53 protein-coding genes and 1 riboswitch (2 of these 54 only partly in view) are annotated in these 56,989 nt (G+C 58.9%); of the genes, 16 read left to right on the top strand and 37 right to left on the bottom strand.

Features of this window, described 5'->3' with window-relative positions; translation table 11 throughout:
- The 7 genes from cobU to cobO form a co-directional block, all read right to left on the bottom strand.
- A protein-coding gene (gene cobU, locus K5R88_RS29750; protein ID WP_008033566.1) for a bifunctional adenosylcobinamide kinase/adenosylcobinamide-phosphate guanylyltransferase crosses the window boundary here: on the bottom strand, positions 1-380 show its 5' portion. Its footprint begins 142 nt before the window's first position; only the first 380 of its 522 coding nucleotides appear in the window; its start codon is at positions 378-380; its stop codon lies beyond the left edge, outside the window.
- Positions 381-508: 128 nt separating this feature from the next.
- On the bottom strand, positions 509-1,960 hold the full coding sequence (locus K5R88_RS29745) for a cobyric acid synthase (RefSeq protein WP_226298844.1): 1,452 nt from the start codon (positions 1,958-1,960) through the stop codon (positions 509-511).
- Positions 1,957-2,949 (bottom strand): threonine-phosphate decarboxylase CobD, encoded by a 993-nt coding sequence (cobD, locus tag K5R88_RS29740; RefSeq protein ID WP_008039193.1) that lies wholly within the window; start codon positions 2,947-2,949, stop codon positions 1,957-1,959. Before cobD ends, K5R88_RS29745 begins: the two co-directional genes overlap by 4 nt.
- Positions 2,942-3,850: an adenosylcobinamide-phosphate synthase CbiB gene (gene cbiB / locus K5R88_RS29735; RefSeq protein WP_008033562.1), complete on the bottom strand. Its 909-nt coding sequence runs from the start codon at positions 3,848-3,850 to the stop codon at positions 2,942-2,944. The genes cobD and cbiB overlap by 8 nt, the downstream gene beginning before the upstream one ends.
- The gene (gene bluB, locus K5R88_RS29730) at positions 3,847-4,497 is read right to left on the bottom strand and encodes a 5,6-dimethylbenzimidazole synthase (protein ID WP_223451107.1); all 651 of its coding nucleotides are present in this window, start codon (positions 4,495-4,497) and stop codon (positions 3,847-3,849) included. Before bluB ends, cbiB begins: the two co-directional genes overlap by 4 nt.
- Complete coding sequence (locus K5R88_RS29725) at positions 4,494-5,894, bottom strand: cobyrinate a,c-diamide synthase (RefSeq protein ID WP_226298843.1); 1,401 nt, start codon at positions 5,892-5,894, stop codon at positions 4,494-4,496. The genes bluB and K5R88_RS29725 overlap by 4 nt, the downstream gene beginning before the upstream one ends.
- Positions 5,891-6,502, bottom strand: a complete 612-nt coding sequence (gene cobO / locus K5R88_RS29720; protein ID WP_008033559.1) for a cob(I)yrinic acid a,c-diamide adenosyltransferase — start codon at positions 6,500-6,502, stop codon at positions 5,891-5,893. Before cobO ends, K5R88_RS29725 begins: the two co-directional genes overlap by 4 nt.
- A gap of 81 nt (positions 6,503-6,583) precedes the next feature.
- Positions 6,584-6,818, bottom strand: a riboswitch (cobalamin riboswitch).
- 154 nt (positions 6,819-6,972) lie between these two features.
- Here cobO and K5R88_RS29715 point away from each other — a divergent pair.
- Both K5R88_RS29715 and K5R88_RS29710 read left to right on the top strand, forming a co-directional pair.
- A complete protein-coding gene (locus K5R88_RS29715) occupies positions 6,973-7,557 on the top strand; it encodes a hypothetical protein (RefSeq protein WP_226298842.1) in 585 nt (194 codons plus the stop codon).
- A gap of 68 nt (positions 7,558-7,625) precedes the next feature.
- Positions 7,626-8,939 (top strand): PQQ-dependent sugar dehydrogenase, encoded by a 1,314-nt coding sequence (locus tag K5R88_RS29710; protein ID WP_226298841.1) that lies wholly within the window; start codon positions 7,626-7,628, stop codon positions 8,937-8,939.
- Positions 8,940-9,058: 119 nt separating this feature from the next.
- Here K5R88_RS29710 and K5R88_RS29705 read toward each other — a convergent pair whose 3' ends face one another.
- The 6 genes from K5R88_RS29705 to K5R88_RS29680 all read right to left on the bottom strand — a co-directional run bounded on the left by K5R88_RS29705 (position 9,059) and on the right by K5R88_RS29680 (position 14,430).
- The gene (locus K5R88_RS29705; protein ID WP_226298840.1) at positions 9,059-9,712 is read right to left on the bottom strand and encodes a class I SAM-dependent methyltransferase; all 654 of its coding nucleotides are present in this window, start codon (positions 9,710-9,712) and stop codon (positions 9,059-9,061) included.
- A gap of 15 nt (positions 9,713-9,727) precedes the next feature.
- Positions 9,728-10,264: a C40 family peptidase gene (locus K5R88_RS29700; RefSeq protein ID WP_008033547.1), complete on the bottom strand. Its 537-nt coding sequence runs from the start codon at positions 10,262-10,264 to the stop codon at positions 9,728-9,730.
- 220 nt (positions 10,265-10,484) lie between these two features.
- Complete coding sequence (locus tag K5R88_RS29695; RefSeq protein ID WP_008033546.1) at positions 10,485-11,111, bottom strand: C40 family peptidase; 627 nt, start codon at positions 11,109-11,111, stop codon at positions 10,485-10,487.
- Between the two features lie 213 nt (positions 11,112-11,324).
- Entirely contained in the window at positions 11,325-12,029 is a 705-nt protein-coding gene (gene hda / locus K5R88_RS29690; protein ID WP_008033543.1) for a DnaA regulatory inactivator Hda, read from the bottom strand.
- A gap of 230 nt (positions 12,030-12,259) precedes the next feature.
- Entirely contained in the window at positions 12,260-13,333 is a 1,074-nt protein-coding gene (locus K5R88_RS29685; RefSeq protein ID WP_008033540.1) for an AI-2E family transporter, read from the bottom strand.
- Between the two features lie 38 nt (positions 13,334-13,371).
- A complete protein-coding gene (locus tag K5R88_RS29680) occupies positions 13,372-14,430 on the bottom strand; it encodes a DUF2066 domain-containing protein (protein WP_226298839.1) in 1,059 nt (352 codons plus the stop codon).
- Between the two features lie 385 nt (positions 14,431-14,815).
- On the opposite strand from K5R88_RS29680, the gene purM reads away from it, so the two are divergent.
- The 5 genes from purM to K5R88_RS29655 all read left to right on the top strand — a co-directional run bounded on the left by purM (position 14,816) and on the right by K5R88_RS29655 (position 19,754).
- A complete protein-coding gene (purM, locus tag K5R88_RS29675) occupies positions 14,816-15,874 on the top strand; it encodes a phosphoribosylformylglycinamidine cyclo-ligase (RefSeq protein ID WP_008033526.1) in 1,059 nt (352 codons plus the stop codon).
- The gene (gene purN / locus K5R88_RS29670) at positions 15,874-16,524 is read left to right on the top strand and encodes a phosphoribosylglycinamide formyltransferase (protein ID WP_008033517.1); all 651 of its coding nucleotides are present in this window, start codon (positions 15,874-15,876) and stop codon (positions 16,522-16,524) included. The genes purM and purN overlap by 1 nt, the downstream gene beginning before the upstream one ends.
- 8 nt (positions 16,525-16,532) lie before the next feature.
- Positions 16,533-17,246, top strand: coding sequence for a DUF3108 domain-containing protein (locus K5R88_RS29665; protein ID WP_008039220.1), 714 nt, complete (start codon positions 16,533-16,535; stop codon positions 17,244-17,246).
- Between the two features lie 1,169 nt (positions 17,247-18,415).
- Positions 18,416-18,832 (top strand): OsmC family protein, encoded by a 417-nt coding sequence (locus K5R88_RS29660; protein WP_223451094.1) that lies wholly within the window; start codon positions 18,416-18,418, stop codon positions 18,830-18,832.
- 61 nt (positions 18,833-18,893) lie between these two features.
- Entirely contained in the window at positions 18,894-19,754 is an 861-nt protein-coding gene (locus K5R88_RS29655) for a pirin family protein (RefSeq protein WP_226298838.1), read from the top strand.
- Between the two features lie 231 nt (positions 19,755-19,985).
- Here K5R88_RS29655 and htpG read toward each other — a convergent pair whose 3' ends face one another.
- The 3 genes from htpG to K5R88_RS29640 all read right to left on the bottom strand — a co-directional run bounded on the left by htpG (position 19,986) and on the right by K5R88_RS29640 (position 22,897).
- Positions 19,986-21,890: a molecular chaperone HtpG gene (gene htpG / locus K5R88_RS29650; protein WP_223449618.1), complete on the bottom strand. Its 1,905-nt coding sequence runs from the start codon at positions 21,888-21,890 to the stop codon at positions 19,986-19,988.
- 81 nt (positions 21,891-21,971) lie between these two features.
- Positions 21,972-22,424 carry a PaaI family thioesterase gene (locus tag K5R88_RS29645; RefSeq protein ID WP_008032685.1) on the bottom strand — a complete coding sequence of 151 codons (453 nt, stop codon included), beginning with the start codon at positions 22,422-22,424 and terminating at the stop codon, positions 21,972-21,974.
- The gene (locus K5R88_RS29640) at positions 22,421-22,897 is read right to left on the bottom strand and encodes a PaaI family thioesterase (protein WP_008032683.1); all 477 of its coding nucleotides are present in this window, start codon (positions 22,895-22,897) and stop codon (positions 22,421-22,423) included. Before K5R88_RS29640 ends, K5R88_RS29645 begins: the two co-directional genes overlap by 4 nt.
- Positions 22,898-23,055: 158 nt before the next feature.
- On the opposite strand from K5R88_RS29640, the gene K5R88_RS29635 reads away from it, so the two are divergent.
- Positions 23,056-23,289, top strand: a complete 234-nt coding sequence (locus tag K5R88_RS29635) for a hypothetical protein (RefSeq protein ID WP_008039236.1) — start codon at positions 23,056-23,058, stop codon at positions 23,287-23,289.
- A gap of 67 nt (positions 23,290-23,356) precedes the next feature.
- Here K5R88_RS29635 and K5R88_RS29630 read toward each other — a convergent pair whose 3' ends face one another.
- The 12 genes from K5R88_RS29630 to sdhC all read right to left on the bottom strand — a co-directional run bounded on the left by K5R88_RS29630 (position 23,357) and on the right by sdhC (position 37,831).
- The gene (locus K5R88_RS29630; protein ID WP_008039237.1) at positions 23,357-23,758 is read right to left on the bottom strand and encodes an MAPEG family protein; all 402 of its coding nucleotides are present in this window, start codon (positions 23,756-23,758) and stop codon (positions 23,357-23,359) included.
- A complete protein-coding gene (locus tag K5R88_RS29625; RefSeq protein ID WP_008032675.1) occupies positions 23,758-24,495 on the bottom strand; it encodes a DUF599 domain-containing protein in 738 nt (245 codons plus the stop codon). The genes K5R88_RS29630 and K5R88_RS29625 overlap by 1 nt, the downstream gene beginning before the upstream one ends.
- A gap of 249 nt (positions 24,496-24,744) precedes the next feature.
- Positions 24,745-26,058, bottom strand: coding sequence for a branched-chain amino acid transport system II carrier protein (gene brnQ / locus K5R88_RS29620; RefSeq protein WP_008032674.1), 1,314 nt, complete (start codon positions 26,056-26,058; stop codon positions 24,745-24,747).
- A gap of 395 nt (positions 26,059-26,453) precedes the next feature.
- Positions 26,454-27,335: a succinate--CoA ligase subunit alpha gene (sucD, locus tag K5R88_RS29615; RefSeq protein ID WP_008032672.1), complete on the bottom strand. Its 882-nt coding sequence runs from the start codon at positions 27,333-27,335 to the stop codon at positions 26,454-26,456.
- On the bottom strand, positions 27,335-28,501 hold the full coding sequence (gene sucC, locus K5R88_RS29610) for an ADP-forming succinate--CoA ligase subunit beta (protein ID WP_007898980.1): 1,167 nt from the start codon (positions 28,499-28,501) through the stop codon (positions 27,335-27,337). Before sucC ends, sucD begins: the two co-directional genes overlap by 1 nt.
- Before the next feature lie 196 nt (positions 28,502-28,697).
- The gene (lpdA, locus tag K5R88_RS29605; RefSeq protein WP_008032670.1) at positions 28,698-30,134 is read right to left on the bottom strand and encodes a dihydrolipoyl dehydrogenase; all 1,437 of its coding nucleotides are present in this window, start codon (positions 30,132-30,134) and stop codon (positions 28,698-28,700) included.
- Between the two features lie 108 nt (positions 30,135-30,242).
- Positions 30,243-31,466, bottom strand: a complete 1,224-nt coding sequence (gene odhB, locus K5R88_RS29600; RefSeq protein ID WP_192226099.1) for a 2-oxoglutarate dehydrogenase complex dihydrolipoyllysine-residue succinyltransferase — start codon at positions 31,464-31,466, stop codon at positions 30,243-30,245.
- Between the two features lie 42 nt (positions 31,467-31,508).
- On the bottom strand, positions 31,509-34,340 hold the full coding sequence (locus K5R88_RS29595) for a 2-oxoglutarate dehydrogenase E1 component (protein WP_008032666.1): 2,832 nt from the start codon (positions 34,338-34,340) through the stop codon (positions 31,509-31,511).
- 259 nt (positions 34,341-34,599) lie between these two features.
- Positions 34,600-35,304: a succinate dehydrogenase iron-sulfur subunit gene (locus tag K5R88_RS29590; RefSeq protein WP_008032664.1), complete on the bottom strand. Its 705-nt coding sequence runs from the start codon at positions 35,302-35,304 to the stop codon at positions 34,600-34,602.
- 11 nt (positions 35,305-35,315) lie between these two features.
- Positions 35,316-37,091 carry a succinate dehydrogenase flavoprotein subunit gene (gene sdhA / locus K5R88_RS29585; protein ID WP_008032662.1) on the bottom strand — a complete coding sequence of 592 codons (1,776 nt, stop codon included), beginning with the start codon at positions 37,089-37,091 and terminating at the stop codon, positions 35,316-35,318.
- A gap of 3 nt (positions 37,092-37,094) precedes the next feature.
- On the bottom strand, positions 37,095-37,463 hold the full coding sequence (gene sdhD / locus K5R88_RS29580) for a succinate dehydrogenase, hydrophobic membrane anchor protein (RefSeq protein WP_008032661.1): 369 nt from the start codon (positions 37,461-37,463) through the stop codon (positions 37,095-37,097).
- Positions 37,457-37,831, bottom strand: a complete 375-nt coding sequence (sdhC, locus tag K5R88_RS29575) for a succinate dehydrogenase, cytochrome b556 subunit (protein WP_017127965.1) — start codon at positions 37,829-37,831, stop codon at positions 37,457-37,459. The genes sdhD and sdhC overlap by 7 nt, the downstream gene beginning before the upstream one ends.
- A 364-nt stretch (positions 37,832-38,195) precedes the next feature.
- Here sdhC and gltA point away from each other — a divergent pair, with 364 nt between their 5' ends.
- A complete protein-coding gene (gene gltA, locus K5R88_RS29570; protein WP_008032658.1) occupies positions 38,196-39,485 on the top strand; it encodes a citrate synthase in 1,290 nt (429 codons plus the stop codon).
- Between the two features lie 1,138 nt (positions 39,486-40,623).
- Here gltA and K5R88_RS29565 read toward each other — a convergent pair.
- The 3 genes from K5R88_RS29565 to K5R88_RS29555 all read right to left on the bottom strand — a co-directional run bounded on the left by K5R88_RS29565 (position 40,624) and on the right by K5R88_RS29555 (position 43,714).
- Entirely contained in the window at positions 40,624-42,282 is a 1,659-nt protein-coding gene (locus K5R88_RS29565; protein ID WP_008026758.1) for a cation acetate symporter, read from the bottom strand.
- A complete protein-coding gene (locus K5R88_RS29560; RefSeq protein WP_008026759.1) occupies positions 42,279-42,590 on the bottom strand; it encodes a DUF485 domain-containing protein in 312 nt (103 codons plus the stop codon). The genes K5R88_RS29565 and K5R88_RS29560 overlap by 4 nt, the downstream gene beginning before the upstream one ends.
- A 272-nt stretch (positions 42,591-42,862) precedes the next feature.
- A complete protein-coding gene (locus K5R88_RS29555) occupies positions 42,863-43,714 on the bottom strand; it encodes a glycine betaine ABC transporter substrate-binding protein (protein ID WP_008026760.1) in 852 nt (283 codons plus the stop codon).
- A 301-nt stretch (positions 43,715-44,015) separates the two neighbouring features.
- Between K5R88_RS29555 and K5R88_RS29550 the strand changes: the two genes are divergently transcribed.
- Positions 44,016-45,611: a glycoside hydrolase family 17 protein gene (locus K5R88_RS29550; protein WP_226298837.1), complete on the top strand. Its 1,596-nt coding sequence runs from the start codon at positions 44,016-44,018 to the stop codon at positions 45,609-45,611.
- Positions 45,612-45,720: 109 nt separating this feature from the next.
- Here the strand turns inward: K5R88_RS29550 and K5R88_RS29545 are convergent, their stop codons facing one another.
- A complete protein-coding gene (locus K5R88_RS29545) occupies positions 45,721-46,089 on the bottom strand; it encodes a hypothetical protein (protein ID WP_192226095.1) in 369 nt (122 codons plus the stop codon).
- Between the two features lie 225 nt (positions 46,090-46,314).
- Between K5R88_RS29545 and K5R88_RS29540 the strand changes: the two genes are divergently transcribed.
- Both K5R88_RS29540 and K5R88_RS29535 read left to right on the top strand, forming a co-directional pair.
- Positions 46,315-47,613 (top strand): serine/threonine protein kinase, encoded by a 1,299-nt coding sequence (locus K5R88_RS29540; RefSeq protein ID WP_192226093.1) that lies wholly within the window; start codon positions 46,315-46,317, stop codon positions 47,611-47,613.
- Entirely contained in the window at positions 47,606-48,394 is a 789-nt protein-coding gene (locus tag K5R88_RS29535; RefSeq protein ID WP_008026766.1) for an MlaA family lipoprotein, read from the top strand. The genes K5R88_RS29540 and K5R88_RS29535 overlap by 8 nt, the downstream gene beginning before the upstream one ends.
- Positions 48,395-48,490: 96 nt before the next feature.
- On the opposite strand, the gene K5R88_RS29530 is transcribed toward K5R88_RS29535, so the two are convergent.
- The 3 genes from K5R88_RS29530 to K5R88_RS29520 all read right to left on the bottom strand — a co-directional run bounded on the left by K5R88_RS29530 (position 48,491) and on the right by K5R88_RS29520 (position 51,575).
- Positions 48,491-49,369: a hypothetical protein gene (locus K5R88_RS29530; RefSeq protein WP_226298836.1), complete on the bottom strand. Its 879-nt coding sequence runs from the start codon at positions 49,367-49,369 to the stop codon at positions 48,491-48,493.
- A gap of 74 nt (positions 49,370-49,443) precedes the next feature.
- On the bottom strand, positions 49,444-50,334 hold the full coding sequence (locus tag K5R88_RS29525; protein WP_223481312.1) for a hypothetical protein: 891 nt from the start codon (positions 50,332-50,334) through the stop codon (positions 49,444-49,446).
- A gap of 326 nt (positions 50,335-50,660) precedes the next feature.
- Complete coding sequence (locus K5R88_RS29520) at positions 50,661-51,575, bottom strand: DUF808 domain-containing protein (RefSeq protein WP_226298835.1); 915 nt, start codon at positions 51,573-51,575, stop codon at positions 50,661-50,663.
- A gap of 134 nt (positions 51,576-51,709) precedes the next feature.
- Between K5R88_RS29520 and K5R88_RS29515 the strand changes: the two genes are divergently transcribed.
- Positions 51,710-52,318, top strand: a complete 609-nt coding sequence (locus K5R88_RS29515; protein WP_192226089.1) for a TetR/AcrR family transcriptional regulator — start codon at positions 51,710-51,712, stop codon at positions 52,316-52,318.
- A 110-nt stretch (positions 52,319-52,428) separates the two neighbouring features.
- On the opposite strand, the gene K5R88_RS29510 is transcribed toward K5R88_RS29515, so the two are convergent.
- A complete protein-coding gene (locus K5R88_RS29510) occupies positions 52,429-52,887 on the bottom strand; it encodes an REP-associated tyrosine transposase (protein WP_226298834.1) in 459 nt (152 codons plus the stop codon).
- Positions 52,888-53,084: 197 nt separating this feature from the next.
- A complete protein-coding gene (locus K5R88_RS29505) occupies positions 53,085-53,525 on the bottom strand; it encodes a GlcG/HbpS family heme-binding protein (protein WP_008039877.1) in 441 nt (146 codons plus the stop codon).
- A 267-nt stretch (positions 53,526-53,792) separates the two neighbouring features.
- Between K5R88_RS29505 and gcl the strand changes: the two genes are divergently transcribed.
- The 3 genes from gcl to K5R88_RS29490 all read left to right on the top strand — a co-directional run.
- Complete coding sequence (gene gcl / locus K5R88_RS29500; RefSeq protein WP_008026775.1) at positions 53,793-55,568, top strand: glyoxylate carboligase; 1,776 nt, start codon at positions 53,793-53,795, stop codon at positions 55,566-55,568.
- A gap of 142 nt (positions 55,569-55,710) precedes the next feature.
- Positions 55,711-56,493, top strand: coding sequence for a hydroxypyruvate isomerase (hyi, locus tag K5R88_RS29495; RefSeq protein ID WP_008026777.1), 783 nt, complete (start codon positions 55,711-55,713; stop codon positions 56,491-56,493).
- Between the two features lie 147 nt (positions 56,494-56,640).
- A protein-coding gene (locus K5R88_RS29490; protein ID WP_008039871.1) for a 2-hydroxy-3-oxopropionate reductase crosses the window boundary here: on the top strand, positions 56,641-56,989 show its 5' end (the start). The gene runs 545 nt beyond the window's last position; 349 of the gene's 894 nt are visible here — the first part of the coding sequence; the start codon lies at positions 56,641-56,643; the stop codon falls past the right edge of the window.

Raw genomic sequence — 56,989 nt, 5'->3', positions numbered from 1 at the left:
ATTCCGGTCTCGTTGCTGACAAAAATGATTTCACCCGGCAGTTCGGCCAGGCAGTCCAGCAGCGCTTCACGTTCGGCCGTCAGGCGCTCGGCGTCGTCGAGCATCAGCAGATTGGTCATCCACAGGGTCAGGCAATCCACCAGCAGGCAACGCTCGGCACGGGCGGTTTCGCGCAGGACGCGGGCCAGCTCAACGGGCTCTTCGATCAGCGCCCATTCGGCTGGACGACGGGCGCGGTGGTGGGCAACCCGCTCGCTCATTTCACCGTCCAGCGGTTGGCTGGTGGCGATGTAGGTCACCGGGAGCTGGCTGTCTGCTGCCAGTTTTTCGGCCAGGCGACTTTTGCCGGAACGGGCGCCGCCGAGGATCAGTTGCAGCATGGTTCATTCCTTCAAATAGGCGGTGCGGTCAATGGCCTCTTCGCGGGCAAGCCTCGCTCCTACGGGTTTGCGCGACTCTCGATCTTGTAGGAGCGAGGCTTGCCCGCGAAGGGGCCAGAACAGCCACCTCAAATCCCGCAGAGCTCACGCAACAGTCGGGTATCCAGATGCTTCTCCACCAAATCCGCCAACCGCTCGATATCTCGCTCACGCAACCCGTGATAATCCACTTCCTGCACATCCTGCAAACCCGCCCAGCGCAACAGCGCACTGCACGCCGCCGGCGATTCAAACAGGCCATGCAGGTAGGTGCCGAAAATCTGCCCGTCGCCACTTTGCGCGCCATCGCAACGGCCATCGTCCAGCTGCACGGCGGCATTTTCCAATGCCGGGCCGGTGGTGACGCCGGCATGAATTTCGTAGCCGCTGACCGGCGCATCTTCCAGCGCCAGACGCCCGCATACATTGCGCAACTGCTTCTCTTCTTCAAGCTGCGTTTCGAACGCCAGCAACCCCAAACCGGCGCTGGAGCCCGGCGCACCTTCAAGGCCCAACGGATCGTGCACCTGCTCGCCGAGCATCTGCAGGCCGCCGCAAATACCCAGGACTTTTCCGCCGTAGCGCAGATGACGGGCGATGGCGGTTTCCCAGCCGTTGGCGCGCAGATACGCAAGGTCGCTGCGCACGCTTTTCGAGCCAGGAAGAATGATCAGGTCGGCGGGCGGTATCGCCTGGCCGGGGCCGATAAATTGCAGGTCGACTTGCGGGTGCAGGCGCAGCGGATCGAAGTCGGTGTGGTTGCTGATGCGCGGCAACACCGGCACCACCACTTTGAGCACTTGATCGGCCTTGTCGGCCTGGCGCTGATCGATGCCGTCCTCGGCTTCCAGGTGCAGGTCCATCACGTACGGCAGAACGCCAATCACCGGTTTGCCGGTGCGTGCTTCCAGCCAGTCGAGGCCCGGTTGCAGCAAAGCAATGTCGCCGCGAAAACGGTTGATGATGAAGCCTTTGACCCGTGCCTGCTCGCTCGGCGACAGCAGTTCGAGGGTGCCTACCAGATGCGCGAACACCCCGCCGCGATTGATGTCGGCGATCAATACAACAGGGCAATCCACTGCCTCGGCGAACCCCATGTTGGCGATGTCGCCGGCGCGCAGATTGATCTCGGCCGGTGAGCCTGCGCCTTCGACCATGACCACTGGATACGCCGCGCTCAGTCGCGCATGGGAAGCCAGCACCGCTTGCATGGCGATGGCTTTGTAGTCGTGATAGGCGACCGCGTTCATGGTCGTGACGGCGCGCCCATGGATGATCACCTGGGCACCGGTGTCGCTGTTGGGTTTGAGCAATACCGGGTTCATGTCGGTGTGCGGTTCGAGGTTGGCGGCCTGAGCCTGCACGGCTTGCGCGCGGCCGATCTCGCCACCGTCAGCAGTCACGGCGCTGTTGAGCGCCATGTTCTGCGGTTTGAACGGCACCACGCGCACACCCTGCCGCGTGACCCAGCGACACAACGCCGTCACCAGCGTGCTTTTACCGGCGTCCGACGTAGTGCCTTGCACCATCAGCGTAGTCATCGGCTTTCCTTGGCGTAATCTGTAAACGCTTGCGCGAGACGGGTCCAGTCGGCTTCTTCGCCGGGCAGGCCGAAACGCAGGCTGCTGTTGTGGGTGAACAACCGCAGCAGGATGCCGCGCCGGGCCATGAACTCATGCAACTCTTCGGCGCACTCGGTCACCAGCCATTGAAACAACGCGCAACCGCCCTGAGGTTTGAAGCCGTGTTCTTCAAGCAACAGCGCCAGCCGTTTGCTGGCTTCTTCGGTACGCAGACGTTGTCTGGCGTGGCCTTCGGCATCCTTCAGGCAGGCTTGCCCCAACACGCGGGTCGGCCCGCTGACGGCCCAGGGGCCGACTTGTTCGGCGAGCAACTTGAGCAACTTGCGCTCCGCCAGTACGAAGCCCAAGCGCACCCCGGCCAGACCAAAAAACTTGCCGAAGGAACGCAGCACGATCAAGCCCACCATATGGGCACATGGCGCCAGACTCAGTTGCGGCGTGTTGTCCATGAACGCTTCGTCGACCACCAGCCAGCCGCCGCGCTGCGCCAGCCTGGAATGCCAGTCGAGCAGACGGCTCGGGGTCAGGCTCAAACCCGTCGGATTGTTCGGATTGACCACCACCAGCACATCGAGACTGTCGAGGAAGAAGTCGACTTCCTGCTCCAGCACTTCACGCACGATGTAACCGTTGCGACGCCAGGCTTCGGCGTGCTCGGCGTAACACGGCGACAGCACGCCCACCTTGCCGTCCCGCCGCAAACGCGGCAGCAACTGGATCGCCATTTGCGAACCGGCCACCGGCAACACCTGCGCGGTGCCGTAATAATCACAGGCGGCCTGCTCCAGACCGTCATCGTTTTCCGGTAACCGTGCCCAGGCGCGCAACGGAATGTCCGGGACAGGAAACGGCCAGGGCGCGAGGCCGCTGGACAGGTCAAGCCAATCGGCTTCGGCGATACCGTATTCGAGCGCGGCCTTGCGCAACCGTCCACCGTGTTCAAGCATAGAATTCAGCTCCCACGCAGAGAATCAGCAGCCATAACCATACCCCGCGCTGGACCAATTGCCAGCCACGGTCAATGGAGTCGGCATCCGCCGGCACGCCTTCGCCCAGCTGCGGACGCTGATGCAACTCGCCGTGATAAATCGCCGCCCCGCCCAACTCGACACCCAGCGCACCGGCTCCCGCAGCCATCACCGGCCCGGCGTTCGGGCTGTCCCAGGTCGGGCCCTGGGTGCGCCAGCATTTCAGTGCAAGTCGGGTTTTGCCCAGCAGCGCGTAGGTCAACGCCACCAGCCGCGCCGGAATGTAGTTGAGCACGTCGTCGATTTTCGCCGCCGCCCAGCCAAACCGTTCGAAGCGTTCGTTGCGATAGCCCCACATCGCATCCAGCGTATTGCTCAATCGGTAGAGCACCACGCCCGGCGCACCGGCCACGGCAAACCAGAACAGCGCAGCAAACACTGCGTCGCTGCCGTTCTCCAACACCGATTCGGTAGCAGCGCGGGCGACTTCGGTTTGATCCAGTTCGCTGGTCTGGCGACTGACCAGATAGCCGACGCGTGTGCGCGCCTCCTCCAGATCATCACTGCGCAGGGCCTTGGCAACCGGCTCGACGTGCTCACCGAGACTGCGCAGGCCGAGGGCGCAATAGAGCGCGAGAATCTCGACGATCCAGCCAACGTAAGGCGCCCAGGAAAACGCCGTGGCCAGCAAGGTCAGCGGCAACACCGCAATCACCCATGCCGTGACACCGTGGCTGCGCCAGCCGCGCCCGCCACCATTGAAACGTTGCTCGATGCGGTCGGCAAAACGGCCGAACGCCACCAGCGGATGCCAGCGTTTGGGTTCACCCAGCAGCGCATCCAGCGCAACCGCGGCGACACTCAACAACGCCACACTCATTGACTCACTCCCCAATAATTTTCGTACAGCATTTCACTGAGCGGGCGCGCTTGCGCCCAGCCTTCGAGTACCAGCATCGGCGCCGGATAGAATTCCTTGACCGGGCCCAGGCAAAGAACAGCCAAAGGCTTGGCCCCTGCGGGCAAACCCAGCAGGTCGGCCAGGGCTTGCGGCTCGAACAAAGAGACCCAGCCCATGCCGAGTCCTTCGGCACGGGACGCCAGCCACAGGTTCTGGATCGCGCAGGACAACGACGCCATGTCCATTTCCGGCAAGGTGCGACGGCCAAAGATGTGCCGCTCGCGATCGTCCATCAGCGCAGCGACCAGCACTTCGGCGCAGTCGTTGATGCCTTCGACTTTCAACTTCATGAATTCGTCGGTGCGCTCGCCGAGGGCTTCGGCGGTGCGCATGCGCTCCTCTTCCACCAGCAACTGGATCTTGCCGCGCAGGGCCCGGTCGCTGATGCGGATGAACCGCCAGGGCTGCATCAAGCCGACGCTTGGCGCCTGGTGCGCGGCGTCGAGCAGGCGCCGGAGCAACTCGGGTTCGACGGTGCCGCCGCTGAAGTGGCGCATGTCGCGGCGTTCGGCGATGGCTCGGTAGACCGCTTCGCGTTCGGCCTGACTGAATGCGTTGTCAGTCATGGCCTCTTCGCGAGCAGGCTCGCTCCCACATTTGAGGCTGTACCACCTGAAGAAACGCGGTCCCCTGTGGGAGCGAGCCTGCTCGCGATGGCGGTCTGAAGGTCAGGCGCAAACAACGCGGCAATCGCGGTCGGATTCGACGGAAAATAAAAATGCACATAAGAAGCGGTCATCCGCCCCTCACGATAAACCGCCTCCGCCCCACGCCCGCCATTCGGGCTCATACCACGAGCAATCGGCTCAAGCTCGGTGCTGGTCAGCGAGTGATGATAGGTATGCCCGCGCAGCGAACCTTCCGGCAAGTCAACCGCCTGCAACGCCAGCGCCGCCAATCGTTTCTGCATCACCGCATCACCGGTCAGCAAACCAACCAGCTCCGCCCGCGTGCCTTCGACATCGGTCAGCGAATCGAGCAAATACAACATGCCGCCACACTCGGCCAGCAAGGGTTTACCCACCGCGTGATGAGCGCGGATGGCGTTGAGCATTTGAGTATTCCGAGACAGCGCCACATGGTGCAATTCCGGGTAGCCGCCCGGCAGATAGAGGCTGTCAGCCTCCGGCAATTGGGTGTCGCGGATCGGCGAGAAGAATGACAATTCGGCGCCCATGGCCCGGAGCAAATCCAGGCTCGCACCGTAGGTGAAAGCGAACGCCTCATCACGGGCCACGGCGATTCGGACACCGGCCAGCAACGGCTCGGCGGCGATCACTTCTGGAGCGGCGAATTCCACAGGCGGTGGCAGCGTAACGTCGCAGCTGTTGGCCAGCGATTCGGCCGCCGCGTCGAGGCGCAGGTCGAGGTCATTCAGCTCGCTGGCTTGCACCAGACCAAGATGCCGACTCGGCAGCTCGATCCCGGTTTCCCGGGACAACGCGCCGTACCAGCGCAAGCCTTCGGTCAGGCTGCCTTCGAGCAATTGCGCATGGCGCAAGGTGCCCACGCGGTTGGCCAGCACGCCGGCGAACGGCAAGTCCGGCTGATACTTCGCCAGCCCCAGCGCCAGCGCACCAAAGGTCTGCGCCATCGCCGTGCCGTCGATCACCCCGAGCACCGGCACACCAAAGTGCCGCGCCAGATCGGCGCTGGACGGCGTGCCGTCGAACAGGCCCATGACACCTTCGATCAGGATCAGGTCCGCTTCACCGGCGGCTTCCCACAACAGTCGACGACTTTCCTGCTCGCCGACCATCCACATGTCCAGTTGATACACCGGCGCACCGCTGGCGCGCTCGAGAATCATCGGGTCGAGAAAGTCCGGGCCGCATTTGAACACGCGCACCTTGCGTCCCTGATTGCGATGCAAACGGGCCAGCGCGGCGGTGACGGTGGTCTTGCCCTGACCGGAGGCCGGCGCGGCAATCAAGACCGCCGGGCAATGACGTGGTTGATTCACAGCTCGACGCCTTTTTGCGCTTTGATCCCGGCCTGGAAAGCGTGTTTGATGACGCCCATTTCAGTGACAGTGTCAGCCAGCTCGATCATTTCCGGCTTGGCGCCGCGACCCGTGACGACCACGTGTTGCATCGGCGGACGCGCCTGCAAGTCGCTGAGCACCTGATCGAGGTCAAGGTAGCCGTGCTTGAGGGCGATGTTCAGTTCATCGAGCACCACCAGGCCAATCGACGGATCGCGCAACAGTTCGCGGGACACTTCCCACGCGGCTTCGGCGGCGGCGATGTCACGCTGGCGGTCCTGGGTTTCCCAGGTAAAGCCCTCGCCCATCACATGAAAACGCACCTGCTCCGGGAAGCGTCGGAAGAACAACTCTTCGCCCGTGCTGCTGCGCCCCTTGATGAACTGCACCACGCCGCACTGCATGCCGTGGCCCATCGAGCGGGCGAGCATGCCGAAAGCCGAGCTGCTTTTGCCCTTGCCGTTACCGGTCAGCACCAGCAGCAGGCCGCATTCATTCGGGGAGTTGGCGATGCGTTCGTCGATCACGGCTTTTTTGCGCAGCATACGCGCCAGATGGCGTTCGTCACGATCGGGAGTATCAGTCATGGGGGAGCTCTCCGTTGAGGCTGGATAACGGCGGGCAGGCACAAGAATAGACGGCAAGAAGCCTGGCATCGCCCACCGTGATGCCGCTGAATGGATCAGGCCGGTCTCCGGGCTCATGAGCGGCGTTTCGCCTGACTGCGCGCCTTCCCATATCGACATTCGACACAGTGGCTCAAGGCGCAGCCTTCACTCATTTACCGTTGCGGGGGCAGCGCCGGGATCGTGACTGTTCATGAATTGAACGAGCGCACTCACCGGCTTCCCTGTTTCACTCTGTCGACCGACGCCACAGAGCACCTGAAACAAGCCGCGAAGGTTAGAGGGTTGGGGGTGGAGCGTCAATTAAAGCCGGGAGACCGTCGGGCGAATAACTGCCGTCGATCAATAAAATGACGCCAATCTTGTGCCACACTCCTAGCAGTGATATCAAAGCGCCACAACCTGACAACACAATAACAAGGGTGAGCCACATGCAAGGCATGACCATCAGCAATCCGAAGCTGGAATTCCTGCGCCCGGTGCTGGAGCGCTGGTTTGACTGTATCGACCGCTACAACGCGGTGCGCGGCGATAACGACACGCCTTACTGGTACGACGAAAAAGCCAACCTCGGCTTGCTCTCGGCTGCCGCGTGGATGGCGGAAATGGTCACGCTGCAGAACACACCCACCCGCAAACAAAACGAGGAAGGCGAACGCAACGCCCGCGCCGACCTGTTCATCGCCAGCAGCGAAGAACGCGCCTTCCTCCAGACCACCCAGCGTTGGCCACGGGTCAACAGCTTGAACCTGACGCAGGCCCTGGCCGATATCACCAGCGACGCCAAGCGCATCAGCTACGCCAGCGACCTGAAACTCGGCTGCCTGTTCGTCGCCCCGCAAAAGGCCCAGCACGGCGCCACGCCGGAAGAACTTCAGGACATGGTCGACGACCTGCAAAAGGAACACAGCTGCGCGGTCGCCTGGTATTTCCCCTACGCCTACCGCAAGTTGCGCAACGAAGCGGGCAACTATCATCCCGGCATCGCCGTACTGTTCAAGGAAGCCCGCGGCTGACCGGTTGAACCATCGCGGGTTTGCACTTCTCTATTGATCAGGTCACTGCATTTATAGGGAAGATCAGCATGCACAAGCCCCGGCTCGTTCTCGTCATCGCCCTCACAGGAGGGCTCGCTGCCTGCAGCGAGACCTCCACCCTGCAAGTCTCCGACGGCACCGGCCCGTCCCCTCGACTGCCAGAACCGAACAAGACCCTGATCCCGACAGTGAACATCGCCCCGGCAATCGGCTGGCCGGACGGCGCGAAACCCACGGTGGCAGCGGGTACGCAAGTGGCGGCATTTGCTGAAAACCTCGATCACCCGCGTTGGCTCTACGTGCTGCCGAACGGCGACGTGCTCGTCGCCGAAACCAATGCGCCGCCCAAACCCGATGATGGCAAAGGCGTTAGAGGCTGGGTCATGAAGAAAGCCATGGGCCGCGCCGGTGCCGGCGTCCCGAGCCCGAACCGCATCACGTTGCTGCGCGACAAAGACCACGACGGCATCGCCGAAACTCGCACGGTGTTCCTGGAAAACCTCAATTCGCCCTTCGGCATGACCCTGGTCGGCAACGACCTGTATGTCGCCGACACGGACCGCTTGCTGCGATTTCACTACCAGGACGGCGCCACGACCATCAAGTCGCCGCCGATCAAAGTGGTTGATCTGCCGGGCGGCACGCTGAATCACCACTGGACCAAAAACGTGATCGCCAGCAAGGACGGCAGCAAGCTGTACGTCACGGTGGGCTCCAACAGCAACGTCGCCGAAAACGGCATGGATCAGGAAGAAGGTCGCGCGGCGATCTGGGAAGTGGATCGCGCCACCGGCAAGCATCGAATTTTCGCCTCGGGCCTGCGCAATCCCAACGGCATGGCCTGGGAACCGCGGAGCGGCGCGTTGTGGACGGCGGTCAACGAGCGGGATGAAATCGGCAGCGACCTGGTGCCGGACTACATCACCTCGGTCAAGGACGGCGGGTTCTATGGCTGGCCTTACAGCTACTACGGCCAGCACGTCGACATTCGCGTCGAGCCGCAAAACCCGGACCTGGTGGCCAAGGCCATTGCTCCGGACTACGCGGTCGGCCCGCATACCGCCTCACTGGGTCTGACGTTCGCTGAAGGCAACAGGCTGCCAGCGCAATTCAAGGAAGGCGTGTTCATTGGCCAGCATGGTTCATGGAACCGCAAGCCGCACAGTGGCTACAAAGTGATTTTCGTGCCGTTCAGTGCCGGCAAACCGAACGGAAGCCCGGTTGATGTGCTCACGGGTTTCCTCAATGACGAGGAAAAAGCCATGGGCCGGCCGGTGGGTGTGGTGATTGATCAGCAGGGAGATTTGCTGGTGGCGGATGATGTGGGGAATAAGGTGTGGCGGGTGTCGGCAACCCAGTAACTACGCCACACACATACCCTGTAGGAGCAAGCTTGCTCGCGATAGCGGTGCATCAGGCAACATCAATGTTGGATGTACTGCCCTTATCGCGAGCAAGCTCGCTCCCACAGGGATCAGCGTTACCGCTTGCGGCAGAGGGTTAAACCATCGCCCAGCGGCAACAACGACAGATCCACACGCGAGTCATCCTTCAAGGCGCGATTGAGCGCCTGGATAGCGCGAGTGTCTGCGCTTTCGGGATTCGGCTCCAGCACCCTCCCGCTCCACAGGGTGTTATCGAACACCGCCAGGCCACCGACGCGCAGCAGACGCAGCGCGTGCTCCAGGTAGGCCGGATAGTTGGCCTTGTCGGTATCAATGAAAATCAAATCGAATTGACCGGGTTGATCCAGCCGAGCCAGGGTTTCCAGCGCAGGCGCCAGGCGCAGGTCAATTCGTTCGGCGACGCCCGCTTCCTTCCAGTAACGGAGCGCCGTGGCGTTGTAGTCGCCGGGGATATCACAGCAAATCAGCGAACCGTCATCCGGCAATGCCGCCGCCATGCACAACGCGCTGTAACCGGTGAAGGTGCCGACTTCCAGCAAACGCCTCGCGCCGGTGAGCTTCACCAGCAATGCGAGGAACTGCCCCTGCTCCGGCGCCACCTGCCAGCGCGCCATCGGCAGCGCCTGGGTTTCATCGCGCAAACGCTTGAGCAGCGGCGTTTCCCTAAGGGAAACGTCGAGCAGGTATTGATACAGGGAATCGTCGATATTGAGTGTGCGGGCGGTCATGACGACCTCTGCGAACTAGGGGTTACGCGCCAGATGCTCGGGTTGCAGAACACGCTTGGCGCTCAGGTAAGCTTTCTGCCAATACGCTTTGGACAAGCTGTCGAGCTTCACCGTGCCGCCAGTGGCTGGCGCATGGACGAAACGACCTTCGCCAACGTAGATCCCGGCATGGCTGACCTGGGAGCCGCCATTGGTGGCGAAGAAAACCAGGTCGCCGGTTTGCAAGCCTTCCTTGCCGACATTGGCTGCCTGCATGCTGATCATCTCGCGCGTGGTGCGTGGCAGGGAAATGCCCGTCACGTCACGGTAGACATAACCGATCAGACCGCTGCAATCGAACCCGGAATCTGGCGTATTGCCGCCCCAGCGATAAGGCGTGCCCACGAGGCCCAAGGCGCGAAACAACACGTCTTCCGCCTCAGGCGAAAAGGGTTGCGCGGAGCCGAAGACAATGGGTGCGCGAACCACCGGCGCAGGTGGCGGTGTGCGGCTGGCGCAGGCACTGAGCAGCGCTGCGAAGAACATGAGTGCGAGGCGGGCCGACATCGTCATAAGCAGAACATCCTGATCTGGCTGCGGCTTTTTCCACCGGAAAGGCAGAAAAGAAAACCGCCTGCGCAGGACGCAGGCGGTTTGCCATCAATAATAGATCAGGATTCTAGCGGGTACGCGGCAAACTTCAAGTAAGACTTTAAGTTCGCCTTACAAACTGTCCGCCTACTCTGTTGCAGAGAGGCCGTTGCCGCCACTGATGTGGCGACAGGCTGGACAATTACTTGCGTGCAGTGACCACGGTCGGGGCCATCGCAAGTGCGCGCTTGGCTTCGATGAAGGTTTTGCTCCAGTAGCTGTCGCCCAGGCTATCGACCCGGACACCACCGCTTTTGCGGCTGCTGGAGTGGATGAACTGGTTGTCACCCAGGTAGATCCCGGCGTGACTGACACGACCGCGGCGACCATTGGTGGCGAAGAACAGTAGATCGCCCGGCTTGAGCGCGCTACGGGAAACCAGTGGCGCGTCAACGTTGATCATTTCGCGAGTGGAACGCGGCAGGTTCATGCCGGCCTCTTCACGAAACAGGTAACCGATGAAGCCGCTGCAATCGAAGCCAGCCTCGGAGGTGCCGCCGAAACGGTAACGGGTACCGATCAAGGACATGCCACGCTCGAGGATGCTGTCGGCCAGAACCGGAAGCTGGTAGGACTTGCCGTCGGCGAAGTCTGCCAGTTCTTTATCGGTGGCCAGCTCTTCCTGGAAAAGAACGGAAGAAGATTGCGCAGTAACTGAATTTTTAACCTGCTGTTGTTGCTCTTGCTGGGACACTGGAGAGTGAGCAGCGCAACCGAACAACAGGGTGACGAGTGCGAGAGGCACGAGGGGTGCGAAGCGATTTAGCATGGGCACGACCGTGGCTGATAGTTGTAAAGAAGCCGAGACTATGCCCGCTATCAACCTCATTTGCAAATTCAATCGAACTTTATGTGACTTCTTGGTTTCGCGTTTACATCTAAGCGCTTAAGCCCCATTTAGACGCTCGCGCAGCCTGCCCCGTGCAGGAAAGCGGATTTTGTGGCGCCTGAAATATGCCGCAGCCCCTGAAAAACCTGGGCCTTACCAGCCCAACGTTTCTTTCAGGAACGGAATGGTCAGCTTGCGTTGAGCTTGAAGGGAGGCCTGATCGAGACGCTCAAGCAGCTCGAACAACGCGCTCATGCTGCGAGTACCGCGAGTCAAAATAAAATGCCCGACTTCGTCGGTCAGGTGCAGGCCGCGACGGGATGCACGCAGTTGCAAGGCACGCAATTTGTCTTCGTCGGACAGCGGACGCATCTGGAAGATCAGCGCCAGGGTCAGACGGGATTTCAGGTCCGCCAGCTTCACCGGCAATTCGCGCGGCGAGGTCGATGCCGCAATCAGCAAACGCCGACCGCTGTCACGCAGGCGATTGAACAGATGGAACAACGCCTCTTCCCAATCCGCGCGCCCGGCAACCGCTTGCAAGTCGTCGAGGCAGACCAGTTCGTATTGTTCGAGGTTGTCGAGGATTTCGATACCGCGATCCAGCAGCTCGGCCAACGGCAGGTACACCGCCGGCTCCCCCAACTGTTCAAAGCGCAGACAGGCCGCCTGCAGCAGATGCGTACGCCCTACCCCGTCCTTGCCCCAGAGATAAATCAGGCTTTCGGTCCAGCCGGCGTCGGCTTCGCAAAGCCGCTCGACATAGCCGAGTGCAGCGGCATTGGCGCCTGGGTAGTAATTGATAAAGGTAGCGTCATCACGCAGACGCACACCTAGGGGCAGCTGAATCGGTTTCATGCTGACTGAACAGTTCCAAAGGAACCGTTAGTGGCCTCTGTGTAAAGTTTGCGAAGTTTATACCCGTGACGCTGACCGCACAATGCGACAGACCATAAGCAAAATCAAAGGTTTGCGTTATCGCACCGGTTTTATGACTGTTTCTTTGGCGGCGCATGTGACAGCCACGCAAGGGATGCGGGCCAGCCTGGTACTGAACCAGGCCGCCCGCGATGGGTCATCAGCGAACCTTACAGCTCAGGTTCATCGACGCCACTGTAGATATCAGAATCTTTATACAAATCATGCACATGGCGCACCAGCACCATGATCACCGCCGCCACCGGGAGCGCCAGCAGCACGCCGGTAAAACCGAACAGTTCACCGCCGGCCAAAATCGCAAAGATCACCGCCACCGGATGCAGGCCGATCCGGTCGCCCACCAGCAACGGCGTCAGCACCATGCCTTCCAGCGCCTGGCCGACCATGAACACCGCAACGATGCCAATCATCGGGTACAGGTCGCCACCAAACTGGAACAGACCGGCAATCAACGCCGCGCCAATCCCGATGACAAACCCCATGTACGGCACAATCGCCGCCAGACCGGCGATCATCCCGATCAGCAACCCCAGCTCGAGCCCTACCAGCATCAGGCCCGCCGAATAGATCACACCCAGCGCCACCATGACCAGCAGCTGCCCGCGTACGAACGCCCCCAGCACTTCATGGCATTCGCCGGCCAGAATCACGACGCGCTCTTCACGAGCGCGGGGCAACAGGCTGCGGATCTTGGCCATCATCACGTCCCAGTCCCGCAGCAGGTAAAAGCTCACCACCGGGATCAGCACCAGATTGGCCAGCCAACCGATCAACGCAAGGCCGGAAGCGGTCGCCTGACTCAACACCATGCCGACAATGTCGGTGGTCTGGCCCATGTGTTCGCTGATTGCCGCCTTGAGCTTGTCGAATTTCCAGAAGCCATCCGATAACCCGAACTTCGATTGCGCCCACGGCAATGCAGTGTGCTGCAACCAGTCGAGCATCTGTGGCGCCAGCTCATACAAGCGGAACAACTGCTTGGCGAGCATCGGCACCAGCACCAGCAGCAACGTGGTGAAAATCAAAGAGAACAACGCGAACACCGCCACCACGCCCCAGGTCCGCGAGAGCCCGGCCTTTTCCAGGCGATCCACCAGCGGGTCGAACAAGTAGGCCAACAACAGCGCCACCAGGAACGGCGTCAAAATCGGATGCAACAGCCAGATAAACGCGCAGAGCAGAACCACTCCACCCAACCAGAACCAACGCCGCGTATCGGCCATGTACCACTCCATATCCATCTATATAAAGAAAGAAAACCTTACCAACGGAAACGCAGTTGCGGCACCGGTGCAGGCGCTGGCGCAACAGCGGGCGCCGAACCCTGGGCCACCGGCTGGACAGGCACCGTCGGAGCCGGCGCCTCACCCGCCGGAACCTCCTGCAACTTCGCCAGCGACAACTGCGAGCGCAACTGCTCGGCACTGCCATTGACCCGGTAGAGAATACGGTTACCGTCAACACTTTGCAGACGCGCGCCAAACGGCTCAAGCAAACGCCCCAGCGTTGCATAGTGCTCCAGATTCATGCCTTGCACTTCCAGCAATTGCTCACCCGAAGCACCTGGCTTGACCACAAACCGTGGCGCCAGACGCTGACTGACCGCCAGCAGCACCGCGTCAGCCACAGCGGCCTGATCCGCGCCCTGCACGCTGCCCGCCTCCTTCTGATCGCCCAGCCACAAATGCCATTTGGCCTGCCACTGACCGCCCTCCTCCCGCGCATGCACCGCCAGCAAGGCATCGGCGTTGTAACGCTCCGATGCACCGCGCAGTGGCGCTGCATCCGTACCTTCCAGATTCGGTGCAGTGGCGACCAATTGTTCACTCAAGTCCGCCAATGGCAGACGCAGCGGCAGACCACGATGCTGTGCGGCACGACGTAGCGGCGCAGCAGCGGCCTGGCCATCACCGACCAGACTCGAACCTTCGGCGGAATCATTCAACCACCAACCGAGGATCGACGGCCGGTTCGCCCCCCACAGCGACAGCCCGGCACGGCGCAACGCCTGTTCGGTGGAGGTCGGATCGAAATCGACTTTCAGCACTTCCGGCGGGCCGGCGTCGAAGCCGTACTGACTGATGATCTGCTGCGGGTCCTTGCGGACGGCCGCCAACCCCGGACTTTGCGCCGCCTTGGGGTCTCCGGTCAGGCGCAATACCAGCGTGTCGAGCGCGCGCTGGGTGGCTTGATCGCGCTCTTCAGGCGCCTGACTGGTGACTGGCTCGCGCACCTGATAAAGGCCTTTTACGGTTTCAGCATGACTCGCCAGGCTGACCAGGGACAAACAACCCACAAACAATGATCTGAAAAAACGCATGGAGGATTCCTGACGACAAGAGCGGCTGGAACTGACCGCATGAAGACAATCGAGCAAGGCTGTGACCATCGCCCGACGCAAAACATTCACACGTCCCGGTTAAGTTTTTCGCACTGCCATAACGATAGACGGTTAATCGCGATACCTTATACAGCCAAGCGGGAGACGACCAACACGGGCAATTACGGTTTTTTTGTATCGATATGCCCCTGCTGTCGGCCTGAGGATGGCCGCTGCCCCTCAAGCCTGATAAAATCGCGCGCCTTCGCAGACCGGCAACAGCCGGGCAGTGTCGGAATAGCGCGCATGGCACTCGCCTTCGTCTGTTCCGACAGCCCCACTGGACCCGGTCGTTACCCCTGAATCCCCCCTAAAGGCCTGGATCATGAGCAAGCAACCCTCCCTGAGCTACAAGGACGCCGGTGTAGACATCGACGCCGGTGAAGCATTGGTCGAACGCATCAAGAGCGTCGCCAAGCGCACTGCGCGCCCGGAAGTCATGGGCGGCCTGGGCGGTTTCGGCGCCCTCTGCGAAATCCCGGCCGGCTACAAGCAGCCTGTGCTGGTTTCCGGCACCGACGGCGTCGGCACCAAGCTGCGCCTGGCGCTGAACCTGAACAAACACGACAGCATCGGCATCGACCTGGTCGCCATGTGCGTGAACGACCTGGTGGTCTGCGGCGCCGAGCCGTTGTTCTTCCTCGACTACTACGCCACCGGCAAACTCAACGTCGAAACCGCGACCCAGGTCGTGACCGGTATCGGCGCAGGCTGCGAACTGTCCGGCTGCTCCCTGGTCGGCGGCGAAACCGCTGAAATGCCTGGCATGTACGAAGGCGAAGACTACGACCTGGCCGGTTTCTGCGTCGGCGTCGTGGAGAAATCCGAAATCATCGACGGTTCGAAAGTCGCTGCCGGCGATGCCCTGCTCGCCCTGCCGTCTTCCGGCCCGCACTCCAACGGCTACTCGCTGATCCGCAAGATCATCGAAGTGTCGGGTGCCGACATCGAAAACATCCAGCTCGACGGCAAACCGCTGACCGACCTGCTGATGGCCCCGACCCGCATCTACGTGAAGCCGCTGTTGAAGCTGATCAAGGAGACCGGCGCGGTCAAAGCCATGGCCCACATCACCGGTGGCGGCCTGCTGGACAACATCCCGCGTGTACTGCCGAAAGGCGCTCAAGCGGTGGTTGACGTGGCGAGCTGGAACCGCCCTGCCGTGTTCGACTGGCTGCAAGAGAAAGGCAACGTCGACGAAAACGAAATGCACCGCGTACTGAACTGCGGCGTCGGCATGGTGATCTGCGTGGCTCAAGAGCACGTTGAAACCGCGCTGAACGTACTGCGTGAAGCTGGCGAGCAGCCTTGGGTCATTGGTCAGATCGCCACCGCTGCCGAAGGCGCGGCCCAGGTAGAACTAAAGAACCTCAAGGCTCATTAATGTCCGTCACCTGTGATGTGGTGGTGCTGCTGTCCGGCACCGGCAGTAACTTGCAGGCCTTGATCGACAGCACGCGGACCGGCGACAGCCCGGTCCGCATCGCTGCGGTGATTTCCAACCGCGCCGACGCCTACGGCCTGCAACGCGCCAGGGAGGCGGGTATCGACACCCGCTCGCTGGATCACAAGGCTTTCGAAGGCCGCGAAGCCTTCGATGCCGCGCTGATCGAACTGATCGACGCTTTCAATCCCAAACTCGTGGTCCTGGCCGGTTTCATGCGCATCCTGAGCGCTGATTTCGTGCGTCACTACGCGGGTCGCCTGCTCAACATCCATCCCTCGCTGCTGCCCAAATACAAAGGGTTACACACTCATCAGCGCGCGCTGGAGGCCGGCGACACTGAACACGGCTGTTCCGTGCACTTTGTCACCGAGGAACTCGATGGCGGACCACTGGTCGTACAGGCAGTAATACCGGTAGAGTTGCACGATTCGCCGCAGAGTCTGGCGCAGCGAGTTCATACCCAGGAACACCTTATCTACCCGATGGCCGTACGCTGGTTTGCCGAAGGTCGCTTATCACTCGGTGAACAAGGTGCTTTACTGGATGGCAAGTTACTCGCGGCCAGTGGCCACTTGATTCGAACCTAGGAGATTTTATGCGTCGCGCCCTGCTCTTCGCTTGCGCTCTGCTTGCCCTGCCTTTCGCGCAGGCTGCGGAACTTCAACCCTTCTCCGCCAGCTACACCGCCGACTGGAAGCAGCTGCCCATGAGCGGCACCGCCGAGCGCAGCCTGACCAAGGAAGCCAACGGCGTCTGGAAGCTCAGCTTCAAGGCATCGATGATGATTGCCAGCCTGACCGAAGAAAGCACCCTGACCCTGGACAAGGACACCCTGCTGCCACAGTCCTACCACTTTGAGCGCGGCGGCCTGGGCAAAGCCAAGAAGGCTGACCTGGATTTCGACTGGACCACCAAAATGGTCACCGGCACCGATCGCGGCGACGCGGTCAAGATCCCGCTCAACCGCGGCATGGTCGACAAATCCACTTACCAGTTGGCCCTGCAGCATGACGTGGCCGCCGGCAAGAAAAGCATGAGCTATCAGGTGGTCGATGATGGTGAAGTCGATACTTATGACTTCCGCGTGCTGGGTTCGGAAAAAGTCGACACCAAGGCTGGCCAGATCGACGCGATCAAGGTCGAGCGCGTGCGCGACCCGACACAAAGCAAGCGCATCACCGTGCTGTGGTTCGCCAAGGATTGGGATTACCTGCTGGTTCGCCTGCAACAGGTCGAGACCGACGGCAAGGAGTACAACATCATGCTCCTGGACGGCAAGGTCAACGGCAAGGCTGTCAAAGGCAGCTGATCCGCAGTGATACGAAAAAGCCCCGCCAATGCGGGGTTTTTTTTCGACTTGAAAAAGTAGCGGCTCAAACCTGTAGGAGCGAGACCGGCTTGCCGGCGAAGGCTGCGTGTCAGGCTATGAGGTTTTGGTGGCGTACATATCCATTGCTGCGGTTACGGCTGCTATTGGTTTCGCTTTTACAGCGAGTCACTTGGAGAAGCGCCAAGTAACCAAGCGCTCTTGCCCCTTTCGTTCGGTGCCTCGCCTAGGCTCGGCATACCCTCGCTCCGGTCCTGCTCCGTGGGCCCGCCGCGATCGGCCATCCTTGGCCGTGCGCGGCTAACCCGGCATCCATGCCGGGTTGCCCACTGCGCAGAACCTCCCCTCGGCCTCTCGAGGGGGCGCTCAGATCAAAAGCGGAAGGCGAGCTAACGCTCGGCCTGATGAGTGGTGGAAATCAAAAGCAAACGCCGATCCCTGTAGGAGCCGGCTTGCCGGCGAAAAACGTCTGGACAACGCGTTCATTCAGACAGCCCGCGTTATCGTTGACGTCCATCGCCAGCAAGCTGGCTCCTACAATTTTGAATCGTGTGAACCCAATCCCCGTGTAGGAGCCGGCTTGCTGGCGATAGCGGTGGGTCAGTCGACGTATGTATTGGCTGGACGGGCACCATCGCCAGCAAGCCGGCTCCTACAGGGGATCGGTGTGCACATCCGGAATGAGGGAACGCGCGCACCAAAGAGCCAGGTCGGCTTTCAGGCCGCCTCGGCGGCTGTGGCGGTAGTCGCCCCCTCGAGAGGCCGAGCGCAGGTTCTGCGCAGTGGGCAACCCGGCATGGATGCCGGGTTAGCCGCCCCCGGCCATGGATGGCCGATGGCGGCGGGCCCACGGAGCAGGACCGGAGCGAGGGCATGCCGAGCCTAGGCGAGGCACCGAACGAAAGGGGCAAGAGCGCTTGGTTACTTGGCGCTTCTCCAAGTGACTCGCTGTAAAAGCGAAACCAATGGCGGCCGTTACCGCAGAAATGGATATGTACACCATCAAAAACCATCGCACGCCACAGACTTCGCCCCGAAACCAGGACCAAGGTCCCCCCCCGGCAAGAAAGTGGAACGCGCCAAAGAAGGAATGCTCTATACCTTCAAGGCCTTTTTTGATCGAATGACTATTTCTACTGCCGAGGTTCCCCATGACAGTCACCGTCAACACCGTTTCCGCCGAAGGTTTTCGCCACAGCGTACAAATCGATGACCACGAACTCTTCGCCGATGTCCCGACATCGTCCGGTGGCGAAGGCTCGGCGCCTGAGCCGCACGACTATTTCGATGCAGCGCTCGGCGCATGCAAGGCCCTGACCCTGAAGCTCTACGCGAAGAAGAAAGGCATCCCGCTGACCGGCGTTGGCGTAGAGGTCAAGCGCGACAACAGCCAGGAGCAAAAAGGCAAATACGCCCTGCACGTCAAACTGACCCTCAAGGGCGTGCTCACCGACGCCCAGCGCGACGAACTGCATCGCGTGGCCGACCGCTGCCCAGTGCACAAGCTGATGACCACCAGCGAAGTCAGCATCGAAACCCACCTCTCCGAAGGCGCGTTCAGCCAATAGCGGCAAGGCTCGGGCAAGCGGGTTATGCTCCACGCGTCACCCGCTCAGCCTGGAATGCACCATGAACACTCCGCTCGTGATTCGCCCCCGCGCCGAAGATGTCGAAGGCCAACCGATTCTTCGCCCGTTGCCGTCAGCCAAATGCCGCAGCGTCGGGCCTTTTGTGTTTTTCGACCACATGCTGGAAACCCGTTATCCAGCGGGCAAAGGCATGAACATCCGTCAGCACCCGCACATCGGTCTGTCGACCCTTACCTACTTGTTCGAAGGGAAAATCCAGCACAAGGACAGCCTCGGTTCCGATCAGGTTGTGGAGGCCGGCGACGTCAGCTGGATGACCGCTGGCAGTGCTATTGCCCATGTCGAGCGCACGCCCGGAGCCCTGAAGGCCAGCGGTTTCACGATGCACGGTTTGCAGATCTGGCTGGCATCGCCCAAGGATCATGAGCAAGGCCCGGGACACTACAGCCATCACCCGGCAGCCACGTTGCCGGTCAGCGATAACCTTGGCGTAAAGATCCGGATGATCGCCGGGTCAGGCTTTTGCCTGGAATCGCCAGTGCCGGTGCTTTCTCCTACGCTGTACGCGGAACTGAACCTGCAAACAGCAACCACGCTGCTGATTCCCACCGAGCATGAAGAACGGGCGTTGTATGTGTTGAGCGGTGAGGCGCAGCTCGATGGCGAGCCGATAGAGCCGTACTCGCTAGTGGTGCTGCCTGCCGGGGAAGAAATGACGCTGTTCGCCGAGAGCGACTGTCATGCGGTGTTGTTCGGCGGCGCGCCGCTGGATGGACCGCGACGGATCAACTGGAATTTTGTGTCGAGCGATCCGGCGGCTATCGACGAAGCGCGCCGGCGCTGGGCGGCCGGGGATTGGCCGTCGGTGCCGGGGGAAAGCGAGCGTATTGAGCTGCCTTGAGATTTGTGGCGTTACTGCCGTGCCATCGCGAGCAGACTCACTCCTACGGTAGACCGAGTCGCAATCACTGTTCCCACATTGGAATGCGGTCTACTGTAGGAGCCGGCTTGCTGGCGATGGCGGCGTCGAAATCGCCATCGCCAGCAAGCCGGCTCCTACAGGATCGGGTTCACAGCCAAAAAATTTCAGGTCATAAAAAAACCCGCCGAAGCGGGTTTTTTTACAACGTCGTTAAACCGACAGTTCAACCAGCAGCTTGTTGAGACGGCGCACATACGCGGCCGGGTCTTTCAAGCTGTCGCCGGCCGCCAGGGCCGCCTGATCGAAGAGAATGTGCGACAGGTCGCCGAAGCGCTCGTCGCTCTGCTCGTTGTCGAGCTTCTCGATCAGCGGGTGCGCCGGGTTGAATTCGAAGATCGGCTTCGAATCCGGAACCTTCTGACCGCTGGCTTCCAGGATCTGACGCATCTGCATGCCCAGGTCCTGCTCGCCGATGGCGAGAATCGCCGGGGAGTCGGTCAGACGATGGGAAACCCGCACTTCAGCCACGGATTCGCCCAGCGCAGTTTTCAGACGCTCAACCAGACCTTCTTTGGACTTGGCGACTTCTTCCGCGGCTTTCTTGTCTTCTTCCGAATCCAGGTTGCCCAGGTCGAGGTCACCGCGCGCCACGTCGACAAAGCTCTTGCCGTCGAAGTCGTTGAGGTAGCTCATCAGCCACTCGTCGATGCGGTCGGTCAGCAGCAGCACTTCGATGCCTTTCTTGCGGAAGACTTCCAGGTGCGGGCTGTTTTTGACTTGCGCGTAGGTTTCGCCGGTCAGGTAGTAAATCTTGTCCTGACCTTCCTTGGCGCGAGCCAGATAGTCGGCCAGACCCACAACCTGCTCGCCTTCTTCGCCCTGAGTGGACGCAAAACGCAGCAGGCCGGCGATTTTCTCTTTGTTGGCGAAGTCTTCTGCCGGGCCTTCTTTCATGACCTGACCGAAGTTCTTCCAGAAGCCTTTGTATTGCTCAGGCTCGTTTTTCGCCAGTTTTTCCAGCATGTCCAGCACGCGCTTGGTCAGCGCCGACTTCATGGAGTCGATGATCGGGTCTTTCTGCAGGATTTCCCGCGACACGTTCAGCGACAGGTCATTGGAATCGACCACGCCCTTGATGAAGCGCAGGTACAGCGGCAGGAACGACTCGGCCTGGTCCATGACGAACACACGCTGCACGTACAGCTTCAGGCCTTTCGGCGCTTCACGCTGGTACAGGTCGAAAGGAGCGCGGGTCGGTACGTAGAGCAGCGAGCTGTATTCGAGCTTGCCTTCGACCTTGTTGTGGCTCCAGCTCAGCGGGTTCTCGAAGTCGTGAGCGATGTGCTTGTAGAACTCCTGGTATTCCTCGTCCTTGATCTCGGTACGAGGACGGGTCCACAGGGCGCTGGCGCGGTTGACAGTTTCCCACTCAACAGCTGGCTTCTCTTCGCCTTCGGCGGCTGCCACTTCTTTCGGCAACTCGATCGGCAAAGCGATGTGGTCGGAGTACTTCTTGATGATGTTGCGCAGACGCCAGCCATCGGCGAACTCGTCTTCACCGGACTTCAGGTGCAGGACGATGCGAGTACCACGATCGGCTTTCTCGACGGTGGCAACTTCAAAATCACCTTCGCCCTTCGACGACCAGTGCACGCCTTCGCTGGCGGCAGCACCGGCACGACGGCTGAACACGTCGACTTTGTCGGCGACGATGAAGGCAGAGTAGAAACCCACGCCGAACTGACCGATCAGGTGCGAATCCTTTTTCTGATCGCCCGTCAGGTGTTTCATGAAATCGGCGGTGCCGGATTTGGCGATGGTGCCCAGGTGGGTGATCGCATCTTCACGGCTCATGCCGATGCCGTTGTCTTCGAGGGTGACGGTTTTAGCGTCCTTGTCGAAGCTCACACGGATTTTCAGTTCGGCGCCACCTTCCAGCAACTCAGGCTTGGACAGGGCTTCGAAACGTAATTTGTCGACAGCGTCAGAGGCGTTCGAGATCAATTCGCGAAGGAAGATTTCCTTGTTGGAATACAGCGAATGGATCATGAGGTGCAGCAGCTGCTTCACCTCGGTCTGGAAGCCCAGGGTTTCCTTTTGAGTTTCCACACTCATGGTCATCAAACTCCAATCAGATGGCAGTGGCCGCGACCTAGAGGGTCGGCGGCGGGTTGTCATCAAAGTTGGGGGCTCGGATCAGGATTTCAAGGGCTCATCGATTTTGAAGTGGGCGCGGGCCGTGGCGATGGGTTCGGATTCGGTGCTTTGCCAGGCGGTCACTGCCACGTTTGCGACACGCCGCCCCTGACGGCACACCTGGCAGCGCGCCCACGTATCGCGAAACTGCCCGGCGCGCAGGTAGTCGAGGGAAAAATCGATGATCTTCGGCACACCCGGCGAGCCGGTAAAAATCAGCAGGTGCAAGGCCGCGGACAGCTCCATGAAGCCAGCAATGACGCCGCCGTGAATCGCCGGCAGTAAAGGGTTACCAATGTTGTCCTTGTTCGCCGGCAGGCGAAACAGCAGGTCATCCCCCACCCGCGAACACTCAATACCGATCAGTTTGGCGTAGGGAATCAGATGCAGCAGCGAGGCATAGTCGCCCTGCTCATGGGCCTGTTGCAGTTGTTCCTTGAAGTTGTCGGTCATTTCGCACCTCCGGCGATGGCGCCACCAAACCCTTTGGTGCCTTTGACGCCCTTGCCCATGCGCATGAACGTGCCGACGACATGGGCGATGGGCTGCTCGGGATCGTCCTGATAAGCAAAGCCACGGGCGAAGATCACGTCGGTAGTGACCCGGTAGCACTGGGCAAAACCATAGACGTCCTTATGCGGTTCGGCGGCATGCATGTAGTCGATGCGCAGGTCGAGGGTCGGGCAGACTTCGAATTCGGGCAACACGCAGAGTGTGGCCATGCCGCACGCGGTGTCCATCAGGGAGGTCAATGCCCCGCCATGGATCACGCCGGTTTGCGGATTGCCGACAATTTGCGGGCTGTACGGCAGGATGACCGTCAGTCCATCGCTGCTGGCGCTGTGAACGCGCAAACCAAGTACCTGGCAATGCCTGAGCGCCGAAAGGAATCGCGTCGCGCGCTCAAAAACGGGGTTTTCGGCCATGTGGTAAACACTCTTCTTAGTACTCGGAGATTGTATTAGGTGTATTCGTAAAAGTTCCCGCAGGAATAATCTTATATATCTGAACGAATTGAGGAACTTAACCCTGATGTCCACGCTCGAAAGGCCAGATAGATATTTTCCATAAGGAGAAACACCCCATGCGTAAGACTTTAGCTATTGCCTTGATGTTGACCGCTTCCCTCGGTCTCGCTGCCTGCGATAAAAAATCCGAGGACAAAGCTCAAGAAGCCGATAAACATGCTGAGCAAGCTCAGCAAGACATGAGCAAAGCTCAGGATAAAGTGAACGACGCTGCGAAAGAAAACGCCGAAGCTGCCAAAGCTCAGGCTGAATCGGATGCAGCTGCAGCAAAAGAAGCACCTAAAAACTAAAACAGTTTTTAGCGTGATAAAGAAAACCCGCCAAGTGCGGGTTTTCTTTTGTCTGTCATTTGCCTTGTTAGAGCAAAATAGTTCTAAAAGTCGGACTAATCATCAATAGCAGCGAACACACTAACCCGACAAACCACACCAGACTCCGCTGCCAGGCCAGATCACTCCAATAGCACACTAAGTAAATGACCCGCGTAATCACAAAGATGATTGCCAGCGTATCAATCAGCCACCCCGCCGTTTGCGTGGTGTGCGCCATCAACACCCCCACGGCAAACAATATAAACGCCTCAAAACAGTTCTGATGAGCTGCCACTGCGCGGGCGCCAAACCCTGTGAGTTGTGCCTGTTGCTGGCGCGGCAGATGATTGTCGTAACCGCCCTGCTCTTTCATGGCCCTGGCCACCGGCATGCGGGCCACATAGATCAGCAAGGCACTGATAAACACACACCAGAACGGAATACTCATCAAGCGGCCTCTCGGTTCGCCTCGGGCAATGGCGCCTCTGTAGGGGTATAGACCATCACGTCGAGAACGTCGGAATGAAACTCCCGGCGATACAGCACCAGCACCACGCCAGCGCTCATCAGCATGAACAACCAGGGGCTGACGAACCACGCCAACATGGTCATGCCGAAGTAATAGGAACGCAGGCCGAAGTTGAACTGGTTGGCGGCCATGGAGATGACACGCGCCGCCCGTGCGGCAAAGGCTTTACGCTCCAGCTCGGAAACATGCCGCTCGCCGACCATGGGGGCCGACCCCACCAGAATCGCAGCGAAGTTGTACTGGCGCATGCACCAGCTGAACGTGAAGAACGCATACACAAACACCAGCGCCAGGCACAGCAACTTGATCTCCGACATGCCCTGGGAGGCCTGTTGCACCATCGGGATGTCCGCCAGCAATGACACCGCCCGTTCCGACGCACCGAGCACGGTGAGAATGCCGGCCAGGATAATCAGTGTGCTGGAGGCGAAGAACGAAGCGTTGCGCTCCAGATTGCCGATCACACTGGCATCGGCGATGCGGTTGTCCCGCATCAGCATGCGCCGCATCCAGTCTTCGCGGTACAGGTGCAACACACTGGCCAGGCACGCGGTGTCGCGGCCCTTCCACGTCGCATAACGGGTGTAGCCGCCCCAGCAGATGACAAACCAGATGGCAGCGAGGATGTGGATCAGGTTGGCGTGGATGAACGACATGCAGGTCCTTGTGAGACGTTGGTTGAATCTGTAGGAGCGAGGCTTGCCCGCGAAGGCGGTGTACCTGTCGAAGATTAGGTCGAATGTTACCCCCTCTTCGCGGGCAAGCCTCGCTCCTACAGGTAGTGCTTCGACGTTAGCCGACAAAAAAAGACACTGCCTCACGCGCATAAAAAATGCCCCGTATCGATTGATACGGGGCATTTCCATGTTCGCTCAAGACCCGCTTATGGCGGGCCGTGATACGCCTTAAGCCAGCGCTTCTTCGCGCTTGCCCAGCATGCGGTCGCAAACCACCGCGACCACCAGGGTCATGACCGACGGCACCAGCCACGCCAGGCCCTGCTCACTCAGCGGCAAATGCGCCAATTGCGTCGGCATCCAGTCCGCCAGACCTGCGCCCTTGAGCGCGTCGATCAGGCCGAAGATGAACGACACCAGCATCACCGGACCGACGATGCGGCCCTGCTCATGCCAGAAGTCCTTGCAGAAGCTCAGGGCGACCAGCGCGATGCACGGCGGGTAGATCGCGGTGAGGACCGGGATCGAGAATGCGATCAGCTTGGTGAGGCCCAGGTTGGACACCAGCAGGGAGAACGCAGCGAGGATGATGACCAAGGTCTTGTAGGACAGTGGCAGCACACGACTGAAGTATTCGGCACAGGCACACGTCAGACCGACCGCCGTAACCAGGCAGGCCAACGAAATCAGCACAGCGAGGAAACCACTGCCCAAGGAGCCAAAGGTGTGTTGAACGTAGGCGTGCAACACCGCCGCGCCGTTGGTCGCACCGGCGGCCACTTCATGGCTGCCCGAACCTAGGCGAAACAGGCTGACGTACACCAGCGCCAGACCGACGCCGGCAATCAGCCCGGCAATGATCGCGTAACGGGTGATCAGCGCCGGAGAATCCACGCCACGGGAACGGATGGCGTTGACGATAACGATGCCGAACACCAGCGCGCCCAGGGTATCCATGGTCAGGTAACCATTGATGAAGCCCTGGGAGAATGGCGCCGCGACATACTCGGGCGTCGCCACGCCGATATCACCGGCCGGCAACGCGAACGCGGCGATGCCGAGGGCGGCCAGGGCGATAATCTTCAGCGGTGCGAGGAAACGTCCTACGGTGTCCAGCAAACGACCCGGGTAGAGCGAGATGAAGAACACCAGCAGGAAGTACACCGAGCTATAGAGGAACAGCGCCAGCGGGCTTTCGCCGGTCAGCGGCGCCAGGCCCACTTCGAACGATACGGTCGCGGTGCGCGGCGTCGCGAACAGCGGGCCAACGGCGAGGTAGCACGCAGCGGCCAGCAAGCCACCGGCGATTTTGCCGATCGGGCTGCTCAAGGCATCCATCGCACCACCGACTTTGGCCAGGGCAACGACAGTGATCACCGGCAGACCGACCGCGGTGATCAGAAAGCCCAGCGCCGCCATCCAGACATGAGGTCCGGACTGCAAACCGACGATAGGCGGGAAGATGATGTTGCCAGCCCCGACGAACAGGGCAAACGTCATAAAACCAAGTGCCAGGATGTCCTGGCCTTTCAACACTTTCATTAAGGAAATACCACACTACTGAATCGGAATTTAGAGAGGGATTTCCCTTATGGGTGAGGGAAATGCTGTCGACCCGTATAGGACCGACCCTTTAGCGCGAAGCTTCCTTGTGGGATGCGGACGCAAAAATGGCGGCTAGCCTAACGAATTTGAGCGACAAACGCACTGTTAGAGGGCGAACTATCCGATCTGCGACATTTTCGTGTCGCGTTTTCATACGTAATGTTCACGGTCTGTGTAGGAGCCGGCTTGCTGGCGATTGGCGGTGTGTCTGAAACACCGCGTCGCGGGAATCGCCAGCAAGCCGGCTCCTACAGATGTTTGATTCATCCGGAAACGACAAAGGCCACCCGAAGGTGGCCTTTGTTTGGTGAAGCGTCAGCTAAGCGCGAGGCTTACTTGACAGCCCAACCAGTCAGCTCGGCCAGGGCCTTGCCGATGTCTGCCAGCGAACGCACGGTTTTAACGCCTGCGTCTTGCAGTGCAGCGAATTTCTCGTCTGCAGTGCCTTTGCCGCCAGAGATGATTGCGCCAGCATGGCCCATGCGCTTGCCCGGAGGAGCAGTCACACCAGCGATGTAGGAAACAACCGGCTTGGTCACGTGTGCCTTGATGTAGGCAGCCGCTTCCTCTTCAGCCGAACCGCCGATCTCACCGATCATCACGATCGCTTCGGTCTTCGGGTCTTCCTGGAACAGCTTCAGGATGTCGATGAAGTTCGAACCCGGGATCGGGTCACCACCGATGCCGACGCAAGTCGACTGACCGAAACCGGCGTCAGTAGTTTGCTTCACAGCTTCGTAGGTCAGGGTGCCGGAACGGGAAACGATACCGACCTTGCCTGGCAAGTGAATGTGACCTGGCATGATGCCGATCTTGCATTCGCCTGGAGTGATCACGCCTGGGCAGTTAGGGCCGATCAGGGTGATACCCAGCTCGTCGCACTTAACTTTAGCGTCCAGCATGTCCAGGGTAGGAATGCCTTCGGTGATGCAAACGATCAGCTTGATGCCGCCGAATGCTGCTTCCAGGATGGAGTCCTTGCAGAAAGGAGCTGGAACGTAGATCACGCTGGCGGTGGCGCCAGTGGCAGCTACAGCGTCTTTCACGGTGTTGAACACTGGCAGACCCAGGTGCTCGGTGCCGCCTTTACCAGGAGTTACACCACCAACCATCTTGGTGCCGTACTCGATGGCTTGCTGGGTGTGGAAACTACCTTGCGAACCGGTAATACCCTGGCAGATAACTTTGGTGTCTTTATTGATCAGGACGCTCATTATTTGCCCTCCGCAGCTTTAACGACTTGTTGAGCAGCGTCGGTCAGGCTGGTAGCAGCGATGATGTTCAAACCGCTTTCTGCCAGTACTTTAGCGCCCAGCTCAGCGTTGTTGCCTTCAAGGCGAACAACAACCGGGATTTTCACGCCGACTTCTTTCACAGCGCCGATGATGCCTTCGGCAATCATGTCGCAACGAACGATGCCGCCGAAGATGTTGACCAGTACTGCAGCGACGTTAGTGTCGGACAGGATGATCTTGAACGCTTCGGTAACGCGTTCTTTGGTAGCACCGCCGCCCACGTCGAGGAAGTTGGCTGGTTTGCCGCCATGCAGGTTGACGATGTCCATGGTACCCATGGCCAGGCCAGCACCGTTGACCATGCAACCGATGTTGCCTTCCAGCGCTACGTAGTTCAGTTCGAACTTGGCAGCGTGCGCTTCGCGCGGATCGTCTTGCGACGGATCGTGGAAAGTCTTCAGCTTAGGCTGACGGTACATGGCGTTGGCGTCGATGTTGATCTTGGCGTCGAGGCAATGCAGATCGCCGTCAGCCTTGATCACCAGCGGGTTCACTTCCAGCAGAGCCAGGTCGTGATCCTTGAACAGCTTGGCCAGACCTACGAAGATCTTGGCGAACTGAGCAACCTGCTTGCCTTCCAGACCCAGCTGGAATGCCAGCTCGCGCCCCTGGAATGGCTGAGCGCCAACCAGTGGATCGATAGTGGCTTTCAGAATTTTTTCTGGAGTGTCGTGAGCGATTTTCTCGATGTCCACGCCACCTTCGGTGGAAGCCATGAACACGATACGACGGCTCGAACGGTCAACGACAGCGCCCAGGTACAGCTCTTTAGCGATATCAGTGCACGATTCAACCAGGATCTTGGTGACTGGCTGACCATTGGCGTCAGTCTGGTAAGTCACCAGACGCTTGCCCAGCCACTGCTGTGCGAAGGCTTTGGCGTCTTCTTTGCTGCGAACCAGCTTAACGCCGCCCGCTTTACCGCGACCACCAGCGTGGACCTGGGCTTTGACAACCCACTCGGTGCCGCCGATTTTGTCGCAAGCTTCTGCTGCTGCTTCCGGGGTGTCTACCGCATAACCGGTGGAAACTGGCAGGCCGTATTCAGCGAACAGCTGCTTACCCTGATACTCGTGAAGATTCATGCTTATTACCGTCTTCGTTAGGTACTGCGCATTCGGTGCTGCACTTGTTCAAGTGCCGCACCACCTGTGACTGCTGCTTGCGTAGCCTTTCCGGATACCCGGTGCAGCCACGCAAGACTGCGTCCAGCGGATATTCCGCGGTGAGTCTTGCATGCAAGGCTCACGACGGGCCATACCGCCGTGGTTTCTTATTGTCTTAACGCTTCTTGCGGTTGGCGATGTGGATGGCGCCGCCATTCACAGCCAGAGCTGCTTCGTGCAAGGCTTCAGACAGGGTCGGATGGGAGAAAACCATCATGCCCAGGTCTTCAGCGCTGGTGCCGAATTCCATGCCGATCGCGCCCTGCTGAACCAGTTCTGCAGCGCTCGGGCCAATCACGTGGACGCCCAATACGCGGTCAGTCTTGGCATCGGCAATGACTTTCACGAAACCGCCGGTGTCGTTGGCTGCCATGGCACGGCCACTGGCTGCGAACGGGAAGGTGCCAACGTTAACTTCAACGCCTTCAGCCTTCAAGGTCTGCTCGGTTTTGCCGACCCATGCGATTTCCGGGTGAGTATAAATAACCGAAGGGATCAGGTCATAGTTGATTTGCGCTTTGTGGCCCTTGATGCGCTCAACCACCATGATGCCTTCTTCGGACGCCTTGTGCGCCAGCATCATGCCGCGAACCACGTCACCGATCGCGTAAACGCCCGGTACGCTGGTAGCGCACTGGTCGTCAACGAATACGAAACCGCGCTCGTCGATGGTCACACCGCTGTCGGCAGCCAACAGTTCGGTGGTCACTGGACGGCGACCAACGGCAACGATCAGCTTGTCAAAGGTGATGCTCTGTTCGCCGTTGGCGTCGGTGTAGTTCACAACGACTTCGTCGCCGTTCACTTTGGAACCGGTGACGCGAGCGCCCAGCTTGATGTCCAGACCTTGTTTGGTCAGGGTTTTGTAGGCTTCTTTGGAAACGGCGTCGTCAGCAGCCGGCAGGAACTTCTCCAGCGCTTCCAGAACAACCACTTCAGCGCCCAGGCGCGACCATACCGAACCCAGTTCCAGACCGATTACGCCAGCGCCGATAACGCCCAGACGCTTGGGTACGGATTGGAATTCCAGTGCGCCGGTCGAATCGACGATCACTTTCTGGTCAACAGGAGCCGGTGGAATGTCGATCGGGCGCGAACCCGAAGCCAGAATCACGTTCTCGGCTTCGATGATTTCAACGCTGCCGTCTGGCTTGGTCAGTTCGACTTTCTTGCCGGCCAGCAGTTTGCCGTGGCCTTGCAGGGAAGTGACGCCGTTCGCCTTGAACAGGGTGGCAACGCCAGAGGTCAGGCCTTTGACGATGTTGGCTTTACGGCCAACCATTGCCGACACGTCCATGGTCACGCCAGCGTGATTGATACCGTGGATCGCGAAGCCTTCTTTGGCTTCCTTGTATTTCCAGGAGCTGTCCAGCAGCGCCTTGGATGGAATGCAACCGACGTTCAGGCAAGTACCGCCGAGGGCCAGTTTGCCTTCCTTGTCGGTGTATTTCTCGATGCAGGCAGTGGTGAGGCCCAGTTGCGCTGCTTTAATGGCAGCCACGTAACCGCCAGGGCCCGCGCCAATCACTACCACGTCGAATTTCTGAGTCATGTGTCATTCCTTCTCGAATCAAACCGGACGGCCCCTTATGGGGACCGTCGTGGGACGAAGCTGGTCATTACAGACGGGCCGCCATCCTGCACGGCCCATGCAACGAAATCAGATATCCAGCAGCAAACGAGCCGGGTCTTCCAGCAGGTTCTTGATGGTAACCAGGAAGGTCACAGCTTCTTTGCCATCGATCAGACGGTGATCGTAGGACAGAGCCAGGTACATCATCGGACGGATTACGACCTGACCGTTGATCGCCATAGGACGCTGCAGAATGTTGTGCATGCCCAGGATGGCCGCTTGCGGCGGGTTGACGATCGGAGTCGACATCATCGAACCGAAGGTACCACCGTTGGTGATGGTGAACGTGCCGCCGGTCATTTCGTCCATCGACAGTTTGCCGTCGCGAGCCTTCTTGCCGAAGGTGGCGATGCCGCCTTCGATTTCAGCCAGGCTCATCAGTTCGGCGTTACGCAGAACCGGTACAACCAGGCCGCGGTCGCTGGAAACAGCAACGCCGACGTCAGCGTAGCCGTGGTAAACGATGTCGCCACCGTCGATCGATGCGTTGACAGCCGGGAAGCGTTTCAGCGCTTCGGTGGCAGCCTTGACGAAGAACGACATGAAGCCCAGGCGTACGCCGTTGTGGGACTTCTCGAACAGGTCCTTGTACTTCGAACGCAGGGCCATGACTTCGGTCATGTCGACTTCGTTGAAGGTGGTCAGCATCGCCATGTTCGACTGAGCTTCTACCAGACGCTTGGCCACGGTAGCGCGAACGCGGGTCATCGGTACGCGCTTCTCGATGCGGTCGCCAGCGGCGAACACAGGAGCAGCGCCAGCTGGAGCGGCAGCCTTGGCAGGCGCGGCAGCCGGAGCGGCTTTCTTGGCAGCAACGGCTGCAACCACGTCTTCCTTGGTCACACGACCGCCTTTGCCGGTGCCGGCAACGGAAGCGATGTTGATACCGTTTTCTTCAGCCAGCTTGCGAGCAGCCGGTGCAGCAACAGGATCGTCTTCGCCTTCGGCGGCTGGAGCAGCAGCCTGTGCAGCGGCCGGAGCAGCAGCGGCAGCCGGAGCAGCGGCAGCAGCGCCGCCTTCAACGATGGAGCCCAGGACTTCGTCGGACAGAACGGTGTCGCCTTCGTTCTTGACGATAGCGCCCAGCACGCCGTCGGCAGTGGCCAACACTTCCAGAACAACCTTGTCGGTTTCGATATCGACGATCAGGTCGTCACGCTTTACAGCGTCGCCCGGTTGCTTGTGCCAGGTGGCAACGGTGCCATCGGCAACCGATTCCGGGAAAGTGGGGGCTTTGATTTCGATAGCCATTATCTGTGAGTCCTTAAATTCGGTTTCAGGTGCGCGAAGGCGTTAAACAGTAAAGGCGTCTTGCAGCAGTTTTTCCTGCTGCTCAGCGTGCATCGATGCGTAACCGCATGCAGGTGCAGCAGAAGCCTCACGGCCCGCGTACTCAAGTACGAGAGACTTGTTGAGATTGCTGATGCTACGACGCATGTGGTGTTGGCTGCAGTACCACGCACCCTGGTTCATCGGCTCTTCCTGGCACCACACGGCATTTTTGACGTTGGTGTAAGGAGCCAGGACTTCTTTCAAGTCGTCCTCAGGGAATGGGTACAGTTGCTCGATACGCACGATGGCGATGTCATCACGACCTTCGGCACGGCGTTTTTCCAGCAGGTCGTAGTAGACCTTGCCGCTACACAGAACAACGCGCTCGACCTTTTTCGGGTCCAGTGCATCGATTTCCGGGATAACGGTCTGGAACGAACCTTCGGCCAGATCTTCCAGAGTCGAGATGGCCAGCTTGTGACGCAGCAGCGACTTCGGAGTCAGAACGATCAATGGCTTGCGCAGCGGGCGAATCACCTGACGACGCAGCAAGTGGTAGATCTGAGCCGGCGTAGTCGGTACGGCTACCTGAATGTTGTGCTCGGCGCACAGTTGCAGGTAACGCTCCAGACGAGCCGACGAGTGCTCCGGCCCCTGACCTTCATAACCGTGCGGCAGCAGCATGGTCAGACCGCAGAGACGACCCCACTTGTGCTCGCCACTGGTGATGAACTGGTCGATAACCACCTGGGCACCGTTGGCGAAGTCGCCGAACTGGGCTTCCCAGATCACCAGCGCTTCAGGCGTGGTGGTCGAATAACCGTACTCGAACGCCAGAACCGCTTCTTCGGACAGGAACGAATCGTACAGGTCGAAACGTGGCTGGCCGTTGTACAGGTTCTGCAACGGGATGTAGGTACCCGCGTCTTTCTGGTTGTGCAAGACAGCGTGACGGTGCGAGAACGTACCGCGACCGATGTCCTGACCCGTCATGCGAATCGGGTGACCTTCGAACGCCAGGGTCGCGTACGCCATGGTTTCGGCGTAACCCCAGTTGATCGGCAGGCCGCCGGCTTGCATCTTCTGACGGTCTTCGTAGATTTTCGAAACCTGGCGCTGAACCACGAAGCCTTCTGGAATTTCCAGCAGCTTGGCGGACAGTTCCTGCAAGGTCTTCAGATCGAAACGCGTGTCGTGACGTGCAGTCCAGGCGTGGCCCAGGTACGGACGCCAGTCCACGAACAACTCTTTGTTCGGCTCTTTGACCAGGCTTTTTACAACATGCAGACCGTTGTCCAGCGCGTTGCGGTATTCGTCGACTTTCGACTGAACACGCTCAACGTCCAGCACACCGCTCTGAGTCAGGCGATCGGCATACAGTTCACGGGTGGTGCGCTGTTTGGTGATCTGCTGGTACATCAGAGGCTGGGTGCCGCTAGGCTCGTCGGCCTCGTTGTGGCCGCGACGACGGTAGCAGACCAGGTCGATCACCACGTCACGCTTGAATTGCATGCGGTAGTCGATGGCCAGCTGGGTCACGAACAACACGGCTTCCGGATCATCACCATTCACATGGAGGATCGGCGCCTGGATCATCTTCGCAACGTCGGTCGCGTACTCGGTGGAACGCGAGTCCAGCGGGTTGCTGATGGTGAAACCGACCTGGTTGTTGATCACGATGTGCACGGTGCCGCCGGTCTTGAAACCGCGGGTCTGCGACATCTGGAAGGTTTCCATCACCACGCCCTGACCGGCGAATGCCGCGTCACCGTGGATGGAGATCGGCAGAACCTTCTCACCGGTAGGGTCGTTACGACGATCCTGACGGGCGCGAACCGAACCTTCGACCACTGGAGATACGATTTCCAGGTGGGACGGGTTGAACGCCATGGCCAGGTGAACTTCACCGCCGGCGGTCATCACGTTGGACGAGAAGCCCTGGTGGTATTTAACGTCACCGGAACCCAGCTCGACCTTCTTCTTGCCTTCGAACTCGTCGAACAGCTCACGCGGGTTCTTGCCGAAGGTGTTGACCAGCACGTTCAGACGACCACGGTGGGCCATGCCGATCACGATTTCCTTGGTGCCGTAGGAACCGGAACGCTGGATCAACTCGTCGAGCATCGGAATCAGGCTTTCGCCGCCTTCCAGACCGAAACGCTTGGTGCCCGGGTATTTGGTGCCCAGGTATTTTTCCAGGCCTTCACCGGCAGTGACGCGCTCGAGCAGGTGGCTCTTGATGTCGGCGGAGTACGTCGGACGACCACGCACGCTTTCCAGACGCTGCTGGAACCACTGGCGCTGCTCGGAATCGGTGATATGCGTGAATTCAGCGCCGATGGTGCGGCAATATGTCTGCTGCAACGCTTCGTGAATTTCGCGTAGGCTCGCCTCCTCTTTGCCGATGAACAGGTCGCCGGCACGGAAGGTCGTATCAAGATCGGCATTGGTCAAGCCGTAATGATTGATTGACAGGTCTGCAGGTGCAGGACGCTGCCACAGTCCCAGCGGGTCAAGCTGAGCTGCCTGGTGGCCACGCATACGGTAGGCCTGGATCAATCGCAGCACTTCAACTTGCTTCTTCTCGTGCTCACTGCTCACGCTGCCGGCGGAAACCGGTTGGGCGCGGCGCTGGTTCTTTGCCAGCAAGACGAAATGATCGCGAATTGTGGAGTGCGAAACATCGGTGGCAGAGTTGCCTTCGGTCGGCAACTTCTGAAAGTAGGTGCGCCACTCTTCTGGCACAGCGTTAGGGTCGTGCAGGTAGAGCTCATAAAGCTCTTCCACATAGGCAGCGTTACCTCCGGAAAGGTAGGCGCTGTTCCACATGCGCTGCATCACGCTTTCTTGCATGCTTGGTCACCCTCGGTTAGGGGAACACCATCGGCGTCGACACCGAGCAAACTTGCAGAAGTCCGAATGCAGCGACCAAAACAAGCCACTTAGGATCACGCTGATAGTCCGGGTACCAGCCCGGATGCCCCTGCTTGTCTCATTTCTTCAAAATAAGAGCGGCAGCTTTGTGAGCTGCTGCTCAGGTTAAAACTACGGCGCCGGTTGAAGCCTGCGCCGTAGCATCTACGGGTACAGCGGTCCTACGGGTACTGCTGAATCACACGCCGCTTTGCAGCAACATGTGACGTACGTGACCGATGGCCTTAGTCGGGTTCAGGCCTTTCGGACAAACGTTTACACAGTTCATGATCCCGCGGCAGCGGAATACGCTGAACGGGTCATCCAGCGCAGCCAGACGCTCGGATGTCTTGGTGTCGCGGCTGTCTGCCAGGAAGCGATACGCTTGCAGCAGAGCAGCTGGACCCAGGAACTTGTCCGGGTTCCACCAGAAGGACGGGCAAGAGGTCGAGCAGCAAGCGCACAGGATGCACTCGTACAGACCGTCGAGCTTTTCACGCTCTTCAGGGGACTGCAGACGCTCGATGGCCGGAGCCGGCGTGTCGTTCTGCAGGTATGGCTTAACCTTTTCGTATTGCTTGTAGAAGATGCTCATATCGACGACCAGGTCACGGATAACCGGCAAACCTGGCAGCGGACGAACGATCAGCTTGTTACCTTTTACGACAGAAGACAGCGGCGTGACGCATGCCAGAGCGTTTTTGCCGTTGATGTTCATGCCGTCGGAACCGCAAACGCCTTCACGGCAAGAGCGACGATAGGAGAAACCTTCGTCCTGCTCTTTGATCAGGGCCAGCACGTCCAGGACCATCAGGTCTTTACCACCGGTATCGACCTGGAATTCCTGCATGAACGGCGCGGCGTCCTGATCAGGGTTGTAGCGATAAACACTGACTTGCAACATGGCGGCCACCCTTAATAAGTCCGAATCTTAGGTTCAAAAGTCGGAACAGTCTTCGGCGAGAAGTTCACAGCACGCTTGGTCACGCGCTTGTCACCCGGGAAGTACAGGGTGTGGCACAGCCAGTTTTCGTCGTCGCGATCTTCGTAGTCTTCACGGGCGTGAGCGCCGCGGGACTCTTTGCGGATCTCTGCAGCGATGGCGGTGGCTTCGGCCACTTCCAGCAGGTTCTGCAGTTCCAGGGCTTCGATTCGAGCAGTGTTGAACGCCTGGCTCTTGTCGTTGATCTTGACGTTGGCGATACGGCCACGCAGATCAGCCAGCTGAGCGATACCCTTCTGCATGTATTCGCCGGTACGGAATACACCGAAGTAGTTCTGCATGCAGCTTTGCAGTTCTTTACGCAGGGTAGCGACGTCTTCGCCTTCGGTACGCGAGTTCAGGCCATCGAGACGTGCCAGGGCAGCGTCGATGTCGGACTGGCGTGGACGGGCGTAATCAACGCCTTCTTTCAGGGTCTGCTCCAGGAACAGACCGGCCGCACGGCCGAATACCACCAGGTCGAGCAGCGAGTTGCCGCCCAGACGGTTGGCACCGTGAACCGATACGCACGCCACTTCGCCTACTGCGAACAGACCAGGAATGATCTGGTCAACGCCGTCAGCGTCCTGAGTGATTGCCTGGCCATGAATGTTGGTGGCAACGCCGCCCATCATATAGTGGCAGGTTGGAACGACCGGAATCGGCGCCACGGCTGGATCGACGTGGGCGAAGGTCTTGGACAGTTCCATGATGCCTGGCAGACGGCTGTGCAGAACTTCTTCACCGAGGTGATCGAGTTTCAGCATTACGTGGTCGCCATCGGGACCGCAACCGTTGCCGGCGATGATTTCTTTAACCATCGAACGAGCAACAACGTCACGACCAGCAAGGTCTTTGGCGTTCGGAGCATAACGCTCCATGAAACGCTCGCCGTGCTTGTTGATCAGGTAACCGCCTTCACCGCGGCAACCTTCTGTAACCAGTACACCGGCGCCGGCGATGCCGGTCGGGTGGAACTGCCACATTTCAATGTCTTGTACCGGCACGCCAGCACGCAGAGCCATGCCGACGCCGTCACCGGTGTTGATCAGGGCATTGGTGGTGGACGAGTAGATACGACCTGCACCGCCAGTCGCCAATACGGTCGCGTTAGCGCGAACGTAGGAGGTTTCACCGGTTTCGATGCAGATGACGATCATGCCGACAAAGGCACCGTCTTCGTTCTTAACCAGGTCGACGCCGTAGTATTCGTTGAGGAATACGGTGCCGGCCTTCAGGTTGGCCTGGTACAGGGTGTGCAGCAGTGCGTGACCGGTACGGTCGGCAGCGGCGCACGTACGTGCAGCCTGGCCACCTTTACCGAAGTCTTTCGACTGACCGCCGAACGGACGCTGGTAGATGCGGCCTTGTTCGGTGCGGGAGAACGGCAAGCCCATGTGCTCGAGCTCGAAGACCGCTTCCGGGCCTACGGAACACATGTATTCGATAGCGTCCTGGTCACCGATGTAGTCGGAACCCTTGACGGTATCGTACATGTGCCAGCGCCAGTCATCGTTCGGATCAGCAGACGCGATGGCGCAGGTGATGCCGCCCTGGGCGGATACGGTGTGCGAACGAGTCGGGAAAACCTTGGTGACAACGGCAGTCTTGTGACCGCCCTGTGCCAGCTGCAGAGCAGCGCGCATGCCAGCACCGCCGCCGCCAATGATGATGGCGTCGAACGAAAGCGTATTAACTGTAGTAGACATGAATCAGATACCCCAAAGAATCTGCACACCCCAGACGAAGTAAGCGAACATCGCAACGCCGCATACTGCCTGGAAGAGGAAACGTACAGTGGTCGCGGACTTGCCGAACGCCATTGGCGTCAGGTAGTCGGTCGCGATGGTCCACATGCCGACCCAGGCGTGAGCGCCGAGGGCAACGAGGGCCAGGAGACTGAAGATACGCATCCAGTTATTGGCGAACAGTTCATGCCATTGGGCGTAGCCGATGCCTGGATTGGCAACGACGTATCCGATCAGGAAGATGAAGTAAGCCGCGAGAACGACCGCAGACACACGTTGCGCCATCCAGTCATAGAGGCCCGAACGCGACAGGTTCGTGACGTTAGTTACCATATCCAAACTCCTGCCAGAACGATTACCACCACGGAAACGGCGATAACGATTTTCGAGCCCAGCTTGCCGCCTTCCAGCGTCTCACCGATGCCCATGTCCATGATCAAATGGCGCACACCGGCTACCAAGTGATACAGCAGAGCGGACAGGATGCCCCAAATCACTAGCTTGGCTAGCGGACTGGTCAGACACGCTTTCACCTGACCGAAGCCTTCCTCGGAGCTCAGCGACTTGTCCAATGCGTAAAGCATGATGGCCAGGCTGACAAAGAGGATGACACCGGAGATACGGTGAAGAATGGACGTGTAAGCAGTGACTGGGAGTTTGATGGTCCTTAGGTCTAGGTTTACAGGTCGTTGGCTTTTCACGGCTTTTTTTTCACACTGAAGAGCCCCTAACAATCAGGGCAAAGTTGTTGGGGAGTGCACTGGTCAGGTAACCACCACCCAGGGATGCGACCCCCAATGAAAGCAAGCCCAAAAGCCCTTGGCGGTCGGTGGCCGAGTATAGACAGTTAGGCTACTAATGACAACGCGTTCACCTTCCCCTAATAGCGCATTGCACAAGTTGGATAAAAGGCGTAAATGGCAGTCAATTTCGAGGAAAAAGTCCGGTTAAAGCCTTCTGGAGCAAGACTTTAGGCAAATTGACATTCGAATTTATCTCACTATAGTGGTGCGGGCCCTGCGTGGGGGGTCTGTCTGATGATTTCAAGCATAAATAGGAGGCCACATGGCTGACAAAAAAGCGCAGTTGATCATCGAGGGCGCAGCCCCCGTCGAGCTGCCCATTTTAACCGGCACCGTTGGTCCCGATGTTATCGATGTTCGGGGCCTGACGGCCACGGGCCGTTTCACCTTTGACCCTGGTTTCATGTCGACCGCTTCCTGCGAGTCGAAGATCACCTATATCGACGGCGACAACGGCATTCTGCTGCACCGCGGCTACCCGATCGAACAGCTGGCTGAAAAGTCGGACTACCTGGAAACCTGCTATCTGCTGCTCAACGGCGAACTGCCGACCGCAGAACAGAAGGCCCAGTTCGTCAGCACCGTCAAGAACCACACCATGGTTCACGAGCAGTTGAAGACCTTCTTCAACGGCTTCCGTCGTGACGCTCACCCGATGGCCGTCATGTGCGGCGTAGTCGGCGCCCTCTCGGCCTTCTACCACGACTCCCTGGACATCAATAACCCGCAGCATCGCGAAATCTCCGCGATCCGCCTGGTTGCCAAGATGCCGACCCTGGCAGCGATGGTTTACAAGTACTCCATGGGCCAACCCATGATGTACCCGCGCAACGACCTGACGTACGCGGAAAACTTCCTGCACATGATGTTCAACACCCCGTGCGAGATCAAACCGATCAGCCCGGTACTCGCCAAGGCCATGGACCGGATTTTCATCCTCCATGCCGACCACGAGCAGAACGCATCGACCTCCACCGTACGCCTGGCCGGCTCTTCGGGTGCCAACCCGTTCGCCTGTATCGCCGCCGGCATCGCTGCACTGTGGGGCCCTGCCCACGGCGGCGCGAACGAGGCTGTCCTGACCATGCTTGACGAAATTGGCGATGTGTCGAACATCGACAAGTTCATCGCCAAGGCCAAGGACAAGAACGATCCGTTCAAGTTGATGGGCTTCGGTCACCGGGTTTACAAAAACCGCGACCCACGCGCCACCGTAATGAAGAAGACCTGCGACGAAGTGCTGAAGGAACTGGGCATCCAGAACGATCCGCAACTCGAACTGGCCATGCGCCTGGAAGAGATCGCCCTGACCGACCCGTACTTCATCGAGCGCTCGCTGTACCCGAACGTCGACTTCTACTCGGGGATCATCCTCAAGGCGATCGGCATTCCAACCAGCATGTTCACCGTGATCTTCGCTCTGGCGCGGACTGTCGGCTGGATCTCCCACTGGAAAGAAATGCTCTCCAGCCCGTACAAGATTGGCCGTCCACGCCAGCTGTACACCGGCTACGAGTCGCGTGATATCACCAAGCTGGAAGACCGCAAGTAAGATCTTTCTTGCGATAGCGTGTTGAGTTGTACCGGGAACGGCCTCTATTTATATAGAGGCCGTTTTTGTTTGTGCGCTTTGGGTTGTGTACATATCCGTTACTGCGGTAATGGCCACTAATGGTTTCGCCCTTACGGCGAGTCACTTGGAAGAGCCCCAAGTAACCAAGGGCTCTTGCCCCTTTCGTTCGGTGGCTCGCTAAGGCTCGCCATGCCCTCGCTCCGGTCCTGCTCCGTGGGCCCGCCGCCATCGGCCATCCATGGCCGGGGGCGGCTAACCCGGCATCCATGCCGGGTTGCCCACTGCGCAGAACCTCCTCTCGGCCTCTCGAGGGGGCGACCACCGCCACAGCCGCCGAGGCGGCCTGAAAGCCGGCCTGGCTCTTTGGATGTCCGCGCTGTCCTTCTTGGCTGCGCTCACTCATTCCGGACCTGTACACCAATCCTCTGTAGGAGCCGGCTTGCTGGCGATAGCGGTGGGTCAGTCGACGCATTTATTGACTGGAAGGGCGCCATCGCCAGCAAGCCGGCTCCTACAAGGGATGGGGTTCACACGGTCAAAATTGTAGGAGCTGGCTTGCCAGCGATGGACGCCAACGATGGCGCGGGTTGCCTGGATGAGCGCGGTGTCCGGGCGTTTTTCGCGAGCAAGCTCGCTCCTACAGAGGGAACTCACTCCGGTCGTTGATTTTGCTGTTGCTTTGGCTTTTGACCTTGACTCCCCCCCCTTCGGAAGGCTGAGTGGAGGCGTTCATCCGGGGATTGGCGCGCAGCACCGTTCGACGAAGTCGAGCTCATCGCATGTAGGTGCCAGCGAAGCCAACCGGAGGGCGATGCCCCCGGATGAATGCCGGAACGAAGGAACGCCGAGCCTTAGCGAGGGGCCGGACGCTCGGGGCGAGCCTTTTTTGCTTACTTTTTTTGGCGTTTGAAAAAAAGTGAGTCGCCGTAAGGGCGAAACCGTCAGCCGCCGTTACCGCAGCAATGGATATGTACATCTGTAAGAAAATGGTCGGCTGTCAGGCCGTCTTCGCGGGCAAGCCTCGCTCCTACAAAAAGCAATGCAGCAAAAGAAATGCCCCGATCTCTCGACCGGGGCATTTCTGTTCAACACAAATTACACAGACAAACTCAAAGCCTTAGTGCGAAACCGCCCCACTCGCCCCCAACCCAGTCTGCGAACGAACAAACTGCGGGAAGAACAGCGCCCGCTCATTATCCGCAGCAGTCGACTTGTCAGTAATCGAGAAGAACCAGATCCCCACAAACGCAATGGCCATGGAGAACAGCGCCGGGTATTCATACGGGAAGACCGCCTTCTCGTGACCCAGGATCTGCACCCAGATGGTTGGCCCCAGCACCATCAAACCAACAGCACTGACCAGACCCAGCCAGCCGCCGATCATCGCACCGCGAGTCGTCAGCTTCTTCCAGTACATCGAAAGCAGCAGCACCGGGAAGTTACAGCTCGCCGCGATGGAGAACGCCAGGCCCACCATGAACGCAATGTTCTGCTTCTCGAACAGAATACCCAGACCGATCGCCAGCACCGCCAGGGCGATGGTGGTGATTTTCGAGACGCGAATCTCGTCCTTCTCGTTGGCCTTGCCTTTCTTGATCACGCTGGCATACAGGTCGTGAGACACCGCCGAAGCACCGGCCAGGGTCAGACCGGCAACCACTGCCAGAATGGTCGCGAACGCTACCGCCGAGATGAAGCCCAGGAAGATACTGCCACCGACCGCGTTGGCCAGGTGCACCGCCGCCATGTTGTTGCCGCCCAACAGCGCGCCAGCCGCATCTTTGAAGGCCGGGTTGGTGCTGACCAGCAGGATCGCGCCGAAGCCGATGATGAAGGTCAGGATATAGAAGTAACCAATGAAGCCGGTTGCATACAGCACGCTCTTGCGGGCTTCTTTTGCGTCACTCACGGTGAAGAAGCGCATCAGGATGTGTGGCAGGCCAGCAGTACCGAACATCAGAGCCAGACCCAGGGAGAACGCGGAGATCGGGTCTTTCACCAGACCGCCCGGGCTCATGATCGCCTCACCTTTAGGGTGAACCTTGATCGCCTCGGAGAACAGTGCGCTGAAGTCGAAGTTGACGTGCTTCATCACCATCAGCGCCATGAACGAGGCACCGGACAGCAACAGCACAGCCTTGATGATTTGCACCCAAGTGGTCGCCAGCATGCCGCCGAACAGCACGTACATGCACATCAGGATACCGACCAGGATCACCGCAACGTGATAGTCGAGGCCGAACAGCAGCTGGATCAGCTTGCCGGCACCAACCATTTGCGCGATCAGGTAGAACGCCACCACCACCAGCGAACCGCAAGCGGACAGCGAACGGATCTGGGTTTGCCCGAGGCGGTAGGACGCCACGTCGGCAAAGGTGTATTTACCCAGGTTACGCAGACGCTCGGCGATCAGGAACAGAATGATCGGCCAGCCCACCAGGAAGCCGATCGAGTAGATCAGGCCGTCGTAGCCGGAGGTGAACACCAGCGCGGAAATACCCAGGAAGGACGCCGCGGACATGTAGTCGCCGGCAATCGCCAGACCGTTCTGGAAACCGGTGATCTTGCCGCCCGCCGCATAGTAGTCGGCCGCCGAGTTGTTTTTCTTGGAGGCCCAGTAAGTGATGTACAACGTTGCGCCGACGAACGCCACGAACATCAGGATCGCGGCCATGTTCAGGGGTTGTTTCTGCACGGCACCGGTCAGGGCGTCAGCCGCCCAGGCGCCAGGTGCGAAAGCTGCGATGCTCAATAGAGCCATTAGACGCCGGATCATTGCTGAGCCTCCTTGAGAATCGCATTGTTCAGGTCGTCGAATTCGCCATTGGCGCGTCGAACGTAGATCCCGGTCAGGATGAAGGCCGAGACAATCAGCCCGACACCGATCGGTATGCCCCAGGTAATCGATGACTCAGGGCTGATTTTCGCGCCCAGAATATGCGGCCCGTAAGCGATCAACAGGATGAATCCGGAGTAGAGACCAAGCATGATCGCCGAAAGAATCCAGGCGAACCTTTCTCGCTTACTAACCAGCTCCTTGAAGCGCGGGCTGTTTTGAATCGAGAGGTAAATGCTGTCGTTCATTGTTTTTATCCTCGCAGCACAGATTATTGTTGGAACGGTATCCACTCTATGCGGCTGCGGGGCAGGTTCCAGACGACCTTAGTATTAGAGCGACATGACAGAATCGCCATTTTCCAGCATGGCGCAACTTCTGTAGGAGCCCGGCTTGCCGGCGATGGCGATTGTGAGGACGCCATCGCCGGCAAGCCTGGCTCCTACACAAAAGCAAAAAAGCCCCTTGGCTGTTATGCCAAGGGGCCTTGAGAAGTGCTGACCAGAAACGTCAGCTCAAATCATTTGGTCCAGTCCGCAACGCGCTCAGGGTGCTTGGCGACCCAATCCTTCGCCGCGGCTTCAGGCTTGGCACCGTCCTGAATCGCCAGCATGACTTCGCCGATTTCGTCTTTCGACGCCCACTGGAAGTTCTTCAGGAACTTGGCCACTTCCGGCGCTTTGGTTGCCAGTTCTTTGCTGCCGATGCTGTTCACGGTTTCAGCCGCGCCATAAACGCCTTTCGGGTCTTCCAGGAAGCGCAGTTTCCACTTGGCGAACATCCAGTGCGGCACCCAACCGGTGACGGCAATGGATTCGTTTTTCTTCTCGGCACGGGTCAGCTCGGCAATCATGCCGGCGCCGGAACTGGCCTTGAGTTGGTAACCGGTCAGGTCGTAGTCCTTGATTGCCTGCTCGGTCTTGAGCATCACACCTGAACCGGCGTCGATGCCGACAATACGTTTTTTGAAGCTGTCGTCGGTTTTCAAGTCATCGAGGGTTTTAGCTTGCACGTACTCCGGCACGATCAAGCCGATTTTTGCATCCTTGAAGTTCGGGCCGTAATCGACGACCTGATCCTTGTTCTTGGTCCAGTATTCGCCGTGAGTCACCGGCAGCCAGGCGGACAGCATGGCGTCGAGTTTGCCTGTGGCCACACCCTGCCACATGATCCCGGTGGCGACGGCTTGCAGCTTCACGTCATAACCCAGTTTCTGCTTGATCACTTCGGCCGCCACGTGGGTGGTCGCGACGCTGTCGGACCAGCCGTCAACGTAACCGATGCTCAGGGTTTTGCTCTCGGCATTGGCCATCGTGGAGCCAATCGCAAGTACCAGTGCGGCACCCGCGCCTAAAAGTCGTCGCATCTTCATCGTTACTTCCCCGAAAGTGCTGCGCTCGACGGATGCCGAGTCGCGTCAACGTATTGTTATGGTGCACTGCGCGCCCATCACGCCTCACCGCAAACTCGTACGATCATCAGCGCGTTTTATTAATGAGAACACTGACGCATCGATAATCAACCTGACGCCAACCTGAACCTGTGCTGTCAGCGACCTCAAGGCATCGAGAAACGACATCAGAACGCCATTAATTACGCGCACCTGAAAGGCCTCGGGCGATCCGCCCGAACTTTGCATGTCAAAATTATGCGGGCCACCAAGCGCGGGACAAATGCGGGTAACATGCGCGGCTTTGCTCCCAGACGGCCTGACCATGCCCGCGACATCACGCTTTCCTTTTTTCGCTTACCTTTTCGCCTGCCTGCTGGGGCTCTTTGCTCTCGGCGGTTTTTGGTACGGCCTCGGCAAACCGGTGATTCTGCCGGACGTGGCCAGCGCGACGCACAAACTGCAATGCGCCTCCTACACCCCGTTCGACAAGGACCAATCGCCGTTCGATCAGCCGTTCAAGTTGCGCCCCGAGCGCATGGACGCCGACCTCGCGCTTTTGGCCACCCGCTTCGAATGCATTCGCACCTATTCCATGACCGGCCTTGAAGCCTTGCCCGACCTGGCGCGCAAACATGGTCTGAAGTTGATGATCGGTGCGTGGGTGAACAGCAACCCGGTGGACACCGAGAAAGAAGTCGACCTGCTGATCGCCTCGGCCAACGCCAACCCGGATGTGGTCACGTCGGTGATCGTCGGCAACGAAGCCCTGTTGCGCAAGGAAGTCACCGGTGCGCAATTGGCCAGGCTGATCAACAAGGTCAAAAGCCAGGTCAAGCAGCCTGTCACTTATGCCGACGTCTGGGAGTTCTGGCTCAAACACCCGGAAATTGCCCCGGCGGTGGACTTCCTGACCATTCACCTGCTGCCGTATTGGGAAGACGATCCGTCGAACATCGACGCCGCGCTGCAACATGTTCGCGAAGTGCGTCAGGTGTTCGGCAACAAATTCGCACCCAAGGACGTGATGATTGGTGAAACCGGCTGGCCAAGCGAAGGCCGCCAGCGCGAAACCGCGCTGCCGAGCCGGGTCAATGAGGCCAAGTTCATTCGCAGCTTTGTGATCATGGCCGAGCAGGAAGGCTGGCACTACAACCTGATCGAGGCGTTCGACCAACCCTGGAAACGCGCCAGCGAAGGGGCCGTTGGTGGTTACTGGGGCCTGTTTGACGCCGACCGTCAGGACAAGGGCGTGCTGGCCGGTCCGGTGTCCAACGTACCGTACTGGTCGCAATGGCTGGCGGTGGGCGGGATGATTTTCCTTGGCACGCTGATCCTTGGCGGTCGTGTACGCAGTACCCGCTCTGCGTTGGTGCTACCGCTGCTCGGCGCTTTGGCGGCCTGTTCGATTGGCGCCTGGGGCGATCTGGCACGCGTCACCACCCGGTTTACCAGTGAATGGTTGTGGGTTGCGTTGCTGACGGCTTTGAACCTGTTGGTACTGGTGCATGCAGCGCTGACACTGAGTGACCGTAGCGGCTGGCGTCTACGGGCCTTCAATGTGCTGGAGCGTCGGGCCGGCTGGTTGCTGGCAGCAGCAGGTTTTGCAGCGGCGGTGATGATGCTCGAACTGGTGTTCGATCCGCGTTATCGCAGCTTTCCGAGCGTAGCTTTCATCCTGCCCGCGCTGGTTTATCTGTGCCGGCCGGTGAGTGTGCCACGTCGTGAAATCGCGCTTCTGACCTTCATCATCGGTGCCGGGATTGCGCCGCAGCTGTATCGCGAAGGTTTGCAGAATCAGCAGGCCTGGGGCTGGGCGCTGATGAGTGTGTTGATGGTGGCGGCGTTGTGGCGCTGTTTGCGGGTTCGCAAGGGCTGATGGCCCCATCGCGAGCAGGCTCGCTCCCACATTTGATCTCCATCGTTCACATAATATGTGTTCACTGAAGATCTACTGTGGGAGCGAGCCTGCTCGCGATGGCGATCTGTCAGGCGCCGCGAGACGCCCGGACCAACCGCAACCCCGCAATCACCACCGCAAACACAGCCATCGTCGTGTTGTACAACGCCAACGCCGGAAACCCGAACACCAACGCCAACACCGCCAACCACCACCCTGCCCGCCCCGGCAACACGAAGCCGATCACGGCGGCGGCCACTGCCGCCCAACCCAACACCTGGAAATGAATCATCAGGCCCAGGTTCGAACGGACCAGGCATTCCCAGCGGCTCGCCTCGTCCGCGCAGAGGCCGACCCATTGCGCATCCTCCATGAAGCCATACCGCGCGCCATAACTGGCGGCCAGCCATAAAGGCAGCAAAACAAGCAGCAGAATTACCGGTAAACGGCGGGACATGAAGCACTCCAATCAGCGAAAAACGGCGGCCAGCTTAATCCCCCGGCAGCCTGACGCAAGCCTTAACAACAGTTAACTGGGCACTCAATCACTGCAAAGTGTATCGTCCAGCTACTATTACTCTGAAATTTGGCCTGATTGGTGTCGATACATGGCACTTTGGCGCAACCCCCGTGGTCATAGCCTGCGAACTTCATTCGGCACCTTTCTATAAGGGATCCAGTCATGCTCCGTTCCTTGCGCTTCGCCGCCCTGTTTAGCGGCCTTATCTTGAGTGCGTCCGCACTGGCGGTCGATATCGACGCCGCCAGTTATGGCTATCCCTTGACCAACCCGTTCGAGGCGACCATCGCCACGACGCCACCGGACCTGCGTCCGGAGTTGCCGCTTGACGATGACATCGACCAGGAAACCCGCACCGTCACGTTGCGCCCGGAGCGTGAGTTCGAACTGCCGGACAACTTCTGGCCGGTGAAGAAGCTGACCTACCGCATCGCCACCCAGGATAAAGCCGCCCCGTTGATCTTCCTGATCGCCGGCACCGGTGCGCGCTATGACAGCAGCCTTAACGAATACCTGAAAAAGCTCTACTACAAGGCGGGTTACCACGTGGTGCAACTGTCGTCGCCCACCAGCTTCGACTTCATGAGCGCCGCTTCACGCTTTGCCACACCCGGCATCACCAAGGATGACGCCGAAGACATGTACCGGGTGATGCAGGCCGTGCGGGCACAAAACCCGAAAGTGGCCGTCACCGATTACTACCTGACCGGCTACAGCCTGGGGGCGCTGGATGCGGCATTTGTCGCGCATCTGGATGAAACCCGCCGCAGTTTCAATTTCAAGAAAGTCTTGCTGCTCAACCCACCGGTCAACCTCTACACCTCGATCACCAACCTGGACAGACTCGTCCAGACCGAGGTCAAGGGCATCAACAACACCACCACGTTCTATGAACTGGTGCTGGACAAACTGACCCGATACTTCCAGCAAAAAGGCTACATCGACCTCAACGACGCCCTGCTCTACGACTTCCAGCAGTCCAAGCAGCACCTGACCAACGAACAGATGGCCATGCTGATCGGCACGTCGTTCCGCTTCTCGGCGGCCGACATCGCTTTCACCTCGGACCTGATCAACCGTCGCGGCCTGATCACTCCGCCGAAAACGCCCATCACCGAAGGCACCAGCCTCACGCCATACCTCAAGCGTGCGCTGCAGTGCGACTTCGACTGCTACATCACCGAACAAGTGATCCCGATGTGGCGCGCGCGCACTGACGGCGGCAGCCTGCTGCAACTGATCGACCAGGTCAGCCTGTATGCCCTGAAGGATTACCTGCACGACAGCCCGAAAATCGCGGTCATGCACAATGCCGACGACGTGATCCTCGGCCCGGGTGACCTCGGTTTCCTGCGCAAGACCTTCGGCGACCGCTTGACGGTTTATCCACTGGGCGGCCACTGCGGCAACCTTAACTATCGCGTCAACAGCGACGCCATGCTGGAGTTCTTCCGTGGCTAAATACCTCCTGCTTATCGCAGCGTTACTCTGTGCAGGCGTCGCCAATGCCGACAACAGCAAAGCCAACGCCCCGGTGGTCGTCGACAGTGACGGCTTCAAGGAGCCACTGAGCAAACTCAAGTTCAACCCGGGCCTGGATCAGCGCGAATTCGAACGCTCCTCCCTCAACGCCCTGAACGTGTACGACCCGCTGGAAGAGTGGAACCGCCGGGTGTATCACTTCAACTACCGCTTCGACCAATGGGTGTTCCTGCCGGTGGTCGACGGGTATCGCTACATCACGCCAAGCTTCCTGCGCACCGGGGTCAGCAACTTCTTCAACAACCTCGGCGACGTACCGAACCTGCTCAACAGCCTGTTGCAGTTCAAGGGCCAGCGTTCGATGGAAACCACTGCGCGCCTGCTGCTCAACACCACCATCGGCATCGCCGGCCTCTGGGACCCGGCCACCGCCATGGGCCTGCCGCGCCAGAGCGAAGACTTCGGCCAGACGCTCGGTTTCTACGGCGTACCGGGCGGCGCCTACTTCGTGCTGCCGATCCTCGGCCCGTCCAACATCCGCGACACCGGCGGCCTGGCCGTGGACTTCACCGCCGAGTCGGCGATCAACTTCCTGAACGTCTCCGAAGTCAGTTCCAACCACCCTGAAGTGTGGGCCCTGCGCAGCATCGACAAGCGCCACCAGACCAGCTTCCGCTACGGCCAACTGAACTCGCCGTTCGAATACGAAAAGGTGCGTTACGTGTACACCGAGTCGCGCAAGTTGCAGATCGCCGAGTAATTCATCGGCAACAAAAAAGGCCATTCGGTGCAGATCGAATGGCCAGTTTTTTTACCCGTTTTCGTCGACCACTTTAAATTCTACATTGAGGCAGCCTTATGCCGCCCACCGATCAACCCTGAACACCCTGACGAACATTTCATTAGTAACATAAACTCGAGAACCATCCAGGGTAACTGCTACATTACGAACCCCTCCACCGATAAAAACTCGATCGACTACTTTAAAACCAGCCGTATCAATCACACACATTTCAGCGCCTTCATTGACAAGAGCAAATGCATAGACGCCATTGGGCGTCAAAGCAATATCAACAATATCCCCACCGATAGGAATGAAAGCCACAATACGCTCGCCAGCCAAGTCTAATACTTGCACACCTTTGAGCTGCGTATTACTTATATAAGCAAGAGCTCGACCTGGATAAAAAGCCATCAGACTGGCGCCTTCAGCAATGGCAACCGACTTCACCGTCCATTGTGACAAGTTAACAATAACGAACGAACGGTCAGTTACAGCGTAAATTTCATGCCTGGCAGCACTGACAGCCAAACTGTCTCGAATACCATTTACCGCAAGACTCCTTACTATCCTACCACCTGAAAGATCAACTTCATACAGGGTATTTAAAGCCGTCATGTATGGACGAGGACCGTTCTTGGTGAGCAAGACCCCACTCGGAGCAGGGGCATATATTCTTTGGAATGAGGACAATACATGAGTATTAACTTCTCTTGTCTGTCCAGTCTCGAGATTCAAATAAGCGAATAAACCATCCTGACTGAAAACGCCGTAAAGTGCGCGAGATGGACAACGTTCGGTACGTATAATTCGCCCAGTAACAGTATCGATTACCGAAAACTCTGGCGCACCATAATTGAACACAAACGCATATTCCCCATAGGGATGGAAAATAACTTTACCAGCACCGACAAGGCTGATTTCGCCTTCAAATCCAGATTTAACAGACAACATAAGCCACCTCGCCATCTAAAATGATAGTGAACGCTTAAGTACAGCGTTAATAATTTGATATCCCTTATTCCCGATCAACGCGTTGCCACTACCGCCTTGACAAAATCCCCGGTACACACATAAACACGAGCGCCATCAGGCGTTACATCAACTCCCATCGGGTTTCCGCCCACATTGATTTCCTCAACCAATTTCGGGTCACCCACGACATCAATCCCATAGAGCAATGGCTCATTATCGGTAGTAACATACAAATATTCCCCCGTAGGACACAGCACGCAGCTTTTCGCGTCGCCCTTAATAGGCATCGAGGCAACGACCTGCTCTGCAACTATATCGATCGTCTGTACTGTACCTCCCTGATAGGTCCCTGCAACATAGGCTCGACGGCCATCCAGACTAAGAGACATGCAACCAGTGCCGGCCCCAATGGAAATAGACTTGATTGCCCAATCCGCCACAGAGGCAATCAAAAACTTTCCGCCCACCAGAATGTAAAGATACAAACCATCCGGGCTAACAGCCAAACTATCAACGACACCACCAACAGGAGTAACTTCCGTCGCACCAAGACTTAATGAATCGAGAACCACAACCTCCTCACCCTTCGCAACGTAGAGGTGAGCCCCATCTGCAGCAACCGCGATTGCACGCATTGGTTCATCGAAATAAACCAGCCTTCCTCCAGCCCAGCCAGCGACAGTAAACGACGAGACCCCACTTTTTTCCTTGGTAATACAATAGCCACGCTTACCATCCCGACTAAACACGCATTTAATAATACGCATCGTCCCTGATGGCAAAAATTTCACGACTTTTCCGGTATCTGTTTCAATCAGGAAACTGTAGTTTCTGCTCGGAACGCTCACGAAAGCATGACGACCATCCGGGCTTATCGCCACCGCTACGGCTGGATGACTGGAGATAATTTCTCCTTGAAACCTACTAACGACAGTATTACTCATCACGTGATCTCCTAATCCAATAACACTTGGGACGTTGTACTCGTGTTGAATATTATTGAATCAATTCCCCACAACGCTTCCTACTGTCAGAAATAACAGTTCTGACAGACGGCTCATGCTTTTCTTTCAAAGTTCATGGGGTCAGCTAAATTTAGCGGTCGCTAGTTTTTGCTTAGTTTGATGTAGCTAGTCGAACCGCGCAGCGGTCGCGCAAGCGTTCCAGGCTCATCGCCGCCACTCTCAGCCGCGGCTGCTAGTGCCAAATACGGGCGGACAAAAAAAGGCCATTTGATTCGCATCAAATGGCCTTTTTTACTTCTAACCAATCAGCTTCGGGCTGATCGCCACATCCTGCCGAGCACCATGACGCAGGCCAACACCGCCGCCCCCGCGACAATCCCCGCCACGGCATTCAGCAACATCGGCACGATAAATCCGACGCCGCCCGCGCTCGCACTCACGCCTTCGATCCAGTGATGAATCACCGGCACGCCGTGGGTCAGGATCCCGCCGCCGACCAGGAACATCGCCGCCGTACCAATCACCGACAGGCTTTTCATCATGTACGGCGCCGCCCGCAGGATGCCGTTGCCAATACGCTTGGCCAGCTGCCCCGGCTTCTGGGTCAGCCACAGGCCAAGATCGTCTAGCTTGACGATGCCCGCCACCAGCCCGTAGACGCCGATGGTCATGACGATGGCAATGCCCGACAGCACGATGACTTGCTGGGTCAGCGACGCATCGGCCACGGTGCCGAGGGTGATGGCGATGATTTCCGCCGAAAGAATGAAGTCGGTACGGATGGCGCCCTTGATCTTGTCCTTTTCGAACGCCACCAGATCGACCGTCGGATTCGCCACCGCTTCGACAAGCTCGGCATGCTCGGCCTGGTCTTCAGCCTTGCTGTGCAGGAATTTGTGCGCGAGTTTTTCGAAACCTTCGAAACACAGGTAGGCGCCGCCGACCATCAGCAACGGCGTAACCAGCCACGGAATGAATGCACTAATCGCCAGCGCTGACGGCACCAGAATCAGTTTGTTGAGAAACGAGCCCTTCGCCACGGCCCAAACGACCGGGATTTCCCGTTCGGCACGTACGCCGCTGACCTGCTGGGCATTGAGCGCCAGATCGTCGCCGAGCACGCCGGCGGTTTTCTTGGCGGCCATTTTGGTCATCAACGCCACATCGTCGAGTACCGCGGCAATGTCGTCGATCAGCAACAGTAAACTGCTTCCTGCCATGAATCAGGTGTCCTTCTGGAATGAATGCTGCGCAGCATAGCGCGGCCGAGCGCCACACGGGGCATTCTTGAGCGCCGCGCGAGGCCGGTGCTACCATGCGCAACCGCCAGAACAGGCAAGGAACCACCTGGTTTATGAGCACTATCCGCGAGCGCAACAAAGAACTGATCCTGCGTGCCGCCAGTGAAGAATTTGCCGACAAGGGCTTCGCTGCGACCAAAACCAGTGACATCGCAGCCAAGGCGGGATTGCCCAAGCCCAACGTCTATTACTACTTCAAATCCAAGGAAAACCTCTACCGCGAGGTTCTGGAAAGCATCATCGAGCCGATTCTGCAGGCCTCGACGCCGTTCAACGCCGATGGCGTGCCCAGCGAAGTGCTGAGCGGCTACATTCGCTCGAAAATCCGCATCTCCCGCGACTTGCCCTTCGCCTCCAAGGTGTTCGCCAGCGAAATCATGCACGGCGCCCCGCACCTGAGCGCTGACCTGGTCGAACAACTGAACAGCCAGGCGAAACACAACATCGACTGCATCCAGACCTGGATCGACCGCGGGCAGATCGCCCCCATCGACCCCAACCACCTGATGTTCAGCATCTGGGCCGCGACCCAGACCTATGCCGACTTTGACTGGCAGATCACTGCCATCACCGGCAAGGCGAAGCTGGATGAAGAGGATTATGAAGCGGCGGCGCAGACGATTATCCGGTTGGTGCTCAAGGGGTGTGAGCCGGATCATTAAGATTGCGGTGACTTTATCGCTAGCAGGCTAGCTCCCACAGGGGATTTGTGAACGTCATAGCGCCAGTGTGGGAGCTAGCCTGCTAGCGATGAAGACGACTCGGTTTCAGCTCAAAGCCAAATGGCATCCCACAGAGAATAGTCGCCAAGCTTTTCCACCAGTCCAGCCCGCAACGGGTTGGCCACGACATACCGCGCCACCTTTACCAAATCCTCTTCCCGCCGCAGAGCCCGGTCGTGAAAGCCTTTCTGCCAGAGGGTGATCTTGCGGCCAGTGAACTGATTCACCGCCTTGGTGCTCAGTGATTTAGTCTCTTGCATCAGGTCACCCAACGATCCCTGCTGTAACTCGACCAGCCAATGGAAATGATCGGGCATGATGACCCAGGCCAATGAATTAACGCAGCCTTGGTCGTGCGCGGCGCGAAACTGTGCGACGACCAATCTGCCCAAGATGAAATTCTTGAAAACAGGTTTTCTGGCGAGTGTATTGGTGGTCAACAGATAGATGCGGTTTGGCTCGGCATAGCGGCCGATGCGTAAACGGTTTGAAGCGGGTAAATCAGGCATTCCTTTGCCCCTTGCATGATTAATTCATGAAGAAGGCTAGTCCTGATATTACCCAAGGGTGGGGCAGACATTTAGATGGATGTGTCTGACGGTTTGTCATCGCCAGCAGGCTGGCTCCCACAGTTGATCTCTGACACTCAGATGTTCCCTGTGGGAGCCAGCCTGTTGGCGATAGCGGTGGATCAGTCACCCATGATTCAAGCTGCCACCCCCGCATCCGCCTTCAACCCCAACGCCTCGATCGCATTGATCGCACACTGCTCATCAACATCCGACAAATCCCCGCTGATGCCCACAGCTCCCAGCACATTCCCGTCCTGATCCCGAATCAACACACCGCCCGGTGCCGGCACCACGCTGCCCTGCCCCAGGCTGTTCAACGCCGCGATAAACGCCGGGCGTTGCTGGGCGTCCAGCGCCAGCAGGCGTGAGCCTTTGCCCAGCGCAATGGCGCCCCAGGCTTTGCCGATGGCGATTTGTGGCCGAAGCAGGCTGGCGCCGTCTTCGCGTTGCAGGGAAACCAGGTGTCCGCCGGCATCCAGCACGGCGATGGTCAAAGGGGCCGCGTTGATTGCACGCGCGGCGGAGATGGCCTGACTGGTCAGGTTGACTGCCACTTTCAAGGTTAAAGCGCTCATGGTGCCGTCCTCATTTTGTTATAGGGAAAGCGGAAGGACTGCGCGCTTGCACCGCAGTCCGATGCAACAAATAGAACACAATGAGTTATTTTTTTGTATACAATAATTATCGAAAAGCGCCACATGCGACGAAAAGCCACAGCAGAACAGGCTTCCGACGAATGAAACAGTCGCTTGAGAAAATGGATTGACCTGCGCCGTCCGCCGTGAATACACTCTGCGCAAAGCCACTTGTATACAATTACAAAACGTAAGAGGCACAAAACCATGAGCAAAATGAGAGCAATCGAAGCCGCCGTTCTGGTGATGCGCCGCGAAGGGGTTGATACCGCTTTTGGCATCCCCGGTGCCGCCATCAACCCGTTGTACTCCGCCCTGCAAAAGGTCGGCGGCATCGATCACGTCCTCGCTCGACACGTTGAAGGCGCGTCGCACATGGCCGAGGGCTACACCCGCACCAAGGCCGGCAACATCGGCGTGTGCATCGGCACTTCCGGCCCGGCCGGTACTGACATGGTCACCGGGCTCTACAGCGCCTCGGCCGACTCGATCCCGATTCTGTGCATCACCGGGCAAGCACCCCGCGCCCGTATGCACAAGGAAGACTTCCAGGCTGTCGACATCACCACCATCGTCAAGCCAGTGACCAAGTGGGCGACCACGGTCATGGAACCGGGCCAGGTGCCGTATGCGTTCCAGAAAGCCTTCTACGAAATGCGCTCCGGCCGTCCAGGCCCAGTGCTGATCGACCTGCCGTTCGACGTGCAGATGGCCGAAATCGAATTCGACATCGACGCCTACGAACCGCTGCCACTGGCCAAGCCAACCGCTAACCGCGTGCAAATCGAGAAGGCCCTGGCCATGCTCGATCAGGCCGAGCGTCCATTGCTGGTCGCCGGTGGCGGCATCATCAATGCCGACGCCAGCGAGTTGCTGGTGGAATTCGCCGAGCTGACCGGCATTCCGGTCATCCCTACCCTGATGGGCTGGGGCACGATCCCGGACGATCACCCGTTGATGGTCGGCATGGTGGGTTTGCAGACTTCGCACCGTTACGGCAACGCCACCCTGCTGAAGTCCGACGTGGTACTGGGCGTCGGTAACCGTTGGGCCAACCGCCACACCGGCTCGATCGACGTGTACACCGAAGGCCGCAAGTTCATTCACGTTGACATCGAGCCGACGCAAATCGGCCGCGTGTTCAACCCGGACCTGGGCATCGTCTCCGACGCCGCTGCCGCGCTGACCGTGTTCATCGAAGTCGCTCGCGAATGGCAAGCCGCCGGCAAGCTGAAAAACCGCAGCGCCTGGCTGCAAGACTGCCAGCAGCGCAAAGCCAGCCTGCAACGCAAGACGCACTTCGACAACGTGCCGGTCAAACCGCAGCGCGTTTACGAAGAGATGAACCAGGTGTTCGGCAAAGACACCTGCTACGTCAGCACCATCGGTCTGTCGCAGATTGCCGGCGCGCAGTTCCTGCACGTCTACAAGCCGCGTCACTGGATCAACTGCGGTCAGGCCGGCCCGCTGGGTTGGACCATTCCCGCTGCACTGGGCGTGGTCAAGGCCGATCCGAACCGCAAGGTTGTGGCGCTGTCGGGCGACTATGACTTCCAGTTCATGATCGAAGAATTGGCGGTGGGCGCGCAGTTCAAGCTGCCGTACATCCACGTTGTGGTAAACAATTCGTACCTGGGGCTGATTCGTCAGGCCCAGCGCGGTTTCGACATGGACTACTGCGTGCAGCTGTCCTTCGATAACCTGAACGCTCCGGAACTCAACGGTTACGGTGTCGACCACGTCGCGGTTGCCGAAGGCCTCGGTTGCAAGGCGCTGCGTGTGTTCGAACCGGCTCAGATCCAGCCTGCACTGCGCAGGGCCCAGGAGCTGATCGAAGAGTTCAAGGTGCCGGTGATCGTCGAGATTATTCTGGAGCGCGTGACCAACATTTCCATGGGCACCGAGATCAACGCCGTCAACGAATTCGAAGACCTGGCGCTGGTCGGCAACGATGCGCCGACCGCGATTTCGCTGCTCGATTAACAGCTGACCGCCTCCCCCCTGTAGGAGCGAGGCTTGCCCGCGAAGGCGTCGTGCCATTCAACATTGATGCCGACTGACACAACGTCTTCGCGGGCAAGCCTCGCTCCTACAGAGGGAGCTCACACATTTACGGGAGACCACCATGCCGCGTTTCGCAGCCAACCTGTCCATGCTGTTCACCGAACAGGACTTTCTCGCCCGTTTCGAAGCGGCCGCCAAGGCCGGCTTCAGTGGTGTCGAATACCTGTTCCCTTACGATTTCAGCTCCGCCGAGATCAAGGCCAAGCTCGACGCCAACGGTCTGACCCAGGTGTTGTTCAACCTGCCGGCCGGTGACTGGGCCAAGGGCGAACGCGGTATCGCGTGCCTGCCGGACCGGGTTGAAGAATTCCGCGCCGGGGTCGATCTGGCGATCGCCTACGCGCAAGTGCTGGGCAACACCCAGGTCAACTGCCTGGCCGGTATTCGTCCACAAGGCGTCGACGATGCCACCGTGGAAAAAACCTTTGTCGCCAACCTCAAGTACGCGGCCGACAAGCTGCAAGCGGCGGGCATCAAACTGGTGATGGAAGCGATCAACACCCGCGACATCCCAGGGTTCTACCTGAACAACACGGCGCAAGCCCTGTCGATTCGCGAACAGGTCGGCAGCGCCAATCTGTTCCTGCAATACGACATCTATCACATGCAAATCATGGAAGGCGACCTGGCCCGCACCCTGCAATCGCACCTCGGTGAAATCAATCACGTGCAATTGGCGGACAACCCGGGGCGCAACGAACCGGGCACCGGTGAAATCAACTACCGCTTCCTGTTCGAACACCTGGACCGGATTGGTTATCAGGGTTGGGTCGGTTGCGAATACAAGCCGCTGACCACCACCGAAGCGGGCCTGGGCTGGCTGAAAACCCATAACGCGATCTGATCGAAAACCGCGTCATCGTTCTTCGCGGGCAAGCCTCGCTCCTACGAACAACCCTACCCCTGTAGGAGCGAGGCTTGCCCGCGAAGGCGCCCTCGCTGACACCCACGAATTTTGCGAACAGAGCAATAAAAACAAGAGGAATTTCTCATGGCTAAAATCGGATTTATCGGCACCGGCATCATGGGCCACCCAATGGCGTTGAACCTGCAGAAAGCCGGTCACAGCCTGTTCCTGTCGGCGCATCACGACGCCGCGCCTGCCGACCTGATCGCCGGTGGCGCTGTCGCCCTGGCGAACCCGAAAGAAGTCGCGCAAGAAGCTGAATTCATCATCGTCATGGTGCCGGATACCCCGCAGGTCGATGACGTGCTGTTCCGTGCCGACGGTATTGCGGCCGGTGTCGGCAAAGGCAAAGTCGTCATCGACATGAGTTCGATCTCGCCCACCGCCACCAAAGCCTTCGCGGCCAAGATCAACGAAAAAGGCGCGCAGTACC

It is taken from the genome of Pseudomonas sp. MM213, assembly GCF_020423045.1.
GTDB classification, from domain to species: Bacteria; Pseudomonadota; Gammaproteobacteria; order Pseudomonadales; family Pseudomonadaceae; genus Aquipseudomonas; species Aquipseudomonas migulae.
This window is presented reverse-complemented; position numbering and strand designations above follow the sequence as displayed.

Excerpts from the sequence above, each read along its gene's own strand:
- K5R88_RS29715 (WP_226298842.1), top strand. The coding sequence starts at position 6,973 with ATGCAAGGCATGACCATCAGCAATCCGAAGCTGGAATTCCTGCGCCCG.
- K5R88_RS29625 (WP_008032675.1), bottom strand. The coding sequence starts at position 24,495 with ATGTCGTTCATCCACGCCAACCTGATCCACATCCTCGCTGCCATCTGG.
- K5R88_RS29555 (WP_008026760.1), bottom strand. The coding sequence starts at position 43,714 with ATGAAGATGCGACGACTTTTAGGCGCGGGTGCCGCACTGGTACTTGCG.
- hda (WP_008033543.1), bottom strand. The coding sequence starts at position 12,029 with ATGAAACCGATTCAGCTGCCCCTAGGTGTGCGTCTGCGTGATGACGCT.
- K5R88_RS29545 (WP_192226095.1), bottom strand. The coding sequence starts at position 46,089 with ATGTCCCGCCGTTTACCGGTAATTCTGCTGCTTGTTTTGCTGCCTTTA.
- K5R88_RS29590 (WP_008032664.1), bottom strand. The coding sequence starts at position 35,304 with ATGTTGCAAGTCAGTGTTTATCGCTACAACCCTGATCAGGACGCCGCG.
- cbiB (WP_008033562.1), bottom strand. The coding sequence starts at position 3,850 with ATGAGTGTGGCGTTGTTGAGTGTCGCCGCGGTTGCGCTGGATGCGCTG.
- sucC (WP_007898980.1), bottom strand. The coding sequence starts at position 28,501 with ATGAATCTTCACGAGTATCAGGGTAAGCAGCTGTTCGCTGAATACGGC.
- purN (WP_008033517.1), top strand. The coding sequence starts at position 15,874 with ATGTCCGTCACCTGTGATGTGGTGGTGCTGCTGTCCGGCACCGGCAGT.
- K5R88_RS29710 (WP_226298841.1), top strand. The coding sequence starts at position 7,626 with ATGCACAAGCCCCGGCTCGTTCTCGTCATCGCCCTCACAGGAGGGCTC.
- lpdA (WP_008032670.1), bottom strand. The coding sequence starts at position 30,134 with ATGACTCAGAAATTCGACGTGGTAGTGATTGGCGCGGGCCCTGGCGGT.
- K5R88_RS29665 (WP_008039220.1), top strand. The coding sequence starts at position 16,533 with ATGCGTCGCGCCCTGCTCTTCGCTTGCGCTCTGCTTGCCCTGCCTTTC.
- K5R88_RS29635 (WP_008039236.1), top strand. The coding sequence starts at position 23,056 with ATGCGTAAGACTTTAGCTATTGCCTTGATGTTGACCGCTTCCCTCGGT.
- brnQ (WP_008032674.1), bottom strand. The coding sequence starts at position 26,058 with ATGAAAGTGTTGAAAGGCCAGGACATCCTGGCACTTGGTTTTATGACG.
- K5R88_RS29515 (WP_192226089.1), top strand. The coding sequence starts at position 51,710 with ATGAGCACTATCCGCGAGCGCAACAAAGAACTGATCCTGCGTGCCGCC.
- K5R88_RS29680 (WP_226298839.1), bottom strand. The coding sequence starts at position 14,430 with ATGCGTTTTTTCAGATCATTGTTTGTGGGTTGTTTGTCCCTGGTCAGC.
- K5R88_RS29525 (WP_223481312.1), bottom strand. The coding sequence starts at position 50,334 with ATGAGTAATACTGTCGTTAGTAGGTTTCAAGGAGAAATTATCTCCAGT.
- K5R88_RS29645 (WP_008032685.1), bottom strand. The coding sequence starts at position 22,424 with ATGACCGACAACTTCAAGGAACAACTGCAACAGGCCCATGAGCAGGGC.
- K5R88_RS29705 (WP_226298840.1), bottom strand. The coding sequence starts at position 9,712 with ATGACCGCCCGCACACTCAATATCGACGATTCCCTGTATCAATACCTG.
- odhB (WP_192226099.1), bottom strand. The coding sequence starts at position 31,466 with ATGGCTATCGAAATCAAAGCCCCCACTTTCCCGGAATCGGTTGCCGAT.
- sdhD (WP_008032661.1), bottom strand. The coding sequence starts at position 37,463 with ATGGTAACTAACGTCACGAACCTGTCGCGTTCGGGCCTCTATGACTGG.
- K5R88_RS29655 (WP_226298838.1), top strand. The coding sequence starts at position 18,894 with ATGAACACTCCGCTCGTGATTCGCCCCCGCGCCGAAGATGTCGAAGGC.
- sdhA (WP_008032662.1), bottom strand. The coding sequence starts at position 37,091 with ATGTCTACTACAGTTAATACGCTTTCGTTCGACGCCATCATCATTGGC.
- cobO (WP_008033559.1), bottom strand. The coding sequence starts at position 6,502 with ATGACTGATACTCCCGATCGTGACGAACGCCATCTGGCGCGTATGCTG.
- K5R88_RS29565 (WP_008026758.1), bottom strand. The coding sequence starts at position 42,282 with ATGATCCGGCGTCTAATGGCTCTATTGAGCATCGCAGCTTTCGCACCT.
- hyi (WP_008026777.1), top strand. The coding sequence starts at position 55,711 with ATGCCGCGTTTCGCAGCCAACCTGTCCATGCTGTTCACCGAACAGGAC.
- K5R88_RS29745 (WP_226298844.1), bottom strand. The coding sequence starts at position 1,960 with ATGACTACGCTGATGGTGCAAGGCACTACGTCGGACGCCGGTAAAAGC.
- K5R88_RS29660 (WP_223451094.1), top strand. The coding sequence starts at position 18,416 with ATGACAGTCACCGTCAACACCGTTTCCGCCGAAGGTTTTCGCCACAGC.
- K5R88_RS29630 (WP_008039237.1), bottom strand. The coding sequence starts at position 23,758 with ATGAGTATTCCGTTCTGGTGTGTGTTTATCAGTGCCTTGCTGATCTAT.
- K5R88_RS29560 (WP_008026759.1), bottom strand. The coding sequence starts at position 42,590 with ATGAACGACAGCATTTACCTCTCGATTCAAAACAGCCCGCGCTTCAAG.
- K5R88_RS29510 (WP_226298834.1), bottom strand. The coding sequence starts at position 52,887 with ATGCCTGATTTACCCGCTTCAAACCGTTTACGCATCGGCCGCTATGCC.
- cobD (WP_008039193.1), bottom strand. The coding sequence starts at position 2,949 with ATGCTTGAACACGGTGGACGGTTGCGCAAGGCCGCGCTCGAATACGGT.
- K5R88_RS29685 (WP_008033540.1), bottom strand. The coding sequence starts at position 13,333 with ATGGCCGATACGCGGCGTTGGTTCTGGTTGGGTGGAGTGGTTCTGCTC.
- K5R88_RS29550 (WP_226298837.1), top strand. The coding sequence starts at position 44,016 with ATGCGGGTAACATGCGCGGCTTTGCTCCCAGACGGCCTGACCATGCCC.
- gltA (WP_008032658.1), top strand. The coding sequence starts at position 38,196 with ATGGCTGACAAAAAAGCGCAGTTGATCATCGAGGGCGCAGCCCCCGTC.
- K5R88_RS29640 (WP_008032683.1), bottom strand. The coding sequence starts at position 22,897 with ATGGCCGAAAACCCCGTTTTTGAGCGCGCGACGCGATTCCTTTCGGCG.
- K5R88_RS29700 (WP_008033547.1), bottom strand. The coding sequence starts at position 10,264 with ATGACGATGTCGGCCCGCCTCGCACTCATGTTCTTCGCAGCGCTGCTC.
- K5R88_RS29530 (WP_226298836.1), bottom strand. The coding sequence starts at position 49,369 with ATGTTGTCTGTTAAATCTGGATTTGAAGGCGAAATCAGCCTTGTCGGT.
- bluB (WP_223451107.1), bottom strand. The coding sequence starts at position 4,497 with ATGACTGACAACGCATTCAGTCAGGCCGAACGCGAAGCGGTCTACCGA.
- K5R88_RS29595 (WP_008032666.1), bottom strand. The coding sequence starts at position 34,340 with ATGCAAGAAAGCGTGATGCAGCGCATGTGGAACAGCGCCTACCTTTCC.
- K5R88_RS29540 (WP_192226093.1), top strand. The coding sequence starts at position 46,315 with ATGCTCCGTTCCTTGCGCTTCGCCGCCCTGTTTAGCGGCCTTATCTTG.
- K5R88_RS29695 (WP_008033546.1), bottom strand. The coding sequence starts at position 11,111 with ATGCTAAATCGCTTCGCACCCCTCGTGCCTCTCGCACTCGTCACCCTG.
- purM (WP_008033526.1), top strand. The coding sequence starts at position 14,816 with ATGAGCAAGCAACCCTCCCTGAGCTACAAGGACGCCGGTGTAGACATC.
- K5R88_RS29520 (WP_226298835.1), bottom strand. The coding sequence starts at position 51,575 with ATGGCAGGAAGCAGTTTACTGTTGCTGATCGACGACATTGCCGCGGTA.
- sucD (WP_008032672.1), bottom strand. The coding sequence starts at position 27,335 with ATGAGCGTCCTGATCAATAAAGACACCAAAGTTATCTGCCAGGGTATT.
- K5R88_RS29505 (WP_008039877.1), bottom strand. The coding sequence starts at position 53,525 with ATGAGCGCTTTAACCTTGAAAGTGGCAGTCAACCTGACCAGTCAGGCC.
- htpG (WP_223449618.1), bottom strand. The coding sequence starts at position 21,890 with ATGAGTGTGGAAACTCAAAAGGAAACCCTGGGCTTCCAGACCGAGGTG.
- gcl (WP_008026775.1), top strand. The coding sequence starts at position 53,793 with ATGAGCAAAATGAGAGCAATCGAAGCCGCCGTTCTGGTGATGCGCCGC.